Source organism: Streptomyces sp. NBC_00286, from assembly GCF_036173125.1.
GTDB lineage: Bacteria > Actinomycetota > Actinomycetes > Streptomycetales > Streptomycetaceae > Streptomyces.
The window spans coordinates 5,647,225-5,702,864 of sequence record NZ_CP108054.1 but is presented as its reverse complement, the minus strand read 5'-3'; the positions used below and the strand labels follow the sequence as shown (position 1 = coordinate 5,702,864).

The 55,640-nt window shown below is 69.5% G+C and carries 54 protein-coding genes and 5 pseudogenes (2 of these 59 only partly in view); 27 read left to right on the top strand and 32 right to left on the bottom strand.

The annotated features are described in order from the left end of the window. From OHT21_RS26290 to rpmG, 5 genes are all read right to left on the bottom strand, one after another. Positions 1-96: the beginning of a DUF397 domain-containing protein gene (locus OHT21_RS26290; RefSeq protein WP_328770782.1), read on the bottom strand. 150 nt of this gene lie to the left of the window's left edge; 96 of the gene's 246 nt are visible here — the first part of the coding sequence; its start codon is at positions 94-96; its stop codon lies beyond the left edge, outside the window. 412 nt (positions 97-508) lie between these two features. Continuing rightward, a complete protein-coding gene (rpsR, locus tag OHT21_RS26285) occupies positions 509-742 on the bottom strand; it encodes a 30S ribosomal protein S18 (protein WP_328770781.1) in 234 nt (77 codons plus the stop codon). Between the two features lie 4 nt (positions 743-746). Next, positions 747-1,871: a CobW family GTP-binding protein gene (locus tag OHT21_RS26280; protein ID WP_328770780.1), complete on the bottom strand. Its 1,125-nt coding sequence runs from the start codon at positions 1,869-1,871 to the stop codon at positions 747-749. Then, positions 1,871-2,125 carry a type B 50S ribosomal protein L31 gene (locus tag OHT21_RS26275; protein WP_328770779.1) on the bottom strand — a complete coding sequence of 85 codons (255 nt, stop codon included), beginning with the start codon at positions 2,123-2,125 and terminating at the stop codon, positions 1,871-1,873. The genes OHT21_RS26280 and OHT21_RS26275 overlap by 1 nt, the downstream gene beginning before the upstream one ends. A 5-nt stretch (positions 2,126-2,130) precedes the next feature. Next, complete coding sequence (rpmG, locus tag OHT21_RS26270; protein ID WP_009297985.1) at positions 2,131-2,295, bottom strand: 50S ribosomal protein L33; 165 nt, start codon at positions 2,293-2,295, stop codon at positions 2,131-2,133. Between the two features lie 71 nt (positions 2,296-2,366). Here rpmG and rpmB point away from each other — a divergent pair, with 71 nt between their 5' ends. The 3 genes from rpmB to OHT21_RS26255 all read left to right on the top strand — a co-directional run bounded on the left by rpmB (position 2,367) and on the right by OHT21_RS26255 (position 3,570). After that, positions 2,367-2,603, top strand: coding sequence for a 50S ribosomal protein L28 (gene rpmB / locus OHT21_RS26265; protein WP_165338562.1), 237 nt, complete (start codon positions 2,367-2,369; stop codon positions 2,601-2,603). Further along, entirely contained in the window at positions 2,603-2,908 is a 306-nt protein-coding gene (rpsN, locus tag OHT21_RS26260; protein ID WP_165338561.1) for a 30S ribosomal protein S14, read from the top strand. The genes rpmB and rpsN overlap by 1 nt, the downstream gene beginning before the upstream one ends. 143 nt (positions 2,909-3,051) lie before the next feature. Beyond that, complete coding sequence (locus tag OHT21_RS26255; protein WP_328770778.1) at positions 3,052-3,570, top strand: hypothetical protein; 519 nt, start codon at positions 3,052-3,054, stop codon at positions 3,568-3,570. 23 nt (positions 3,571-3,593) lie between these two features. Here the strand turns inward: OHT21_RS26255 and OHT21_RS26250 are convergent, their stop codons facing one another. Both OHT21_RS26250 and OHT21_RS26245 read right to left on the bottom strand, forming a co-directional pair. Further along, positions 3,594-4,721: a DUF2786 domain-containing protein gene (locus OHT21_RS26250; protein WP_328774228.1), complete on the bottom strand. Its 1,128-nt coding sequence runs from the start codon at positions 4,719-4,721 to the stop codon at positions 3,594-3,596. A 37-nt stretch (positions 4,722-4,758) separates the two neighbouring features. Beyond that, positions 4,759-5,265: a hypothetical protein gene (locus tag OHT21_RS26245; RefSeq protein WP_328770777.1), complete on the bottom strand. Its 507-nt coding sequence runs from the start codon at positions 5,263-5,265 to the stop codon at positions 4,759-4,761. A 124-nt stretch (positions 5,266-5,389) separates the two neighbouring features. Between OHT21_RS26245 and OHT21_RS26240 the strand changes: the two genes are divergently transcribed. From OHT21_RS26240 to OHT21_RS26225, 4 genes are all read left to right on the top strand, one after another. After that, positions 5,390-6,226: a helix-turn-helix domain-containing protein gene (locus tag OHT21_RS26240; RefSeq protein ID WP_328770776.1), complete on the top strand. Its 837-nt coding sequence runs from the start codon at positions 5,390-5,392 to the stop codon at positions 6,224-6,226. Further along, positions 6,223-6,480, top strand: coding sequence for a DUF397 domain-containing protein (locus OHT21_RS26235; protein WP_328770775.1), 258 nt, complete (start codon positions 6,223-6,225; stop codon positions 6,478-6,480). The genes OHT21_RS26240 and OHT21_RS26235 overlap by 4 nt, the downstream gene beginning before the upstream one ends. A gap of 115 nt (positions 6,481-6,595) precedes the next feature. Next, positions 6,596-7,192 (top strand): TetR/AcrR family transcriptional regulator, encoded by a 597-nt coding sequence (locus tag OHT21_RS26230; protein ID WP_328770774.1) that lies wholly within the window; start codon positions 6,596-6,598, stop codon positions 7,190-7,192. 708 nt (positions 7,193-7,900) lie between these two features. Next, a complete protein-coding gene (locus OHT21_RS26225; RefSeq protein WP_328770773.1) occupies positions 7,901-8,530 on the top strand; it encodes a LysE family translocator in 630 nt (209 codons plus the stop codon). Positions 8,531-8,588: 58 nt separating this feature from the next. On the opposite strand, the gene OHT21_RS26220 is transcribed toward OHT21_RS26225, so the two are convergent. Then, a complete protein-coding gene (locus tag OHT21_RS26220) occupies positions 8,589-8,954 on the bottom strand; it encodes a YybH family protein (protein WP_328770772.1) in 366 nt (121 codons plus the stop codon). A gap of 98 nt (positions 8,955-9,052) precedes the next feature. Here OHT21_RS26220 and OHT21_RS26215 point away from each other — a divergent pair, with 98 nt between their 5' ends. The 3 genes from OHT21_RS26215 (at position 9,053) to OHT21_RS26205 (ending at position 12,556) form a co-directional block, all read left to right on the top strand. Continuing rightward, positions 9,053-9,934, top strand: coding sequence for a LysR family transcriptional regulator (locus OHT21_RS26215; protein ID WP_328770771.1), 882 nt, complete (start codon positions 9,053-9,055; stop codon positions 9,932-9,934). Between the two features lie 70 nt (positions 9,935-10,004). Beyond that, a complete protein-coding gene (locus tag OHT21_RS26210) occupies positions 10,005-10,739 on the top strand; it encodes a Clp protease N-terminal domain-containing protein (protein WP_328770770.1) in 735 nt (244 codons plus the stop codon). 116 nt (positions 10,740-10,855) lie between these two features. Next, positions 10,856-12,556 (top strand): bifunctional 3'-5' exonuclease/DNA polymerase, encoded by a 1,701-nt coding sequence (locus tag OHT21_RS26205; RefSeq protein WP_328770769.1) that lies wholly within the window; start codon positions 10,856-10,858, stop codon positions 12,554-12,556. Between the two features lie 354 nt (positions 12,557-12,910). Here OHT21_RS26205 and OHT21_RS26200 read toward each other — a convergent pair whose 3' ends face one another. Further along, the gene (locus OHT21_RS26200) at positions 12,911-13,759 is read right to left on the bottom strand and encodes a glycosyltransferase family 2 protein (RefSeq protein WP_443050663.1); all 849 of its coding nucleotides are present in this window, start codon (positions 13,757-13,759) and stop codon (positions 12,911-12,913) included. Between the two features lie 322 nt (positions 13,760-14,081). On the opposite strand from OHT21_RS26200, the gene OHT21_RS26195 reads away from it, so the two are divergent. From OHT21_RS26195 to OHT21_RS26175, 5 genes are all read left to right on the top strand, one after another. After that, the gene (locus OHT21_RS26195) at positions 14,082-16,538 is read left to right on the top strand and encodes a SpoIIE family protein phosphatase (RefSeq protein ID WP_443050662.1); all 2,457 of its coding nucleotides are present in this window, start codon (positions 14,082-14,084) and stop codon (positions 16,536-16,538) included. An 809-nt stretch (positions 16,539-17,347) separates the two neighbouring features. Continuing rightward, the gene (locus tag OHT21_RS26190) at positions 17,348-18,208 is read left to right on the top strand and encodes a LacI family DNA-binding transcriptional regulator (RefSeq protein WP_443050433.1); all 861 of its coding nucleotides are present in this window, start codon (positions 17,348-17,350) and stop codon (positions 18,206-18,208) included. Positions 18,209-18,297: 89 nt separating this feature from the next. Beyond that, positions 18,298-19,590: an ABC transporter substrate-binding protein gene (locus OHT21_RS26185; RefSeq protein ID WP_328770768.1), complete on the top strand. Its 1,293-nt coding sequence runs from the start codon at positions 18,298-18,300 to the stop codon at positions 19,588-19,590. Between the two features lie 20 nt (positions 19,591-19,610). After that, positions 19,611-20,570 (top strand): carbohydrate ABC transporter permease, encoded by a 960-nt coding sequence (locus OHT21_RS26180; RefSeq protein ID WP_328770767.1) that lies wholly within the window; start codon positions 19,611-19,613, stop codon positions 20,568-20,570. Continuing rightward, the gene (locus tag OHT21_RS26175; protein ID WP_328770766.1) at positions 20,567-21,394 is read left to right on the top strand and encodes a carbohydrate ABC transporter permease; all 828 of its coding nucleotides are present in this window, start codon (positions 20,567-20,569) and stop codon (positions 21,392-21,394) included. The genes OHT21_RS26180 and OHT21_RS26175 overlap by 4 nt, the downstream gene beginning before the upstream one ends. 273 nt (positions 21,395-21,667) lie before the next feature. Here the strand turns inward: OHT21_RS26175 and OHT21_RS44765 are convergent, their stop codons facing one another. From OHT21_RS44765 to OHT21_RS26145, 7 genes are all read right to left on the bottom strand, one after another. Next, the gene (locus tag OHT21_RS44765; RefSeq protein WP_443050432.1) at positions 21,668-21,952 is read right to left on the bottom strand and encodes a hypothetical protein; all 285 of its coding nucleotides are present in this window, start codon (positions 21,950-21,952) and stop codon (positions 21,668-21,670) included. A gap of 5 nt (positions 21,953-21,957) precedes the next feature. Beyond that, positions 21,958-22,512 carry a DUF6397 family protein gene (locus OHT21_RS44760; protein ID WP_443050431.1) on the bottom strand — a complete coding sequence of 185 codons (555 nt, stop codon included), beginning with the start codon at positions 22,510-22,512 and terminating at the stop codon, positions 21,958-21,960. A 311-nt stretch (positions 22,513-22,823) separates the two neighbouring features. Then, positions 22,824-23,549, bottom strand: a complete 726-nt coding sequence (locus OHT21_RS26165) for a UPF0158 family protein (protein WP_328770764.1) — start codon at positions 23,547-23,549, stop codon at positions 22,824-22,826. Between the two features lie 1,172 nt (positions 23,550-24,721). After that, complete coding sequence (locus OHT21_RS26160; RefSeq protein WP_328770763.1) at positions 24,722-26,854, bottom strand: hypothetical protein; 2,133 nt, start codon at positions 26,852-26,854, stop codon at positions 24,722-24,724. A 119-nt stretch (positions 26,855-26,973) separates the two neighbouring features. After that, positions 26,974-28,311, bottom strand: coding sequence for a lipase family protein (locus OHT21_RS26155; protein WP_328770762.1), 1,338 nt, complete (start codon positions 28,309-28,311; stop codon positions 26,974-26,976). Between the two features lie 553 nt (positions 28,312-28,864). After that, positions 28,865-29,365: a DinB family protein gene (locus OHT21_RS26150; protein ID WP_328770761.1), complete on the bottom strand. Its 501-nt coding sequence runs from the start codon at positions 29,363-29,365 to the stop codon at positions 28,865-28,867. A gap of 28 nt (positions 29,366-29,393) precedes the next feature. Then, positions 29,394-30,020: a class I SAM-dependent methyltransferase gene (locus OHT21_RS26145; RefSeq protein WP_328770760.1), complete on the bottom strand. Its 627-nt coding sequence runs from the start codon at positions 30,018-30,020 to the stop codon at positions 29,394-29,396. 408 nt (positions 30,021-30,428) lie between these two features. Here OHT21_RS26145 and OHT21_RS26140 point away from each other — a divergent pair, with 408 nt between their 5' ends. The 3 genes from OHT21_RS26140 (at position 30,429) to OHT21_RS26130 (ending at position 35,881) form a co-directional block, all read left to right on the top strand. After that, positions 30,429-32,225, top strand: coding sequence for a DUF1963 domain-containing protein (locus OHT21_RS26140; RefSeq protein WP_328770759.1), 1,797 nt, complete (start codon positions 30,429-30,431; stop codon positions 32,223-32,225). Between the two features lie 275 nt (positions 32,226-32,500). Then, entirely contained in the window at positions 32,501-34,114 is a 1,614-nt protein-coding gene (locus tag OHT21_RS26135) for a translation initiation factor 2 (protein WP_328770758.1), read from the top strand. 75 nt (positions 34,115-34,189) lie between these two features. Beyond that, a complete protein-coding gene (locus OHT21_RS26130; protein WP_328770757.1) occupies positions 34,190-35,881 on the top strand; it encodes an IS1182 family transposase in 1,692 nt (563 codons plus the stop codon). 54 nt (positions 35,882-35,935) lie between these two features. Here OHT21_RS26130 and OHT21_RS26125 read toward each other — a convergent pair whose 3' ends face one another. Beyond that, positions 35,936-36,220 (bottom strand): hypothetical protein, encoded by a 285-nt coding sequence (locus OHT21_RS26125; protein WP_328770756.1) that lies wholly within the window; start codon positions 36,218-36,220, stop codon positions 35,936-35,938. A gap of 9 nt (positions 36,221-36,229) precedes the next feature. Between OHT21_RS26125 and OHT21_RS26120 the strand changes: the two genes are divergently transcribed. The 3 genes from OHT21_RS26120 (at position 36,230) to OHT21_RS26110 (ending at position 39,174) form a co-directional block, all read left to right on the top strand. Beyond that, complete coding sequence (locus OHT21_RS26120; RefSeq protein ID WP_328770755.1) at positions 36,230-36,955, top strand: hypothetical protein; 726 nt, start codon at positions 36,230-36,232, stop codon at positions 36,953-36,955. A 178-nt stretch (positions 36,956-37,133) separates the two neighbouring features. Next, complete coding sequence (locus OHT21_RS26115) at positions 37,134-37,922, top strand: hypothetical protein (protein ID WP_328770754.1); 789 nt, start codon at positions 37,134-37,136, stop codon at positions 37,920-37,922. Between the two features lie 346 nt (positions 37,923-38,268). Beyond that, positions 38,269-39,174, top strand: coding sequence for a hypothetical protein (locus OHT21_RS26110; protein ID WP_328770753.1), 906 nt, complete (start codon positions 38,269-38,271; stop codon positions 39,172-39,174). 383 nt (positions 39,175-39,557) lie between these two features. Here OHT21_RS26110 and OHT21_RS26105 read toward each other — a convergent pair. Both OHT21_RS26105 and OHT21_RS26100 read right to left on the bottom strand, forming a co-directional pair. Beyond that, a pseudogene (locus tag OHT21_RS26105) lies at positions 39,558-39,821 on the bottom strand (ATP-dependent RecD-like DNA helicase); the annotation flags it as partial. A 447-nt stretch (positions 39,822-40,268) separates the two neighbouring features. Then, a pseudogene (locus tag OHT21_RS26100) lies at positions 40,269-40,527 on the bottom strand (GyrI-like domain-containing protein); the annotation flags it as partial. Between the two features lie 410 nt (positions 40,528-40,937). On the opposite strand from OHT21_RS26100, the gene OHT21_RS26095 reads away from it, so the two are divergent. After that, complete coding sequence (locus OHT21_RS26095; RefSeq protein ID WP_328774468.1) at positions 40,938-41,645, top strand: hypothetical protein; 708 nt, start codon at positions 40,938-40,940, stop codon at positions 41,643-41,645. Between the two features lie 36 nt (positions 41,646-41,681). Here OHT21_RS26095 and OHT21_RS44755 read toward each other — a convergent pair. The 3 genes and pseudogenes from OHT21_RS44755 to OHT21_RS26080 form a co-directional block, all read right to left on the bottom strand. Beyond that, positions 41,682-41,942: pseudogene (locus OHT21_RS44755) on the bottom strand (hypothetical protein); the annotation flags it as partial. A gap of 141 nt (positions 41,943-42,083) precedes the next feature. Next, the gene (locus OHT21_RS26085) at positions 42,084-43,214 is read right to left on the bottom strand and encodes an alpha/beta fold hydrolase (protein ID WP_328770752.1); all 1,131 of its coding nucleotides are present in this window, start codon (positions 43,212-43,214) and stop codon (positions 42,084-42,086) included. Positions 43,215-43,420: 206 nt separating this feature from the next. Continuing rightward, positions 43,421-43,594, bottom strand: coding sequence for a hypothetical protein (locus OHT21_RS26080; RefSeq protein ID WP_328770751.1), 174 nt, complete (start codon positions 43,592-43,594; stop codon positions 43,421-43,423). Positions 43,595-43,689: 95 nt separating this feature from the next. Between OHT21_RS26080 and OHT21_RS26075 the strand changes: the two genes are divergently transcribed. Further along, positions 43,690-43,911: a hypothetical protein gene (locus OHT21_RS26075; RefSeq protein ID WP_328770750.1), complete on the top strand. Its 222-nt coding sequence runs from the start codon at positions 43,690-43,692 to the stop codon at positions 43,909-43,911. A 78-nt stretch (positions 43,912-43,989) separates the two neighbouring features. Here the strand turns inward: OHT21_RS26075 and OHT21_RS26070 are convergent. Further along, positions 43,990-44,139: pseudogene (locus tag OHT21_RS26070) on the bottom strand (short-chain dehydrogenase/reductase); the annotation flags it as partial. A gap of 156 nt (positions 44,140-44,295) precedes the next feature. Further along, positions 44,296-45,351, bottom strand: coding sequence for an aldo/keto reductase (locus OHT21_RS26065; RefSeq protein WP_328770749.1), 1,056 nt, complete (start codon positions 45,349-45,351; stop codon positions 44,296-44,298). Between the two features lie 84 nt (positions 45,352-45,435). Between OHT21_RS26065 and OHT21_RS26060 the strand changes: the two genes are divergently transcribed. Beyond that, positions 45,436-46,035, top strand: coding sequence for a TetR/AcrR family transcriptional regulator (locus OHT21_RS26060; protein WP_328770748.1), 600 nt, complete (start codon positions 45,436-45,438; stop codon positions 46,033-46,035). A gap of 200 nt (positions 46,036-46,235) precedes the next feature. Here the strand turns inward: OHT21_RS26060 and OHT21_RS26055 are convergent, their stop codons facing one another. After that, positions 46,236-46,466 carry a hypothetical protein gene (locus tag OHT21_RS26055; protein WP_328770747.1) on the bottom strand — a complete coding sequence of 77 codons (231 nt, stop codon included), beginning with the start codon at positions 46,464-46,466 and terminating at the stop codon, positions 46,236-46,238. Positions 46,467-46,519: 53 nt separating this feature from the next. Next, a complete protein-coding gene (locus OHT21_RS26050; RefSeq protein WP_328774224.1) occupies positions 46,520-47,332 on the bottom strand; it encodes an oxidoreductase in 813 nt (270 codons plus the stop codon). A gap of 301 nt (positions 47,333-47,633) precedes the next feature. On the opposite strand from OHT21_RS26050, the pseudogene OHT21_RS26045 reads away from it, so the two are divergent. Next, a pseudogene (locus tag OHT21_RS26045) lies at positions 47,634-48,166 on the top strand (TetR/AcrR family transcriptional regulator). Between the two features lie 87 nt (positions 48,167-48,253). Here the strand turns inward: OHT21_RS26045 and OHT21_RS26040 are convergent. The 5 genes from OHT21_RS26040 to OHT21_RS26020 all read right to left on the bottom strand — a co-directional run bounded on the left by OHT21_RS26040 (position 48,254) and on the right by OHT21_RS26020 (position 53,494). Continuing rightward, the gene (locus OHT21_RS26040) at positions 48,254-48,823 is read right to left on the bottom strand and encodes a TetR/AcrR family transcriptional regulator (protein ID WP_328770746.1); all 570 of its coding nucleotides are present in this window, start codon (positions 48,821-48,823) and stop codon (positions 48,254-48,256) included. 232 nt (positions 48,824-49,055) lie between these two features. Then, the gene (locus OHT21_RS26035) at positions 49,056-50,354 is read right to left on the bottom strand and encodes an SNG1 family protein (protein WP_328770745.1); all 1,299 of its coding nucleotides are present in this window, start codon (positions 50,352-50,354) and stop codon (positions 49,056-49,058) included. Positions 50,355-50,653: 299 nt separating this feature from the next. After that, positions 50,654-51,805, bottom strand: coding sequence for an L-dopachrome tautomerase-related protein (locus tag OHT21_RS26030; protein ID WP_328770744.1), 1,152 nt, complete (start codon positions 51,803-51,805; stop codon positions 50,654-50,656). 292 nt (positions 51,806-52,097) lie between these two features. Beyond that, positions 52,098-52,616, bottom strand: a complete 519-nt coding sequence (locus tag OHT21_RS26025; protein ID WP_328770743.1) for a nuclear transport factor 2 family protein — start codon at positions 52,614-52,616, stop codon at positions 52,098-52,100. A 65-nt stretch (positions 52,617-52,681) separates the two neighbouring features. Further along, positions 52,682-53,494 (bottom strand): oxidoreductase, encoded by an 813-nt coding sequence (locus OHT21_RS26020; RefSeq protein ID WP_328774223.1) that lies wholly within the window; start codon positions 53,492-53,494, stop codon positions 52,682-52,684. A 153-nt stretch (positions 53,495-53,647) separates the two neighbouring features. Between OHT21_RS26020 and OHT21_RS44750 the strand changes: the two genes are divergently transcribed. Then, positions 53,648-54,025, top strand: coding sequence for a TetR family transcriptional regulator (locus OHT21_RS44750; protein ID WP_443050430.1), 378 nt, complete (start codon positions 53,648-53,650; stop codon positions 54,023-54,025). A 580-nt stretch (positions 54,026-54,605) separates the two neighbouring features. Here OHT21_RS44750 and OHT21_RS26015 read toward each other — a convergent pair. Next, positions 54,606-55,247: a TetR/AcrR family transcriptional regulator gene (locus tag OHT21_RS26015; RefSeq protein ID WP_328770742.1), complete on the bottom strand. Its 642-nt coding sequence runs from the start codon at positions 55,245-55,247 to the stop codon at positions 54,606-54,608. A gap of 151 nt (positions 55,248-55,398) precedes the next feature. On the opposite strand from OHT21_RS26015, the gene OHT21_RS26010 reads away from it, so the two are divergent. Continuing rightward, positions 55,399-55,640 carry the start of an SDR family oxidoreductase gene (locus tag OHT21_RS26010; RefSeq protein ID WP_328770741.1) on the top strand. The gene runs 670 nt beyond the window's last position, so the window shows 242 of its 912 coding nt (coding positions 1-242); its start codon is at positions 55,399-55,401; its stop codon lies beyond the right edge, outside the window.

Below are 55,640 nucleotides of genomic sequence, written 5' to 3'. Positions count from 1 at the left end.
CACGCAGGAGCCCTGGGAGTTGCTGTGCCTGCTCTTCTGCCAGGCCGCCCCATACAGCTCCGTGGCAGCCATGCCGTTGTACACGTCGTGGTCCACAGGTCGCTCCCCGGTGACGCAGTTGGCGTTGTTGGTGCCAGTGGTGCAGTGGTCAATTGACCCGGATCATAGCCCTCTTCACGTGCGTATGCATGGGCAGATGCACGTGCACGCGCGGTGGTCCTACGGTTACAGCGCCCACGCACGCCTCACACGTTCACAGCCGTACCAGGCGCCTGCCCCGGAGATCGCATGGCATGCGGCCTCCGGTCCCGTACTGGGCTCGTGTTGGGCTCGCGCCGGTCCCGTACTGGTCTCGTACGGGTCGAATCCCTCGTTCTGTAGGAACAGACGCATCTCGCACGGTTTGTGTTCCATTGAACAGTCGCCGAACTGACCGGCCGTCAACGACAGCGGCCCTCCACCGGCGGCATGAACACCGCTGGTGGAGGGCCGTTGAGACGGCGCGTGACTACCGTGACGCGTACGGCAACAACGCCATCTCCCGTGCGTTCTTGATCGCCCGCGCCAACTGGCGCTGCTGCTGGGAAGAAACCCGGGTGACCCGGCGGCTGCGGATCTTCCCCCGGTCCGAGATGAACTTCCGCAGCAGATCGGTGTCCTTGTAGTCGATGTACGTGATCCCGGCCACGTCCAGCGGGTTGGGGCGGGACTTCTGGGGCTTGCGCTCGGGCTTGCGGGGCATGGGGTCAGACCTCCAGGAGGGTGTCGAAGGCGGGCGGGAGCTGTTTCCAGGCGGTGCGGCCCGCCGCGTACTCCGCCTCGGTCAACAGGCAGGACTCCAGGACCCGTTCAAGGCCCTCGCGGTCCAGGCCCGGGGAGGTGAAGACCAGGTGCTGGCAGCAGTCGCCGTGCTCCGGGTGCCAGTCGAGGGCCGCCGCGGCGCGCCGCACCGGCGGCACCATCTCCCAGGCCGCGTCCGGCAGCGAGGCCAGCCAGGGGCCCGCGTTCTCCACGCACAGGGCACCTCCGGCCGCGTCCCAGTGCAGCAGCGTGTCGGGCCGGTCCGCGAGCCAGAACCGCCCGCGACTGCGGGCCGCGGCACAGGTCAGATCCTCCAGCGCCGCGTACAGCCGCTCCGGGTGGAAGGGACGCCGACGGGTCCATACGAGGGTGGAGACGCCGCACTCGTCGGCCTCGGCCGGCAGCAGTGCACAGGCAGGGTGCTGGGCAGCGGCGGCGGCGTCCACGTCGAAGCCGGCCAGCGCGGCACCCGCCAAGTCACCGTGGCCGAGCGGGACTTGGCGGGCAGTCGGATGGAGCTGGGCGAGCAGCGCCCGGTCCTCGTCATCGGCCGCCTCGGACTCGACGACGGCGAGCACGGGCGCGTACTCCAGCTGACGCGCGAACGTGTCCGCGATCGTGCGCTGATCGGTGGCGGCAGCGGCGAGGCCTGCCTCCGCGAGATCGTCGCCGTTGCCGAGATACGGCAGCACCAGCGCGGGGTCGACCGCCGTGATCACGCCGGTCAGCCGGAGTTCGGCGCCCGCGACGACCTCGGCCATCGCCTTGGGCTCGACCGACTCCCACAGCTCGACGACCGCGAGCCGGGTCGTCCCGTCCTCCGCGAGCCGCTCCAGCTCGGGCACCAGGTCCTCGCGCAGCGCACAGCAGGCGCAGTCGTTGACGAGCGGCGCCTCACCGGTCGACACCGGTCCGTCGCTGTTGCGGATCGTCCGGACGACCGTGCCCTGCACGGCGGTCGCAAGGTCATGGTGCAGCGCGACGGCCCCCGGTACGTCCGCGAGCAGCCGGTCGACGGCCGCCTTGCGGGCATCGGCGTGCAGCCCGCCGACGATGGCGACGGACAGCATCAGCGGCCCCCGCGCTTCCCGTACCGCTGCTCGAAGCGCTCCACGCGGCCCGCCGTGTCCAGCACGCGGGCCGTGCCCGTGTAGAAGGGGTGGCTGACGTTCGAGATCTCGACGTCGACGACGGGGTAGGTGTTGCCGTCCTCCCACTCGATGGTCTTCTCGCTCGTCATGGTCGAGCGGGTCAGGAAGGCGTGGTTGGCGGCACGGTCGCGGAAGACGACAGGGCCGTACGCCGGATGAATCCCCTCACGCATCGGGATCAGCGCTCCTCTCGGAAGTCGACGTGGCGGCCCACCATGGGGTCGTACTTGCGCAGGGTCAGCCGGTCGGGGTCGTTACGCCGGTTCTTGCGTGTGACGTACGTGTAGCCGGTCCCGGCCGTGGACCGGAGCTTGATGACCGGACGGAGTTCGTTGCGTGCCATGTGGCTAGTATATGAAAACGGGTCCCGTTTCCAATAACGGGTCGCAGAGCGAACCAGAGAGGTACGTCACCATGTCCGCCCACTGCATGCTGACCGGAGCCCAACCCGGCTTCGGCAACACCATTTCCCACTCCCATCGGCGTACGTCCCGCCGTTTCGACCCCAACATCCAGAGCAAGCGCTACTGGCTGCCGAGCGAGGGCAGGCACGTACGGCTGAAGCTCAGCACCAAGGGGATCAAGACTGTCGACACGATCGGCATCGAGGCGGCCGTGGCCAGGATTCGTGCCCGTGGAGTGAAGGTCTGATGGCAAAGAAGAGCAAGATCGCGAAGAACGAGAAGCGCCAGGAGATCGTCGCGCGCTACGCCGCCCGCCGCGCCGAGCTGAAGGAGATCATCCGCCGACCGTCTTCCTCGGAGGCCGAGAAGCTCGCCGCCCAGGAGGAACTGCGCAGGCAGCCGCGCGACGCCAGCGCCACGCGCGTACGCAACCGGGACAGTGTGGACGGCCGTCCGCGCGGGTACCTGCGCAACTTCGGGCTCTCGCGGGTCAATCTGCGGAAGCAGGCGCACGCGGGCTTTCTGCCCGGTGTGCGCAAATCGTCCTGGTAGACGGCTCCTTACGGTCCTGTCGGTCCTGGGTGGACGGTCCTGGTATACGCACTGGTAGCTTGCGGTCGTTACCAGCTTGCGGTCGATACCAGCGTGTGGTCGTTCGGCGACCCGCTTCTTCGGCCAGACCCTTGGGGGCTTCAGTGACTTCGGCGACCTTCTCGCGCAGGCAGGCGCGGATCGCGTCCGTGGCGGCGGGGCTGGCTGCCGCGCTCGTCCTGACCGGGTGCAGCGGCAGCGATGACGGAGGCGGGGACGAGGCCTCGTCCCCGGAGCCGAGCGCGGCGGCCAGCTCGGCTGACGCCGACGGAGGCTCCGGCGGTGGTTCCGGTGGGGGTGCGGCCGGGGCCGACGGGCTGCAAGGCAGCTGGGTCGCCTCGAAGGAGGGCAAGCTCGTCGCGTTGATGGTCGACGGTTCGAAGGCCGCGCTGTTCTCGACGGGCGGGTCCGTGTGCAGTGGGACCGCCGGGGAGGCCTCGGGCGAGCAGAAGATCGCCCTGAAGTGCACCGACGGCAACAAGGACCGGGCCGCGGGCGTGATCGACTCCGTCAACTCCTCGACCATGAAGGTCACATGGGAGGGGTTCGGGGAGGAGACGTACACGCGGTCGGAAGACGGGAAGTGGCCTGAGGGGTTGCCTACGGCGAGCCTGGGGTCGTGAGCTCTTCTTCCGATGTCTGCTGGTCAGGGCAGTTGCTGATGTCGCTCGACCTGGGCCCGGTCCGCCGCCTCGGCGCCCTGGGTCCAGCCCGCCGCGTCGTTGACGCCGCGCAGGCGGGTCGTGGTCATCTCCGGGAACATGCGGTCCGTTCGGTCGCTGACCGCGGCCTCGCGGGTGGCGAGGACCGGGAGGAGGTCCTCGGTCACCTGGGTTTCGGTGGCGGACTTCAGGCGGGTGGCGATGCGGTGCGCGTACGCCGCCAGGAACGACTGCCGGAAGGTTTTCGTACGGCGGCGACCGGACGCGCGGGCGGCTGCCTCCGCCTTCGTCATCGCGGCGGTCGCCTGCACGAGCAGTGAGGTGTGGAGGAGTTCGACGGCCTCCAGATCCGCTTCGAAGCCGACCACCGTGGAGAAGCCGAGGGCTTCGTTCCATACGGTGCGGCAACGGTTCGCTGCGGCGACCGCGTCGAGGAGGGTGGCCTTGGCCGTCTCGTACGGCGGGTCGATCCCGATCCGGCACGCGCCGGGTGCGTCGGCGGATGCGGGGGTGCGCGCCGCGAGCAGCGCCTCGTCGATGCTGTGGCGCGCCATCAGCTCCTGAGCCTTGGCGGTGAGCGCCTCCGCCTCCTCCGGGTAGCCGGTCGCCTCCGCCTTGGCGAGTAGGGCGCGGATACGGGGGAGGATGCGAGACTCGGGCGCCTGCCGCTCCCCCGGTGGCTTGTGGGACGGCTTGGCGGTCGAGTCGTCGAGTGGTTCGAGGGGTGGCAGGCGGAGGAGCAGGCGGTAGAGCTCCAGGACGGCGGTCGCGTACGAGAAGCGGTCCGTGCGCTCGGTTTGTACGTCGCTGGAGTCCAGGTCTTCGAGTTGGGCCGCCCATCGGCGTCCGCGCGGCTGCTTGTGGCGGGCCTCCGCACTGAGGATCAGGCGCGACACCAGGCGTACGTGCGTTTCGTCCAGTTCGCGTCGCACGATCCGTACGACATCGGCGGGCTGCCAGCCGCGCCGCCATGCCGTGGCGATGAACTCCTCGCCGCGCTGGGCGAGTTCGGCGTCCGCCGAGGGGTCGGCGGCGAGCAGGGACGCGCCGGTGTCGAGGGCCGTGTCGGTCTCGGCGTACAGGGCGGTTTCGAAGGCGCGGTCCACGGTCATGGTGCCGGGCGTACTCGTACTCACGTGTTCGATCGTGTCACGGCTCTTCGGGGTGGAGGGCGCCGCGCAGGAGCAGTGCGTGTACGAGGTGATCGCGCGTCGTCGGCCGGTAACGCCATGTCAGCGGCCAGGTGAGGCCGTTGAGGGCGGGGACCGGGATGTACGAGACGCGGTTCGGGCCGGCGGTGAGACGGGTGACGCCGTCGGGCCAGGACCGGTAGGACGTACTGCCGACCGGCACGAGGAAGTAGACCGCGCGCCTCCCGTTCGCCTCCTCGACCACCGGGCCCGGGATGCCGCCGGTCATCCGCGCGAGGCGGTCGGCGAGGGCTCGGCCTTCGTCGCCGTCCACGCGTACGGCGTCGAACTGGACGCCGGCTTTGCGGAGTTGGATGCCTCTGGCGGGGATCCAGTCCGGAGTCCCGTCGGGGATTTGGTCAGGGATCTCAGGGTCGGGTTCGGGGATCTCTTCAGGGGCCTCGTCGGGGATTTCGGGGTCGAGTGGGGGCTCGTCGAGGTTTGCCTCATCACTTTGCGTATTCATGCGGACAGTTTCCGTAGGCGCGGCTAGCGTTTCCATGACTTTGCGTTGCCGGTCGGCCACGGTCGGGAGCGAGTGGTGGCGGGTTGGGACCGGTTGGTTTCGGTTGAGTGCGGAGGTGACCGCAATGGCGCGGGCGGAGAACAAGACGGAAGCGGGCGGTACGGCGCGCATGGTGGCCGCCCTGGCGAAGGCGCTGCGTGAGCAACGAGGCCTCTCCCAGGAGCAGTTGGGGAAGCTGATCGGGTACACGGCGGCGGCGATCAGCGCGATGGAGACGTGCGCGCAGCCCGCGAGCGATCAGATGCTCGTCAAGCTGGAGGAGGTGCTTGGGGGCGGGCTGGGGGTGTTCGAGAAGGCGCGGGCGTTGATGCGGTTGGAGAAGTACCCGGCGCAGTTCAAGGACTACGTGCTGCTGGAGCAGCGTGCGCTGACGCTCTCCACGTACGTGACGTTCGTGGTCCACGGCCTCTTCCAGACCGAGGAGTACGCTCGCGCGCTGATCGGCGGCGGCTATCCGCCCCACAAGGACGAGCGCGTCGAGGAACTGGTCGAAGCACGGTTGGCGCGGCGGGCACTGTTCGACCGCGATCCAACAGTGCTGATCGAGCTGGTCGTTGAGGAATCCGCGCTACGGCGCACCATCGGCAGCAACAAGATCATGCACGGGCAGCTCCTGCACCTCGCGGAGTGCTCCAGGCGTCGCAATGTGATGCTCCAGGTACTGCCGATGGACTGCGGGCTGGACGGTGAACACGCGGGCTGCCGCGGCGATATGACGCTGGTGGAAACCCCCGAGCACGAAGACCTCGCCTACCTGGAACCCCAGGACGAGAGCATCCTTGTGAGCGACCCCTCAAAGGTGACGACGTACGCACAGCGCTATGCGAAGATCCGCTCACAGGCCCTGGGCCCACGAGAATCGCTGGGCCTCATCGAGCGGTTGGCAGGAGAACGGGAATGAGCGGCACCCTTCGGTGGTTCAAGTCGAGCTACAGCAATGACAGCGGCGGCGCTTGCCTCGAAGTCGCGTACGACTGGCACAAGTCGTCGTACAGCAGCGACAGCGGCGGCGAATGCGTCGAGATAGCCACCTGTCCCCAAGCCCACGCCACCACCATCCACATCCGCGACTCCAAGAACCCTGGCGGCCCAACCCTCACCGTCACCCGCGACGCCTGGACCCCCCTCCTCACCACCCTTCGCGCGAAAATGTGACACTCGCACCCCCATGTGTCACATTTCCGCGCACACACCCCTACCCCTCCACCCCTCTGGGTGAGCCACGGCCGGTCCGGGCACGGCCCCGCCGTCGTCACGGCAGGCTGCACGCATGAGCCTCCATGCGCCGCCGGGAGTCGGCACCGTCTACCGAGCCGTACTCGCCACACTGGCCGAGCACGGCCCGCGCCGTCCGCCCATCGCGGAGATCGCACGACGGGCCGCCACCAGCCGCCAGTACCTCTACCGAAACTGGCCGGACTCCCGGCTCCTCATCCAGAAGGCCTGCGAGTCAGAACTGGACCGCCTGCTGGACGTGGCCGGCTGCACCGGCGGCACACTGCCCCAGCCCTGCCGCCTACCAGCGCAGATCGTGCACGCGGCCCGGCTGCTACGCGAACACCCCGTAACCCAAGCGACCGCCCGCACCAGCCCCGACCTCCTCCTCACCGCCCTGACAGAACCGACCACCACACTGCACACCCGAGCCCTGCACTGGCTCCAAGCAGGCCTCTACCTGTGGCGCCCCGGCCCGGACGACGCGGCCCTGGCCCGCACCCTCTTCACCGTGACGGCCCCCTTCGCCCTCGTACCCCCACCATCGGACAACCTCTCCGACCGCCAACTCCTCGACACCCGCCTGACCACGGCCCTACACACCTGCCTGAGCCTCGACCCGGCGGCGATGCCGAATTCGCGGAGGTGTTAGTTGCGGACCACACCGCTGGAATCTGGTGCTCTGCGTTTGGCGTCCACGTGAACCCACTCGATCAAGTGAGTCTCAAACAGCATGGCGGCAAATTCTGGATCCCATCCCAAACTCAAGTCCGGCATTATCCGCTGGCTACGGATGAACGTGACCTGGGAACGGCGTTCATCGTGAAGGCTGCACTGGCCCATACGCCGTCCTCGCGATGCTCAAGAACTAGGTCGTGAAGAGCCCCAGAATCCTCTTCGGAGGCAAGCTGGTCGCGGATCTTTTCTTCCGCAGAAACCTGGAATCTGGCGAGCCACTATCGTGGCGATATTCCATCGCGCGGCTCCTGATCTGCCAAAATCCGGCCTCCTTCTCGAAGATCACTCCATGAAGGCCGTGATGATGCCTACCGGATGCCCATCCTGGGCCGGCAAACTGCCTCCACGCGATGGCCTGATGTCGGCGACAGGAAGGGCATCGACTCCTTCGCCCTCTTGTTATGGATATAGGCGTTTGCCACGCCTGTCCGCGTTGTGACACACGACGACTCGGTGAGCATCTCGAAGAAAGTCGACGCCTACTCGGCCTCGGCGACCGGGTGAGGTCGAGCTCGGGACGGTCGTGGAGCCGAAGCGCGAATCCTCCCAACCGCCGTAGGCACCCCGTTTCAGTTCGTGAAATTGGGTCGCGTCCCGTAGATGCGGCGGAAAGTATGCGCGCATGGTCGACACATCCCTCTACGCAGCGTTTCTGGTGGCCGCACTCGCGTTGGTTGTGAGTCCAGGGCCCGACATGATGTTCATCGTGGCGATGGGCGGCCGGGGTGGTCCGGTCGCGGGGGTGATGGCCGCGGCCGGGGTCGCCTTCGCGATGCTGGTGCATGCGGTGGCCGCGATGCTGGGGCTCTCGGCGTTGTTCACCGCCCTGCCGACCTTGTACCACGTACTGCGCTGGGTGGGAGCGGCGTATCTGCTCTACCTCGCGGTCAAGGCGTTCCGGGATCGCTCCGTGCCGGTCGAAGAGGGCGGCACCGTCGGGCCGGGCCGGCGGCGCGCCTTCTGGCAGGGGGCGGTCACCAATCTGCTCAACCCGAAGGTGATCCTCTTCAACGTGGCGTTTCTGCCGCAGTTCGTGAACCCCGAACTCGGCCATGTCATGGGCCAGTTCCTCACCCTCGGCGTCACCCTGGTCGTCATCGGATTCGCCGTCGACGCCTCGGTCGGCCTGCTCTCCGGGCGCCTCTCCAACCTGCTGCGCCGCAGTCGGCGCGTAGCCCGGGGCCTGAACATCTTCAGCGGGGCGGTCTTCACGGGGCTCGCGGTGCGACTGCTGGTGGCTTCGCCGAAGTAGCAGGCCCGGGCAACAACCGCGAACTTCAGCGCGAAGACGGCGATGTTGCCCGAGGTGTTCAGCGGAAGGGAGGGACGAACTCCGGCTGGTCGAGGAGGCGTAGCCAGCTTCCGTCGGGCTGGCGGCGGACGACCTGTGCTCGGGCGCCGGACCCGTCCTTCGGCGGGGTCGAGGTGAGGGCGAAATCGCCGCTGACCAGCGTGGGCAGCGGTTGTTCCGGCTCGAATTGGGGGCGGTTGGCCAGCACCTTTTCCCACAGCGCGTGGATCGCCTCCCGTCCCACCGTCAGTTCGCCGGGCGGGTAGGCCAGCACTGCGTCCTCTTCGTACAGTGCGGCGACCCCGGCAGCGTCACCGGCGTTGGACCGCTCGACGAAAAAGCGGGTGATGTCTTCGGGGCGCATGGCCTTCTCGTACTCCGGCACGGGTACCTCCTGACGTCGGGCTTCGGTGCCTTCCAGCCTGGTCAGCCGCCGCTCAGAAGTCCAACAGATGGTTCTTATGGAATCTAGAATTGCCAGTCATGGAACTGAGGCAGTTGGAATACCTCGTCGCGGTCGCCGAAGAACAGAGCTTCACTCGGGCGGCCGCGCGGGTACACATCAGCCAGTCCGGCGTCAGCGCCCAGATCCGCCAGTTGGAGCGCGAACTCGGCGCCGAGTTGTTCGACCGGTCAGCCCGCACGGCCACCCTTACTGCCGCGGGAAAGGCCGCGCTGGAACACGCCCGCGCCGCGCTGGCCGCAGCCGGTGCGGTCGGCCAAGCGGTGGGCGAGGTCACCGACCTGATCCGGGGTCGGCTCACGGTTGGGATGGTCATCGGCTGCACCGTCACACCGCTGTTCGACGCTCTCGCCACCTTTCACCGGGCGCATCCCGGTGTGGAGATCTCGCTGCTGGAGGACAACTCCGACCGACTCGTCGAGGGCGTTCGCGCCGGCACCATCGACCTGGCTCTCATCGGGACCGCAGCCCCCACCCCCCACGGGCTGAACGCGCTGAACATCATCAGCGAGCGGCTCGTCGTGGCGGTTCCGGCCGGGCACCCCCTGGCGGACCAGCGGCGGGTCGCTCTGCGCGACTTGGCGGCCCACCCAATCGTGTGCATGCCACTCGGCACCGGCCTACGTACGGTATTCGACCATGCCTGCGCTGCACAGAGCCTCCAACCCGCGATCGCGCTGCAAGCCAGCTCCGCGGACGCCATTGCCGACCTGGCCGCCCGCGGGCTCGGCGTCGCCATCCTCAGCAACTCGATGGCCGCGAATTACGGCGACCGGCTCATCGCCCGCACCATCGACGACGTCGAAACATCAGCGTTGCTCGCCCTGATCTGGAAGAGCACGCGCGGCCCCGCCCTGCGTGCATTGCTCGTGCACAGCCGCCACGCATTCACAGAATCCTGAGGGGGTAGCCACCCAGACGGTTGTCAACTCAAGGTTGACACCCATTCCACTGTCAACCTACGGTTGACGCATGACCGAGAACTCAGCTGTCACGGCATCCGTACGTCTCGACGACCTCATCGAAGCCATCAAGAAGGTCCACACCGACGCGCTCGACCAGCTCCAGGACGCGGTGATCGCCGCGGATCACCTCGGCGACGTGGCCGATCACCTGATCGGTCACTTCGTGGACCAGGCCCGGCGTTCGGGCGCGTCCTGGACGGACATCGGCAAGAGCATGGGGGTCACCCGGCAGGCCGCCCAGAAGCGGTTCGTGCCGAAGGCGGAGTCGGACCTCGACCCGAGCCAGGGCTTCAGCCGCTACACGCCACGAGCCAGGAACGTGGTGATCGTCTCCCAGAACGAGGCCAATACCGCGGGCAACGACCAGATCCGCACCGAGCACCTGGTCCTCGGCCTGATCGCCGACCCGGAGGGCCTCGGGGCGAAGGCCATCACGGCGCAAGGCGTCACCCTGGACGCCGTGCGCGAGGCGGCGACCGCCGCCCTGCCGCCGCGCGCCGAGGACGTACCCGCACTCATCCCCTTCGACGGCAACGCCAAGAAAGCCCTCGAACTCACCTTCCGCGAGGCCCTCCGGCTCGGCCACAACTACATCGGCACGGAGCACATCCTGCTCGCGCTGCTGGAGCACGAGGGCGGCACGGGCGTACTCAGCGGACTGGGCCTGGACAAGGCGGCGGCCGAGGCCAGCATCGCGAAGTCGCTGGAGAAGGTGGCGCAGGCGCTCCAGGAAGAGGCCTGAGCAGGACTGGAACGGGACTGAAGCAGGACTGAAAGCGCAGGTCACGGGCCTGCCAGGCCCTCAGCAGTTCGGCCGGCGCCGCCCCGTTGTCAGACCCTCCTGCGAGACTCGCCATCATGACCGACCGGTGGGCTCTCGCGCCGGCCGAGGAGGGCGGAGCCGAGCTCGCCCCCCTCGGCCCGGACGGGCTGCCCGCGAGGCCGGTCGTGAAGGAGCCGGACCTCGTCACGGCCGTGCGCACCCGGCCGCAGGTCGCCCGCTGGGTGTGGCGGGCGACGAGCGAGGTCTACCCCCGGCTCCTCGACGCGGGCGTCCGCGTCGAGCGGTGCTACGACATCGAGGTCGCCGAGAACCTCCTGCTCGGCCACGAGGGGCGGCTCGGCGAACCCCGGTCGGCGGCAGCCGCGTCGGCCAGGCTGCGCGGCGGCCCCGTACCGCCGGATCCGCCGCAGCGTTCCGCCGAACCGGGCTCGCAGTCCTCCCTGTTCGAGCCACGCCCCGTACACGTACCGCTGGAACAGCTCATAGAGGTGTACGCGGATCAGCAGCGGCGTCACGACGCGACCGCGCACCCCGACCGGACGCGGCTGCTGACCGCCGCCGAGTCGGCGGGCACGCTGGTGGCCGGCGAGATGAACGCGTCCGGGCTGCCGTGGAGCGCGGAGGTGCACCGCGAGGTGCTGCACGAGCTGCTGGGCGAGCGGTACGCGGGCGGGGGCGAGCCCAAGCGGCTTGCCGAGCTGACGGACGAGGTGTCGGCCGCGTTCGGGCGCCGGGTGCGGCCCGATCTGCCCGCCGATGTGGTCAAGGCCTTCGCGCAGGCCGGGATCAAGGTGAAGTCCACGCGCCGGTGGGAGATCGAGGCCGTCGAACATCCCGCCGTGAAGCCACTGCTGGAGTACAAGACGCTGTACCGCATCTGGGTCGCGCATGGCTGGTCGTGGCTGCAGGACTGGGTGCGGGACGGGCGGTTCCGGCCGGAGTACCTGCCGGGCGGGACGGTCACCGGGCGCTGGGTGACCAATGGCGGAGGCGCGCTGCAGATCCCCAAGGTGATCCGCCGCGCCGTGATCGCCGACCCGGGCTGGCGGCTCGTCGTGGCGGACGCCGACCAGATGGAGCCGCGCGTCCTGGCCGCGATCTCGCGCGACCCGGGCCTGATGGAGGTCGCCGGGCGGGAGACCGACCTCTACCAGTCCGTCTCCGACCGCGCCTTCGCCGGCAACCGCGACCAGGCAAAACTCGCGGTGCTCAGCGCGGTGTACGGCCAGACCTCCGGCGACGGCCTCAAGAACCTCGCCGCGCTGCGCCGCCGCTTCCCCAGAGCCGTCGCGTACGTGGACGAGGCGGCGCGGGCGGGCGAAGAGGGACGGCTCGTGCGTACGTGGCTGGGGCGGACGTGTCCTCCGGCGGTGGGCGGCGCCGACTCGGCCGAGGAGGCGGGGATTCCGCAGGACGAGCCGCCTGTCGAGCGCGTTGCCCCCGCCGACGGCGACGAGTGGGTGCCGGGCTACGCGTCCACCAACTCCCGCGCGCGTGGCCGCTTCGCCCGTAACTTCGTCGTCCAGGGCAGCGCCGCCGACTGGGCCCTGCTGCTGCTCGCCGCGCTACGGCGCAGCTGCTCGGGACTCGCCGCCGAGCTGGTCTTCTTCCAGCACGACGAGGTGATCGTGCACTGTCCGGCCGAGGAGGCGGACACGGTGGTGGCCGCGATCCGGGAGGCGGCTGGGCTGGCGGGCCGACTGACGTTCGGCGAGACGCCGGTGCGGTTTCCGTTCACGACGGCGGTGGTGGAGTGCTATGCGGACGCCAAATAAGCAGGTGCGCTCCGCTGGGGAACGGTGATGAATCTGCGGCCCGGTGGGGGCTGGTCGCTCTCCCACTCTCGGCTTCTCCCCACTCCCGGCTTCGCTCGATCGGGGGGACCCCCATGAGCGGGGGACCCCCATGAGCGGGGGACCCCCATCGCGGCGGAGCCGCAAAATGTCACAGCCCCGTGCCCCTGTCGGGGCCTGCGGCCCCTCAAGAGGGCCGCAGGCTCGATCGGGGGTAGCCCCACCATTGCGCCGGAGCCGCATACGTCGCGGCCGCGCGCCCTTTGGGGGCCTGCGGCCCCCGCGGGGCGGGGTTACCGCGCCGGACTTCGCAAAGGCCGCCCAGGTCGGCGGACCTCAGATGACCGGTGGTCGGCCCAGGCGGGCCAGACGCCACACCGTTCGCCAGCGCATCGGGCGCCGTTCGCCGCCCGGCTGCCTCAGGCCCTCCACGAAGCCGCCGAACCAGGCGCGCAGGCCGCCGACGGAGCGCGTGCGCAGGAGGGTCAGGGTGATCCAGACGGCCAGATGGACGGGGATGAGCGGGAGGGGCAGCCGACGCCGGGTCAGCCAGACGCGGTTGCGTGCGGTGACGCGGTGGTAGATGGCGTGCCGGGCGGGCGAGGTCTTGGGGTGCTGGAGCAGCAGCTCGGGTACGTAACGGATGGTCCAGCCGGCGTCCGCGGCCCGCCACGCCAGGTCGGTCTCCTCGTGCGCGAAGAAGAACTCCGCGGGCCAGTCGCCGATCTGCGCGAGCATCTCCATCGAGAAGGCGTGCGCACCCCCGAGGAAACCCGTCACAAGTCCGCCGCGCAGGGGGTCCTTGGCGCCGAGCCGGGGCACATGGCGCCGCTGGGTCTCGCCGTGCTCGTCGGCGATGCGAAAGGCCACGATGCCGAGACGCGGATCGGCGGCGTACAGGTCCCGTACCTTGCTGAGGACGTCGGTGTCGACGAGCAGACCGTCGTCGTCCAGCTCGACGACGACGTCCACGTCGCCGAACTCCCGCAGCTGCCGCAGCGCTACGTTCCGGCCGCCCGGGCAGCCGAGGTTCTCGTCGAGCTCGATGGCCGTGACCTCGCAGGGGAGGCCGGTGAACTCGGGCAGCGGGCAGCCGTTCCCCACGATGACGACTCTGGCCGGCGGGAGGTCCTGCTTGGCCACCGAGACCAGCAGCGCTTCGACCTCCGCGGGCCGGTTCCCCATGGTCACCACGGCGACAGCGATCCGCGGTTCGACCGACACAATGCCCACCCCACTCACTCGACAACGGGGACGATGCTAGCCGTTAACGGTAAGGACGTCTTAAGTACACCTTGAGTTGGAGGCTGCGTCGGCGGGCCGGAGCGGGCAGCCGATCCAGGCTCCCCTTCGGGGTACGTACGGCGACCAAGATGCGCTCACGGTGCGCGGTCTTCGTACGGGCCTCGTACGGTCATCGGCGCATTCGTTCTACACGCGGGTCCGACTTGTCCGTTCAGTCCTCAGCGCGCACGCTGAGGACTAACCGGGACTATCTCTGACATGACTGGCGCGAATTGAGCGAACGATGGACACCGCCGGCACCGCCACAGCCACCATCAGCCCTCAGGGCATCGTCACGGGCTGGAGCGAAGGAGCTCGCCGGCTGCTGGGCTACAGCGCACCGGAGATCGTGGGGCGCCGCGCGGCCGACCTGCTCGCCACGGTGGGACTCTCCGACGCCACCGGTTACGCCTTGGCCGCCTCGCGGGAATGGAGCGGCACGGCAGCCCTCCGCCACCAGGACGGTCACCGCCTCGATCTGACCCTGCACTCCACTCCCTCGCTGGACCGGGGCGGCGAGACCGAGGCGTACCTCGTGACCGCCACCACGGACGCGCCCGGGCCGGCGTACGACCGCGAGGTGGACGGCGGCGAGGTGGACGGCGGCGAGGTGGTGGAGTGGGCCTTCGCCCAGTCCTCGATCGCCCTGTCCGCGTTCACCAAGGACGCGGGCGGGTGGCGCGCTGCCGCGTCAGCACAGTGCGGCGAGGATTACACGAACGAGGGAGCCGAAGAGGGCGGAGTAGACGCAGAGGACGCCGGTGACGAGGGCGATGAGGGCGACGAGGCGTTCCTGCGGCACATCGACCAGGTCGCCGAGCAGGCGGCGCCGACGCGTTACGAGCGCTCCACACCGGCCCGGTCCGCCCTCCGTGAGCACGCCCGCGTCACCGAGATGTGGCCCGTCCGGGATCCCGCCACCGGCCGCGTGTGCGGGGTCGGCACCGCCACGTTCGACAGCAGCGAACAGCACTGGGCGCGGCAGCGGCTGGCCCTGCTGAACGAGGCGGGCACCTGTATCGGGACGACCCTGGATGTGACCCGTACCGCCCAGGAACTCGCCGATCTGGTCGTGCCCCGGCTCGCCGACTTCATCAGCGTGGACCTGCTCGACTCCGTGACCCGCGGGGACGAACCGGTCGCCGGCCCGGTCGACGCGGACGTGGAGCTACGGCGCATCGCGCACGCCTCCGGCTCCGAGGACTCGCCCGAGGCGGTGGTCGACCTCGGCGAGGCCGACACCTACCCCCCGTACTCGCCGCCGGCGCGCTGTCTGGCGACCGGGCGGGCGGTGCTCAGCGGGGCGGACGATCCCGACTTCGTGCGGTGGATCGAGCAGAGCGAGGCCAGGAGCGCGAGCGTACGCGGGCACGGTTTCCACTCGATCATGGCGGTTCCGCTGCGGGCCCGCGGGATCACGCTCGGGGTGGCCGTGTTCGCCCGGGGCCGGTCCTCGGAACGCTTCGAGGAGGACGATCTGGTGCTCGCGGAGGAGCTGGCGGGGCGGGCGGCCGTCGGCGTGGACAACGCGCGGCGCTACACCCGCGAGCGCAGCAACGCGCTCACGCTCCAACGCAGCCTCCTGCCGCGGGACTTCCCCGAGCAGGCGGCCGTCGAGGTCGCGTTCCGCTACCTGCCGGCCGGTTCGGGGGCCGGAGTGGGCGGCGACTGGTTCGACGTGGTGCCGCTGTCCGGGACGCGGGTCGCCCTGGTCGTAGGGGACGTGGTCGGTCACGGGCTGCACGCCTCGGCGACCATGGGGCGGCTGCGTACGGCGGTACGTACGCTCGCCGACGTCGATCTGCCGCCGGACGAGCTCCTCACCCACCTCGACGACCTGGTCACCCATCTCTCCTCGGACGACGACATCCTCTCCGCGGACCTGCCGGACCCCAGTGAGTTCGGCGAGATCGGCGCCACCTGTCTGTACGCCGTCTACGATCCGGTCTCGCGCGTGTGCACCCTGGCCAGCGCCGGCCATCCGCCGCCCGCCGTGCTGCGGCCCGACGGCACGGTCACCCTGGTCGAGCTCTCCCCCGGGCCGCTCCTTGGGGTCGGCGGGCTGCCCTTCGAGTCCACCGAGATCGAACTGCCCGAGGGTTCCCTGCTCGCCTTCTACACGGACGGACTGATCGAGGCCCGCGACCATGACGTCGGTGCCGGAATCGACCGGCTCTGCAAGGCCCTCGCCTCCCCCGTGCCCTCGCTCGACGTCACCTGCGACGCCATCCTCAAGGCTCTGCTGCCCGACGCCTGCGACGACGACGTGGCCCTCCTTCTCGCGCGCACCCGCGCGCTGCACGCCGACCAGGTCGCCGCCTGGGCCCTGCCGTCCGACCCGGCGATCGTCGCCGCCGCCCGCGCCCAGACCTCCCGTCAACTGGCGACCTGGGGTCTGGAGGACGCGGCGTTCATCACCGAGCTGGTGGTGAGCGAACTGGTCACCAACGCCATCCGGTACGGAGCGGTCCCCATCGGCCTGCGGCTCATCCGCGACCGCGCCCTGATCTGCGAGGTCTCCGACGCCAGCAACACGGCGCCCCATCTGCGCCGCGCCCGCGTCTTCGACGAGGGCGGCCGCGGCCTGCACATGGTCGCCCAGCTCACCCAGGGCTGGGGCACCCGCCAGACCGCCACGGGCAAAACGATCTGGGCCGAACAACCACTCCCGGTCAGCTGAAGATGACCGGACGAACGGGCGGGCCGGGGAGAGGGACGGGGGGTGCCGGCCCGGAGCGTGAGGATGGCGGACCGGGGCTTGAGGACAGCGACCCGGGACGCGACGACGGCGGCCGGGGCCGGGGCGGCGGCGGCCGGGACCACGAGGACGGCCGCCCGGAGCGTGAGGACAGCGGCCGGGACCGTAAGGGCGACGGCCCAGGACGTGAGGCCGACGGCCCGGGGCGTAAGGCCGACAGCCCAAGGTCCAGGGGCGACGCGGGGCGCGAGGATGCCAGCCCCGGGTCCGGGGGCAGCCCAAGGTCCGGGGACGGCGCAGGGCCCGGCGGCGGCCCAAGATCCGGGGGCAGCCCAGGGTCCGGGGGCGACGCAGGGCCCGGCGGCGGCCCAAGATCCGGGGGCAGCCCAGGGTCCGGGGGCAGCCCAGGGTCCGGCGGCGACGCAGGGCCCGGCGGCGGCCCAAGATCCGGGGGCAGCCCAGGGTCCGGGGGCAGCCCAGGGTCCGGCGGCGACGCAGGGCCCGGCGGCGGCCCAAGATCCGGGGGCAGCCCAGGGTCCGGCGGCGACGCAGGGCCCGGCGGCGGCCCAAGATCCGGGGGCAGCCCAGGGTCCGGGGACGGCGCAGGGCCCGGCGGCGGCCCAAGATCCGGGGGCAGCCCAGGGTCCGGGGACGGCGCAGGGCCCGGCGGCGGCCCAAGATCCGGGGGCAGCCCAGGGTCCGGGGGCGGCGCACCGGGCACCGGAAGTGGCCGTACGCACACCCTCGGGCTGCTCTACCCGCCCGCCGGACGCGGCCGGCACTACACCGGCATGCAGCTCGACTTCATCGGCGGAGTGGCCGAGGCCGCCACTGAGTACGGCTACGACCTGTTGCTCTCGCCGAGCGGGTCCGAGGACGAGCCCTCGTTCCAGCGGATTCTCGCCGAGCGGCAGGTGGACGGGCTGATCGTGATGGAGATCCGGCGGGACGACGACCGGGTCGAGCATCTCGCCAAGGCGGGGTTTCCGTTCGTCACCATCGGCAGGAACCGGCGGGCGGAGGAGACCGGATGGGTCGATCTGGACTTCGCGGGGCTGTCGGCCAGTTGCGTACAGCACCTCGTTGATCTGGGGCACAGCCGGATCGCCTTCGTCAATCGGTCGCGACAGCTCTTCGAGAGCGGCTACGGCTTTGCGCACCTCGCGCTGGAGGGCTACACCGAGGCCACGGAGCGACTGGGGCTCACCCCGCACGCGTACCTCTGCGACGACGACACCGCCGGAGGCGAGGCGGTACTGGAGCGGATCCTGCGGGACGACCCGGCGACCACCGCGATCGTCACCATGAACGAGGCGGCCCTCGCCGGCCTCTACCGCGGGCTCATCCGGCACGGCCGTGCCGTACCCCGGGACTTCTCCGTCGTCGGCGTGGCGGCCGGGCGCTGGGCGGAGCAGGTGACACCGGAGCTCACCGCCGCCGAGATCCCGGCCGCGGAGATGAGCCGGGTCGGTGTCGAGCTGATGATGGAACGGCTCACCTCACCCGACGCCCCTCCCCGGCATGTGCTGCTGAAGCCGCTGATCTCACTGCGCGCGAGTACGGGCAGGTGCAGGCCGGTGCCCGGTGCGGAGCCGGAGCCGGCGCTCCCCGAGTTTCCCGACATACCGGACTTCCCGGGTTCCGATTTCTGAGCCCGAGTACATGCGTTCATGAATCCCTGAACCGAGTCCATGAAGTCCACGAAGGGGAGCGCCGCTCCCCACGCCGATGGGAGCCTCGTATGCCGTCCACCCTTGACCGTCGTGCATGTGACCGCCGTACGTTTCTGCGTGCCGCGGGTGCGGGAGCCGCCGCCCTCGGCACGGCCGGTGCCCTCGCGTCCTGCGGGAATTCCGAAACCACCGAAGCCGCCGGAAAGCGAAAGCAGGGCCGCGGGGAGACCACCACCCTCACCTGGTGGGACTACTTCACCCTGGAGAACTTCCAGCCCGGCATGAGAGCCCTCATCGAGGACATCGAGGCGGGCGTCCCGGACGTACGCATCAGACGCCGCACCTTCCCCTTCGCGGACCTGGAACGGCAGATCACCCTGGGCGCGGTCTCCGGCGATCTCCCGGACATCGCCATCGTCGACAACGTCTCGATGAACTCCCTCGGCGGCAGCGACCTGCTGGCCGACCTCACCGAGCGGGTCGAGGAGTGGGGACAGGCGGACCAGTACTACGAGGGTCCCTGGGCCGGCTGCCAGGTCGACGGCAAGACCCTCGGCATCCCCAACAACAGCAACTGCCTCGCCCTGTACTACAACACCGAGATCCTCCGGTCCGCGAACGTGGAACCCCCCACCACCTGGGACGAACTGGCCGCCGCGGCACAGCGGTTGACCAGCGGGAACCGGTTCGGTCTGGCGATGAGCGCGATCAGGACCGAGGAGGGCGTCTTCCAGTTCCTGCCGTTCCTGTGGCAGACCGGCGGCGACCTGGACACCTTCGCCACCGACGGCGAGACCGCGCTGGCCTTCCTCGACGACCTGGTCGCCAAGGGTTCGCTGTCCGAGCAGTGCGTGGGCTGGACCCAGCAGGACGTCAACACCCGGTTCATCGACGGGCGCGCCGCGATGCAGATCAACGGACCGTGGCAGATCCCCACCCTGGAGAAGGCGACGGATCTGGAGTGGAGTGTCGTCGCGCTCCCCCGTGACAAGGAGTCCGCCACCTGCCTGGGCGGCGAGAACTGGGTGGTGATGGCGAGCAGCGAGAAGCAGGACAAGGCGTGGGAGGTGCTGGAGTACACGCAGCGCCGGTCGGTCCTGGTGCCGTACCTGGAGTCGTTCGGCAACCTCCCGTCCCGCAAGGACCTTGCCGACGCGGGCACTTGGGCCTCCGAACCGGCCAAGCGGCTCTTCCTCGACCAGCTGTCCCTCGCCCGTCCGCGCACATACGGGCCGGGCTACCCGGACATCTCCCGTGCCGTCGCCGACGCCGAGCAGGCCGTACTCACCGACTCCGCCGCGCCCTCGGCCGCGGCGCGGACCGCCGCCGGGAAGATCGACGAGGCGCTGGAGCGGCGGTGAGACCACCCCGTACCACCGCTGTGAGACCACCCCGCACCGCCGCTCCACACCGCCGAACCTTCGCGCTACGCCCGTCCCGTACGCCCTCGGCCCGCCTGAGACGCACCGGGTATCTCTTCACGCTCCCCGGCCTGGCCTTCCTCGCCCTCTTCCTGGCGTACCCCCTGCTCTACAACGCCTGGACCTCCGTGCACGACGTGGGCCTGAGCGGTCTGCTAGGCGGAGCCACGCGGTTCAACGGGCTCGCGAACTACCGGGCCACCGTCTCCGACCCGGACTTCTGGCACGCGGCCCGCCTCTCAGTGGTGTTCACGGTGGGCTCGCTGCTGTTCCAGTTCACGATCGGCTTCGCCCTGGCCCTGCTCTTCGCCCGGCCCTTCCCGCTCAACGGCCTGCTCCGGTCACTGCTCCTGGTGGCCTGGCTGCTGCCCCCGGTCGTCAGCGGCACCCTCTTCCGCTGGATGCTCGACGGCGAGTCCGGCGCGTACAACGCCCTGCTGCGCGCCATCGGCCCGGACACCCTGGCGCGCGACTGGCTCATCGACCCTGGCACCTCCCTGGCCGGGGTCGTCTTCGCGAACGTATGGGTCGGCGTGCCCTTCAACATGCTGCTGCTCCTGGTCGGACTGCACACCATCGACCCGGAGCTGCACGAGGCGGCCGCCATCGACGGGGCGGGCGCCTGGCAGCGGTTCCGCTGGATCACGCTGCCGCTGATACGGCCCGTCTCGGTGACGGTGCTGCTGCTCGGCCTCGTCTACACCTTCAAGGTCTTCGACCTCATCTTCGTGATGACGGGCGGCGGCCCGGTCGACGCCACCACCGTCCTTTCGCTTTATGTGTACGAGGTCTTCTTCAGGTTCTTCCGGTTCGGCGAGGGCGCCGCCGCCGGACTGCTGCTGCTCGTCGTACCGCTGCTCGCGGGCATCGGCTACGTACGGCGGCTGCGCCGGGAGGAACGGGAGGAAAGTGCCGTATGAAACCGGCGCGCCGCCCCTGGCTGCTCACGGCGACCGCCACGCTGATCTGCGCCGCCTTCCTGCTGCCGGTCTACTGGATGCTCAACACCAGCCTCACGGAGCCGGACCGGATTCTGGGCGAGTCCCCGAGGTGGATCCCCGCACCCGCCACCACCGAGAACTACTCGGCGGCACTGGACGACGACGCCCTCCTCCAGGCCCTCTTCAACAGCCTGGTGATCTCCAGCGGAGTCGTCGCCCTCACCCTGCTCTTCGGCGTCCCCCTCAGCTACGCGCTCGCCCGGGTCCGGATGCGCGGCTCCGGCACCATGGTGCTCGCGCTCCTCGTCGCCCAACTGCCGCCCAGCATCGTGCTGGCGGCCCCGCTGTTCATCCTCGAACGCCGGGCCGGCATCGACGACACGTACATCGGCCTGATCGCCGCCGACACCACCCTCACCCTGCCGTTCGCGGTGATCGTGCTGCGTCCCGTGCTGCAGGGCGTGCCTCGGGACGTGGAGGAGGCCGCGCTGGTCGACGGCTGCGGGCTGATGGGCGTACTGCTCCGGATCGTCCTGCCGCTCATGGTGCCCGGCCTGGTGGCGGTGGCCGGGCTCTCCTTCCTCATCGGCTGGGGCGAGTTCGTCTTCGGCCTCACCCTCGCCCAGGAGCCCTCCGTACAACCCGTCACCGTCCTCCTCAACTCCTTCGTCGGCCAGCACGGGACCGCGTGGGGAGCGCTGATGGCCACGGCGACGCTCGTCTGCGTTCCGGTGGTGTGCGTGTTCGCGATCTTCCAGCGGTTCATCGTGGGCGGGCTGACGGCGGGGAGCATCAAGGGCTGAGGGTCTGGGGAGGGTTGGCGCGGGGGTGGGCGGGCGTGCGCCGGGACCGGTCCCCGGGGTTCTGAGATCCTCGCGGTACCGCCGACCGCCGACATCCCCATGCCCCGCGAGCTCGTACACGACCGGATCGAAGTCGTCGGCGCCGCGCGCGTACGGCCCTGTGTACGGCTTTCCCCCAAGAGCAACGTTCTCGCCGTGGCGGGCGAGGGCACCACCGTCAACCTGTACGACCTCGCCCCCCGGGAATGGGTCCCCACCAGAACCATGGGTTCCCTACGACGCCACGACCTGGCAGAAGTGACCAGGCTCCAGCGCTACCCGGGCCTCGGCCACACGGCCCGACAGGCCCTGGACCTGCTCTCGGCCTGCCTGATCCACCGCTTCCAGCACGACTACGCCATCCGGCACGTCAACTGGGACACCGGTGCCTACGAGTTCGAGGCCCTGGTGGAGGCGGGCACCGCCTATCCCACCGAGGACCCGGTGAAGACCCTCACGGTCAAGGCGGTGCACGAGGGCCAGCGCCGCCTGGGCCTCGGCGTCTACGAACTCGCCCACGCCACCTACCGCGACGCCGGCGCCGACCTGGAGATCGCCTTCGACGCAGGCGGCGGCGCCCGCACCGTGGCGGTCACCCCCAGCAACGCCAACAACGCTCCATGCTCTGGCTCAACGAGGACAGCCCCACGTTCCTGGAGGCCAACCCTCCGGCCAGGAGCCGGGCAGCCGGGCAGCCGGGCCCCGAACAGTTCGGGACGACGCTCGGGCAACTGGCGCGCGCCAGCGGCCGAGTACTGCCAGACCTCGGCGTGACAGCGGTTGGTGTACGACCGGACCGGCCGGATGGCCCCGGCGCGCGCCAACTGGTCGAAGCGATGCCTGCTGATCCCCGCGAGCCCGGCAGTCTCCGTCGCGTGCACCAGGCGGGTGAGTTCGGCGAGTTCACCCGGGGCCGCGCGCCATCGGACGACCTCGCCGGCTCTGACGCACAGCTCGCCCCCGCTCCAGCACGTACGGATCACGCCGTGCTCGATCCCCAGAGTGAACTCCTCCCGCCTGAGGCCGAGTTCCCTGCGTGCCGCTTCGAGAGTGAGGCACTGCGCTGCCGTACCGGTCATGATGTCGCTCCCCCGTGATCACCGTGCTTCCCACTGTGACACCTGGGTCTGACAATGGGTGACCACTCCGTCACTGGAGGCGATCTGAGGCTGAGACAACCAGGCCTCCCGGCGCCGCGTGCCCACCCCGTGTGCTCCGTTCGCTTCGCGTACGCCTTTGTGCAGGGGGCCGATGAAGCGGCCGGGTCCGGGGCCGCTGCGAGCCGGTGGTAGCGGCTTCATCAGTCCCGACCTCAGGCCGGCCCTTCGCGGCATCCGGCTGCTGCTGGACCCGGTTCAGTTGCGGACGAAGCGGCCCGCGATGAGGCGCGTCAAAGTCGCTGTACGGGAAGCCGCGGGCAGTAGCCCTCCTCTGCCAGCCAGGCGCGGGCGCGGCCGCGCTGTCGTTCGTCGGTGAAGCGGTGGTAGCGACGCCAGGCGCGCTCGTCGCGGGCCAGGACGTCCTTGAAGCGGCGGAAAGCGCCCCGCCCGGCGATGGCGATCCGGAGCCGGTCGGCGAGCGCGGCGTCGTCGAGCCCGTCGATGAACAGCTCCATGTCCCGGTAGGCGGGCCGGGAACCCAGGTTGGGCACGTTCAGCCAGCGCTCGGGATCGTCCAGTTCCGCGGTCTCGGGCCCGAACTCGTCGGTGAACTCCGGCCAGCACTCCCCGGTCGTCAGATCGAGCCGGCCGCCGGACTCCGCCGGGTCGCCCTCCAGCACCATGGCCAGCATCTCCAGATCGACCGCGAGGGGGCGCAGAAAGGGGATCGCCGCATGTCCCATGGCCGCGCGCAACCGATCGGCCAGCTCCTCATCACCCCGAAAGCCACGCTCCTCGAGCGCACCGACGAACGAGGCCGCCGTATCCCCAGCCCCCGGCACCCCCCTCGCCGCAGCCCCGGCCACACCATCACCGGCCAACTGCAACACCTCACGCTCGGGTCCCCGGCGCAACGCGGCAAGCAGCGCCACCCCGTCCTGGGCATGCACGGCGACACGTACGGCCTGCAGCCCGGCCTCGTCCCATTCCTCGGCTTCTCTGGCTTCCTCGACCACGACCCGACGGTAGCGCGCCACCGAGGAGGGCCGCCAAGGACGTACGAGACCCGGGGGGCGCGGCCCGTTCCGGCCGTGAGACGCCGACCGGACCGCAGCCCGTTCCCGCCGTGGGGCGCCGCGCCGGTACGGGACCCGTCAGGCGCCGCAAGCCCCGTCCCCAGGAGCCCCGGCGTCGCGAGCCCCGGCAATGTGCCCGGTCAGCGGCCCCGCTTGCCCCGAGGAACGCCGGACGTTGCGAACGCGGCGCCACGAGCCCGGCGCCGCGGGCGCCGGCATCACGAGCCCGTCCCCGCGGGCCCTGGCATCGCGCGCCCGGTCAGCGACCTCGCCTCTTGCCCGAGGAACACCGGGCATTGCGAGCCGGGTGCCGCGAGCCTCGGCAGCGCGAGCCCCGGCGACGCGCCCGGCCGGCGACCTCGCCTGCCCCGCCTCTCGCCCGAGGAACACCGGCATTGCGAGCCCGGCGCCGCAGGCCCCGACAGCGCGCCCCAGCGCCGCAAGCCCCGGCGATAGGCCCAGTCAACGGCCTCGCTTGCCGCGCCTCTTGCCCGAGGAGCGCCGGACGTTGCGAGCCGGGCGCCACGAGCCCCGGCAGCGCGAGCCCCGTCCCCGCGGCCCCTGACACCGCGAGCCCCAGCGACGCGCCCGGTCAGCGACCTCGCTTGCCGCGCCTCTTGCCCGAGGAGCGCCGGGCATTGCGGGCATGGCGCCACGAGCCCCGGCAGCGCGAGCCCCGTCCCCGCGGCCCCTGACACCGCGAGCCCCAGCGACGCGCCCGGTCAGCGACCTCGCTTGCCGCGCCTCTTGCCCGAGGAGCGCCGGGCATTGCGGGCATGGCGCCACGAGCCCCGGCAGCGCGAGCCCCGTCCCCGCGGCCCCTGACACCGCGAGCCCCAGCGACGCGCCCGGTCAGCGACCTCGCTTGCCGCGCCTCTTGCCCGAGGAGCGCCGGGCATTGCGGGCATGGCGCCACGAGCCCCGGCAGCGCGAGCCCCGTCCCCGCGGCCCCTGACACCGCGAGCCCCAGCGACGCGCCCGGTCAGCGACCTCGCTTGCCGCGCCTCTTGCCCGAGGAGCGCCGGGCATTGCGGGCATGGCGCCACGAGCCCCGGCAGCGCGAGCCCCGTCCCCGCGGCCCCTGACACCGCGAGCCCCAGCGACGCGCCCGGTCAGCGACCTCGCTTGCCGCGCCTCTTGCCCGAGGAGCGCCGGGCATTGCGGGCATGGCGCCCCGACGCGACCCGCGCCCGAGCCGCCAGCGCCCGGAGCTCTTCGAGTCCGGGCCGGTCCGGGTGCGCGGAGTCCAATGCGGCGGCGATCGCGTCCCTGGCGGCGGGGCCCTGGGCGCGCAGGGCCTCCACGGCGGCGTCCCCTCCGCCCGCCAGTTCCACCAGCTGAAGCAGGCTCTCGGCGAGCACGAGCAGATGCTCGGCGTCGGTCATGTCCTCGGGAGACAGCAGTTGACGGTGCGCCAGTTCGCTCAGCGCGAGCGGCGCCAGCTGGGCGTCGCCGCGCAGTCCGCGCAGCAGCCGCTCGCCCTCGCCGTCCGGCAGCCCCGTCAGCAGCACGGCGAACATCGCCTGCGCACGCACACGGAACGGCATGGACCGTACGGCCTCGGTCAGTTGCCGCAGCGCGGCATCCCGCTCTCCGTGAGCCGCGATCCAGCCGGCCAGCTCCGTACGGGCGGCGTCCGGATCGTAGTCGTCGGCCAGCACACCCAGCAGACCGGCCGCCGGCGCCTGGGCCAGCTCGCCGATCAGGGGTGCGTCCCGGCCGACGGCCAGCAGCCGCTGTCGTACGGCCCTGGTGCCCAGCTCCGTGAGACGCAGGAGCTCGACCGGCCCGGCGGTCAGTTCCTCACGCTGGGCGCGGGCACGCTCCCGCGCCACCGCCGGGTCCGCGGGCGCCACGGCGCTCAGGAGCTCGGCGAGCTCCGGCGGCAGGTCCGCAGGCAGCTCGGACCCGGGGCCGGAAAGGCCGCCGGAAGGGCCGTCGGAAAGGCCGTCGGAAAGGCCGTCGGAAAGGTCGACGTCCAGGAACACCGGATCGGCCATCCCCCGGTCCCGCTCGATCGCACCGAGATCCACGAGCACGTCGAGCACCGTCCGCAGGTCCCGGTCCGCATGCCCGAACCACGCCTGGGATACGGCGTCCGGCTGGCCGCCCAGCTGGAACTCGGCCTGGTAGCCCAGGTGTACGGAGTCCCGCAGCCGCGGCCAGGGCATCGGGTACGGCAGGCTGTAGAGCGTGTTCAGCACGTCCTCCAGCATGTCCTCGTACACATCGAAGAGCATCGACTCCACGTACCAGCCGCTGCGCGCACCGACCAGCGCCTGCCGCAGCTCGAAGCATGCGTCGAAGGCGCGTAGCCACAGTTGCAGCGGGTCGGCCAGCACCGGCCGGGCCTTGGCCACCGCGTACAGCCGTCCCTTGGCCACCCGCACCAGCCGCGCCTTCTTCGCCCACTCCACCAGCAGCCCCAGCCGCGGCAGATCGGCCGACGAGCGCACCCCTTCGGTGCTGTCGCCGGTGCCCAGCGCATCCACCAGCTCGCGGGCATCGGCCATCCGCAGCCGCCCCGTCGCCGTCACCGCACGGCCCTCGCGCCCCGCCCACTCGGCCAGCCCGCGCAACTGCGCCACGATCGCCGACGCCTCGGCCTGCCGGCGCAGTTCACCATCCGCGGGGAGCGCCACGGGCAGCTGCGGCTCGGCGCGGGCCGCGTCGGACAACCAGTCGCCGGCCAGTCGCCGCTCCATGATCGTCTCGAGGGCGTCCTCGTCGTACGCGACCTCCCCGCGCTGCGCCCGCTCCACGAACCGCTGCAACGCCGCCTCGTCCTGGAGGTCCACGCCCTCCTCGGCAGCCGTCGTCATCCAGAACCTCGCCAAGCCCCAGCGGCTACGGTCCGCCATCGCCGCCGAGTACTGCTCGGCCACCGCGTCGACCGCCGCGAGGGATTCCTCGAGCGCGGGCCCGCGCGGGCCCGCCAACTGCGAGGCGTGCAGATAACGCAGCAGCGTGCGCAACGTGCCCGGGGCGTCGCCGCGCTCCTCCCCCGAGTGCTCGGTGATCGTCTGCGGCAGCCAGCAGAGCAGCAACTCCTCCACATGCCGCGGCTCCCAAAGCCCCAACCGACCGTCAACGGTGGCCCGGTGCCGATAGTCCAGCGCCGCCCCGGCCAGAAACCCGTCCACCGGCAGCCCCTGCTCCCCGGCCCACCCCACCAACCGTTCGACCAGCAGCCCACAAGCCACCTGGAACTCGTCCTCGGCCCCGGCATCGAACCGCATCCGCATGAACCCGCCCCACGTTCCGCAGCACTCCTTGCCATGCCACGCTATCGCGACAACGCGGGGTCCCCGTCAGTGAACTGACGGGGACCCATAATTGATCAAAATCAATCGAACGATCGAGCTCAATCGCCGAATTCGTCCGATACGCGCCCCGGGGTCAGCGCCCCGATGTAGTGCGCGGGAAGATGGTCCTCCAGCGAGTACACGACGGGAAGCGCCCGCAGGATCTGGGATTTCCGTGCGGCCAGCGTCGTCGCGCCCAGCGCGAAACCGAGGAAGCTCGACATCTGTGACGTGTACGTGTTCGTCTCGCGCCACGCCCCGGTCTGCGGCTGGTACGAGGACCCCAGGTATCTCAACCAGCCGGCCACGCTCTGCTGAAGGTGCGAGATCCGGTACCGGTACTCGCGCCCGAAGTGTTCGTACGGCCCTGCCGTCACCGGCGGAAAATGCGGAATGACGTCGTCGCCGTGAACGTACCGGATGATCTTTCGGCTGAACTCCGCGTCGCTCTCGCAGGCTCGGGCGAAACTCGGATCGCCGATCATCGGCTGGCCGAACGTGTAGACCCCCTTGAGGAGTTCGGCGACAGCCGCGTATTTCTTCTCGTGCCGCAGCATCACGGCCATCATCGAGGCCATGGCGCCTCCGAGACTGTGCCCGGTGATGTACAGCGCCTCGAGCTTCCCCGGCATCTTGTCGGATTCGCCCTCCACCGGTTTACGCACCGATCGCCCCGCCACCGCGCGCCGCAACGCCTCCATGACCTCGTGGCGGGTGGCCCGGACATTGCGGTAGAAGCCGGCGTGCACGCTGGCGCAGGGATCCTCGAACTGGTAGTTGATCCGCTCCGGTTCGACATCGACGTCGGTCAGTCCATTGGCCAGATTCGTCGGTTCGGTGCCTCTGTAGCAGAGGATGACCACCTTCCCGTCGCCGCTCTGGATCAGAAACGCCCTGGAGCAGATGAACATGGCGTCGACGGTTGCCGAGATCAGGCGGCAGTGGTTTTTGTCGAGCCCCATCCTCGCCGTGATCATCGAGACGGTTTCCACCCCCGAATAGGCGTAGCCGGAACAAACGGCCATGACATGGGCCGCTACCGGATCGGGATGCTGCTCGATGCCCGTCAGATTCGCCAAATGCGTCGACAGGCCCTTGTGGACCGGGAACCCGTCGGTCTCCCAGTACGCGGCGCTCGCTTCTTCACCGGCCTCCGCGAGCTGAGCGGACAGCGCCCCGTCCGGCTGATTGAACGGCCGGAGCTGCTGGTACGACGGAGCCTGCGTGTCGACGGTCCACAACCCGCCGGTTTCCAGCACGGATCGCATCATCCGCACGTCATGCCCGTCAGGGAAATGCATGTCGGTCGCTGTCGCTGTCCGGGGGTTCTGCGTCAAGGAGCCCACCTCCGGGGCATGGGGAATTCGGGGAAAATCCCATGCATTCCGTGCGGGCACGGTTCCGAATCCCGGATGCGCAGACAATCACCCATTCGGCCTCATCAGTCGCCTACGTCCTCATGTTGCACGCCGCCGCCTCTGCGCTGAAGCTCGATGCCGTGCGCCAACGTTCCGGGTGGAGGGTTCCTCCCCCCGCCGCGCGCGCCGCGGGGCTGGCCAGGTTCGGCCTGCTGTTCCTCGGGAGGCTGTGGGACGTGTACGCGCGGCCGGTTCTCTACCCGGGCCTTTCTGACGCTTCTGTCTCAGACGAACGCCGCGACCGGTCAGCGGGAACGGGAGCGGTAGCGGTAGTCGGCCCTTGAGTAGGCGGGCGGGCCCAAGTCGCTGGTCTCCTCGGCATTGTCCGTCCTGGGCGCCCGCTGCTCGCACAAGCGGCTGAAGGCCGTCGGGCTGCTGCCCGGCCGCCGGACGCGCCGGACGGCCGTACACGCGCACAACGGCCGAACGTCACTCGCGATCAACTCGCGATCACGTGCGGGCGAGCCTCTGGCGTAGGGCGTGTTGCGAAGTCCCTCACCCGGACCGGGTTGACACCCAATGCGAGCCCGCGTCAGCGTCCGGTCGTGCCGTCGATCAGTTCGCGGAGGATGTCCGCGTGGCCGGCGTGGCGGCCGGTCTCCTCGATCATGTGGGTGAGCGCCCAACGGACGCTGGGAGCGGGGCTGTTCGGCCGGGGGCGGGGTACCGGTGCGGCGAGGTCGGTGCAGCCGTCGAGTACGTCGTTCGCCTGCGCGACCACCTCCCGGTAGCGGGCGACGACGTCGGCGACGCTGTCCGCGGGTGCGGCGTGGAAGGTCGCCGGCCAGTCGGTGACCCGGTCTCCGAGGAACGTCGCCCGCTCGACGAAGGTGAGGTGGTTCAGCAGGCCGAGCAGGTTCGTACCGGACGGCACTGCGGCAGTACGGACTTCCGGTTCGGGGGCGCCCTCGACCTTCGCGGCGATCGAGCGGCGAAGGTAGTCGAGGAAGCCGCGCAGCACCTCGGTCTCGCTGCTTCCGGTCCGGGGCGGCGGGGTGTCGCCGCGGCGTGTGCGGCGAGGGGTGGTGGACATGGTGACTCCTCGCGGAAGCGGCGCCGCTTCAGGCGGTGCGGCGGATGATCAAGACGTGGTCGGTGACCTCGGCGGTACGCCCTCCTGGTCCGGTCGCGATCCGGCGGGGCGCGTCGGCCCGCTCGACCGTCCACGTCGCCGGGTCCAGACCGATGTCCGCGGCGACCTCCCCCGGGGTCGGGTACCGGATGTCGGGATCCTGGTTCCACGACCACGGAGCGGTCGATCCATGGTCGACGACCAGCAGCCGTCCGCCCGGCCGCAGCGCGTGCGCGGCCGCGCGCAGGACGCTCGCCCTGTCCAGGTCGAAGGGGGTGTGCAGGTAGTGGGCACAGACGAGGTCGAACTCGCCGTCCGGAAAGGACTCACGCAAGTCGTGCCGCGCGGCGGCGATCCGGTCGCCCAGGCCACGGGAGACGGCAAGGCCGGCGAGCCGCTCGATGGCCACGGCCGAGACGTCGACGGCGGTGACGTGCCACCCCCGGCCGGCGAGCCACAGCGCGTCGCCGCCCTCGCCGCATCCGAGGTCCAGCACATCGCCGGGCGGCAGACCCGTGACGGTCTCGGTGAGCCGTACGTTCGGCCGCGGATCGGCGGCCGCCGACCGGGCCGCGTAGACGCCGTCCCAGAACGTGACCGCGTTGGTACTGCTCATCAGGGGGCTCCTTTGTCTAGGAGGGGGTCCGGCCACCGGGGTACGCGTCTGACGGCCCGGGTACGTGTCCGACTGCCAGGGACGCGTCCGGCTGCCGCGGTGCCCGGGACGCGTCCGGCTGCCGCGGTGCCCGGGACGCGTCCGGCTGTCGGAGAACGCTCTGAGTCTTGCCCGGCTCCCGCCGATGCGGCACGCCATGTTGCCGTTCTGGCAACATGCGCCGCGCGACGCAGAGCGTACGAGACTGAGCCTGGTCAATCCGGGCGTGGTCTTCCGCGCCGCCGAAGGGGGCGACGGAGTTGCACGCAGAGATCGAACGCTTCCGGGCCCGTCCGAGCTACTGGCTCACGCCTGGCGGAGCGCTGCCCGTCCGGGCAGTGGAGGACGCGGTGCTGAGATCATGTGGCGATGGATCAGCGAGACCGCTTTCGCATACTTGCGGCAGAGCGTCGTTTTCCGGCCGATGAAGTCGAGCACTGGCTGGCAACCGTGCGCCTCTACGCCAATCTGTCACCCGGCCTCTTAGATCCACCGGCGAATCACCCCCAACCATCCGCGATTCCCTGGCCGGGAAATCTGGCAGGCCGCATAGGCGGCCTGCCGAGACTCCCTGCCGAGGTCCCCTGGCCGACGGTCAAACTCGAGGAAGGTTTTGAAGGCTGGCCGATCCCATACGTCGGTTCGGTCGACTGCGCCGACCTGCCGCCGGGAACCGACGTGACCTTCCCGGCCGATGGCACACTGCTCTTCTTCGCCGAGGAAGACTTTCAGAATCCGACGGGCAGCGTGATCTACGTACCGGCGGGAGTAGAGACCACCGAGGTGTCACCGCCTGCCACGGAGGATGTGGCGATCCAGCCTGAGCAGGACCTGTACGCCTCCCTGATGTGCCACTGGCCCTCGTGGCTTACCTGGGAAGAAGCCGAGGTCCCCTACCTGCGGCCCGCGGTCGCGGAACTCCGCGACCACGTGCCACGGCCGGGCGACCTGCTCGCTCTGGCACACGAGATCTGGCCGGACGACCGGACGCTGGAACGAGGCATTGCCATGGGTGTGCACAACGATCCGCCCCAAGAATTCCCGGAGTACACGATCGCCGAAGAAGAACTGGTCGCAGAAAACAACTGTGCATCAGTCCAGGAATTCTTCGACACAGTCGCAGAAGCCGAAGATCTTGTATCGAAACGCGGATGGCAACTCGTCCTCAAACAGGACTGGGTGACCCTCGCCACCTTTGAGATCCCAGAGCACGAGTCGTTCTTCGCGCGTTTCGTCATCCACCGGGACGACCTCGCGGCTCTGAACTTCGACAGAGTCCGGTACGCCAGGAGCATTGACCATCTGCGACTCAAAGCCGCCGCGGTCACACGGCACCGCAGCCCGCTCACGCAGACCCGGTCGAAGAAGGCACCGGACGGCTCCGCTCACGCAAGCCATCCCGCGGCACCCTGGCAGGGTGACGCGTCACGCTCCGAGCAACACAAGAGGCCAGTTCACGTGCTATGTGACCTGGCCAGAGCTGTATGCGGCGCGCGCTCAGTCAGCGGACTCGTAGCGCTTCATCGCCGCGATCAGGCCTTGGCCGTCTTCATGGCTCCGGCATCAGTGAGCAGGGCGCCTTGGCAGGGAGACCTGGAGAAGGTTTACGGAAGTTCACCGGGGCCGGCAGCACTCCTGCGCCACCGATACGAAGGCCAGCTTCGCGCGCTTGAGTTCGTCAGGCCTCTCATGGCGTCTCAGACAGTCGACGAGATGCTGCGCCGCGGCGGCGGCATCCGGCGGGCCTTCCAGGAGCACCCCGCCCAAGGTGCGTTGCAGCAAGACGTCGTCGTCGGCCTGACCTCGCCCGTTCCGCGCGGTGAGGATGCTGACCTCTGCGGCTCCGAGGAACTCCGCGTAGGTCTGGCGGCGAAGGGCGAACTCGCGGTGGCCGGACTCGGCGCGAAGCGTCATGCGCACCGATTCGAGCAGCGCGTCCGCCTGACGGTCGCCCGCGTGGCGCGCGGCTGCGGCCTGCCGGATGCCGGCGCTGCGGGCGTACCAGCCGGTGACGATGCTGCCCGCGATCGCCGATCCCGCGGCGATCAGTGCGATTCCCCAGTCACTCATGCCGCCATCCTCACAATCGGCCACGGCATGCCACACCGCTCCTGCCGAATGTGCGGTGTGGATCACTCTCGGCGACCTTCGAACAGTGCGCGATAGGATCGGATCATGTCGCCCGACGACGCGAAGGAATCGGCCCTGACCTGCGGAAACAGCTGTTCCGTCGGCCGGTTCTCGGTAGACTCGACACTTACGGGCGACGGGCGACGGGCGACGGGCGACGGGCGACGGGCGACGGGCGACGGGCGACGGGCGACGGGCGACGGGCGACGGGCGACGGGCGACGGGCGACGGGCGACGGGCGACGGGCGACGGGCGACGGGCGACGGGCGACGGGCGACGGGCGAACGGTTCTGTTCGCGGCTCGGTCGGCGGTGGCCCTCTATCGTCTGCTCGACGTTCTCCCGGTATTTTCCGGTGACGACCGAATCACCCGCCTGTTCACCCTCGTTCCCGGGTCCGACTTCGGAGCGGACGCTCTCTCCGCGATCGACGCCCTCGGAGGCCGCACGGTGCCATGGAGCGAGGCGCGCGGTCGCTCGTACGACCTGGTCGTCGCCGCCAGCCCGAAGTGCGACCTGAGGCTGCTGCGCGGCCCTCACGTCCTCCTGCCGCATGGCGCGGGCTTCAACAAGTCGATCCCCGGCGAGGGTTCGGCCGACTCGGCCTCCGGACTGGACCCGGCGTATCTGCGACGAACCGATCACGACGCCCCGATAGCGCTGCACGCCTTGGCCCATCCCGATCAGGTCGCCAGAGTGGCCGCCATGAATCCGCAGGCCGCCCGGCGCGCGAAGGTGATCGGCGATCTCACTCTGGAACGTGTCCTCGCCTCGTCGTCCCTGCGAGACCGCTACCGGGCCGCGTTGGGCACCGGAGCCCGCAAGCTGCTGGTCCTGGTCTCCACGTGGGGGCCGGAATCCCTGATCCGGCGACACCCCGGACTGCCCGCCCTGCTCGCGGCCCAACTGCCCCACGACGAATACCAGTTGGCGCTCGTGGTCCATCCCAATGAGCGCAGCCTGCTCGGGACGTACGAGCTGACCGAACGCCTCGCGCCGGCCCTCGACGCCGGGATGATCCTGCCGGATCCCCACGAGGAGTGGGCCTCCGTCCTGATTGCCGCCGACGCCCTGGTCACTGACCACGGATCAACCGCCCTGTACTACTGCGCCGCCCAGGACCGCCCCATCGTGAGCGTCCACCAGGGCGGCGGCGAACTGATCCCAGGCAGCCCGATGGGCGTACTCCTCGACCGGATACCGCAGTTGGGACGCACCGACGACATCGTCGACGCACTGCGGGCGTACCGGCCCGGTCCCGGGCACGCCGCCGCTGAGGCCGCGTTCGCGCCACCCGGTGATGCCGTGGACCGTCTGCGAGCCGAGGTCTATGCCCTGCTCGGTCTCGCGCCACCCACGCACGGCCTCACACCCCGGCTGCTGCCCTCGCCCGCGCCCGCCACGCGTGTCCCCGCGGCGTTCGACGTCCATGTGGAGACCAACGCGGCCGGCGTCCGGATCACCCGGCACCCGGCCGGCACCGGGCCGCCCGGCCACCACTTGGCCGTGGAGCACGGCGCCGCCGGCGAACAACTCTCCCGTTCCGCAGGCCTGTTGTACCGCCGTCCGCTCCCGGCCTCCGCCGCCCCCGTGGACCTGGCCTGGACCGCCGACGGGTGGACTCGGCATGCCCTGTCCGCTTACCCGAGCTGTCGTTCGGCCGCGGCTCTGCTGCCGTCCGGAGGGTGCCTGCTCAGAGTCCGCGGTCAAGAGCAGACGTACGCCGTCCAGGTCGAACCGCGCTCCGAAGAAGGCCGGATCGTACGGATCGACCCCGCCGTCGCGCTGTCGGCCGTGCACGCCCGGTTGGTCTCCCCCCGGCCCGCCCCGGACAGCCCCACCGTGCTGAACTGCCTCATCGGAGAACGGACTTTCCGCATCATCCTCCGCCCGGCCACGGACGCCGAAGCCACGCAGGTGTTCTAGACCCAATGCTGCGACTCTGTTGGTGATGTTGTCCGGGGAGCTGACGGTGGGTCCGTCGGATGGTTCGCTGGAGGAGTGCGGGGTGGCCTCGGATCTTGGGGTGTGGGGGCAGTGTCGTTACGGCCGAGGAGTGTCCAACGGATTCCGGTGAGGACGGTGCGGACAGCGCGGGCGGCGTGCCCGAAGGGCACGCCGGCGATGCTCATCCGGGACCGGCTCGATGTTCTGTTCGAGGACGACGAGTTCGTCGGGCTGTATCCCTCCGACGGCAAGCCGGGGCTGTCACCCGGACAGCTGGCGCTGGTGTCGGTGCTGCAGTTCGCGGAGAATCTCTCCGACCGTGCGGCGGCGGATGCGGTCCGCACCAGGATCGACTGGAAGTATGCCCTTGGTCTGGAGCTGGAGGATCCGGGGTTCGACCACTCGGTGCTGTGCGAGTTCAGGGCCCGGTTGGCCGAACAGGACGGCGCCGCCGACCAGTTGCTGCAGCTGATGCTGGACCGCCTGGTGGAGGCCGGCCTGCTCAGGGCCGGGGGCCGGCAGCGTACCGACGCCACTCATGTACTGGCCGCGGTGCGCACCCTCAGCCGCCTGGAACTGGTCGCAGAGACGCTGCGGGCGGCGCTGGAGGAACTGGCCGAGGCCGCCCCCGCCTGGCTGACTCCGCTGATCGAGCCCGAGTGGGCCAAGCGGTACGGGCGCCGGGTGGAGATCGGCAAACTGCCGGGCGGGAAGGCGGCCGTGACCGCCCGGGCCGAGGAGTTCGGCAGGGACGGGCAGAAGGTCCTCACCGCCGCCTGGGCCGCGCACACCCCGCCCCACCTGCGGCTTCTTCCTCAAATGGAGATCCTTCGCCAGGTCTGGGTCCACCACTACTTCTGGGACACGGACGGATTGCTGCGCTGGCGGGACGGCCATGCCCTGCCGCCCGCCTCGCTGCGGTTCGACTCTCCCTATGACACCGATGCGCACTACTGCGTCAAACGGGACACCGCCTGGAGCGGATACCGGACACATTTCACAGAAACCTGCGACGAAGAACGCCCCGAGCTGGTGGTCCATGTCGCCACCACCATCTCCACCGTCCAGGACATCGAGCTGACCGACACCATCCACGACGAACTCGCCGAACGGCAGTTGCTGCCCGCCGAGCATGTCGTCGATTCCGGCTACATCTCCCCGGCACGGATCGAGCGGGCACAGCGGGTGCACGGCATCACTCTGCTCGGCCCGGTCGTCGCCGACCACAGCAGCCAGGCCAAGGCCGGTTCGGGCTTCGGCAAGGCGGCCTTCACCATCGACTGGGACAACGAGCAGGCGATCTGCCCACGCGGCGCCACGAGTGTGTCCTGGACCGAGCTGAGAATGAAGGGGAACACCTATCTGCAGGCCCGGTTCGCCGAGGCAGACTGCCGGTCCTGCCCCGACCGCACACAGTGCACGTCCTCCGCGACCCGGCCCCGCTCAGTAGCAGTGCTGCCCCGGCCGCTACACCAGATCCAAACGCGCAACCGGCTCGATCAGCAGACCGAACAATGGCAGCGCAGTTACGCGATCCGCGCCGGCATCGAGGCCACCCTCTCGCAGAACGTCCGGGCCCACGGGCTGCGCCGCTCCCGCTACCGCGGCCTGGCCCGCACCCACGTCCAGCACGTCCTCACCGCGATGGCCTGCAACGTCGCCCGCATCGCCGACTGGATCGACACCGCGCCCAGAACACGACGCCGGGCCACGCACTTCCGCACTCTGTGCTCAGCCACCGCATGACCTGCCCAACATCACCAACAGAGTCATGCTGCTGTTTCAAGCCGTGGCCTGGGTCTACACCAGGCCGTTGCGCCGCCGGAGGGTCCGGGCCGCAGTACGGTGCTCCTCGGCCTCCACCAGGTGCCCTTCGGCTGTGTCCAGTTCGGCGAGCGCGTCGTGGACGCGTGCCAGGTCGAAGCCCGAGCGCCGCCTGTCGGCCCGTCCGAGCGACTGCAGGTACAACTCACGGGCCTCGTCCGTCCGGCCGAGGCGGTGCAGAACACCGGCGAGGGCGAACGCCGAGCGTCCGATCAGCCTCTCGCGCCCCGCTTCACGGGCAACTCCGTCTACGTCGCGCACTACGCGAACGTGAAGGAACGTGAGCGCTTCCTTGTGGCCACCTTCGGCAGCAAGGAGTGGCTTTGGGATGCCCCTGACACCTTCCGGTTCGATCCGGACAGCCGGAAGCTGGTCGGAGCCGAACTCCAGATGCCGTACGTCTCCGCGAACCACGAGACGTCCGTTCGCGTTCCCGTCATGCCCGCAGTACGCCAGGGCGGGCTCCACGCGGACGAGGTCCGGGACTTCCGGCATGAGATGTGCGCAGTGCTGTGCCGCGCTCCCGGGGACGCCGTGTTGATCTGTCTGCGCGACCTCGACGTCCTCAGCGAGCCGCTGGAGGCCTGTATCGGCATCGCCCCAGACGTGGCGCTCCTCGTCCAGCACGGAACTGTCGTCGGCTGGCATCTGACCGACCCGGTCCGGTACTTGACCACTGGGTTCGCCGACCCCGATCCCGCCCCGCCGTCCGACACCACGCGTCGGCTGCTCACCGAATGCCTGGACCTGGTCACCACGCCGGTGGTCGACGACCTGGTCGACGGCGAACCGGCCGCCCTGGCCCGCCTCCAGGCCGCCGACAAGGCCCTGCGCGAGCAGCGCGATGACCGGCACCGGGCCGACGCCCTGCTCGAGCTGATCGCCACCTACGTGGAGGACTACGGGAACTGTGAACGAGGACGAAGACCAAGGAACTGGGCGGCGGGCCAGGGTGCGGTGCGGTCCGTGCGGATCGACGGGCGGCGCCGACCGTGACACTGCGGCAAGGTCATCACGGCGTACGGCCCGTCGGGCATGAGGAGAGACTCCGGAGCCACGGCGCTGGGCGGCCTCCCCATCGCTCCCGGTGGGGCGATCACGCGCGCGGACGTGGTGGAAGCCAGGATTCCGGCCAAGAGCGGCTACATGGCTCCCTCGGTGCGGATTCGATGAGATGGCATTCACCATGAGACTCACCCTCGACGGCGACTGGAATGCGACGGTGACGGGCGCTCCACTACGCGTCACCCCGCGCTTCGACTTCCCGGGCCAATGTGTGCGCATTGCGGAGTACGGGGACGTGAAGGAATGGCAGCGGTTCCTCGTGGACACTTTCGGCAGCCGGGAGTGGCTGTGGGACGCTCCCGACGAGCTCCGGTTCGACCAAGCCGGCCGGGAACTGGCCGGCGCCGGGCTCCGATTGCCCTATGAGGCCGCCGATGCCGAGGACGCCGCCCGCGTTCCCGCCACGCCCACCGTGCGCCCGGGCGGCCTTCGCGCGGACGAGGCCCGGGACTTCCGCCTGGAGGTGACCACGGAGCTCTGCCGCTCCCCCGGAGACACCGTGCTCACCTGCCTGGGCGACCTCGACGTCCTCGACGAGCCGCTGGAGGCCCGCATCGGCATCGCCCCAGACGTGGCGCTCCTCGTCCAGCACGGCACCGTCGTCGGCTGGAGCCTGACCGACCCGGTCCGGTACCTGACCACGGGGTTCGCCGCCTCCGACCCCAACCCGCCCTCCCCCTCCACCCGTCGCCTGCTCACCCAATGCCTGGACCTCATCACCACACCGCTGCTCGACGAGGTGAGGGACCGCAACCCGGCCGCCCTGGCCCGCCTCCGTGCACTCGACGAGGCCCTGCGCAACCAGCACGAGGACCGGCACCGCGCCGACGCCCTGCTCTCACTCGTCGCCAGCCTGGTCGAGGACTACGCCGACCGGCCGACCGGGCAGAAGCCGTGAACCACCGGAAGGAGCGACCGCGCGGCATTTCACCACGAACGCCGCAGCCTCCATCCACGATGATCAGCCGCTTCACCTGGGGCACCCGCACCGGAAGACTCACCGGCCCGGCCCCGGCCACCTCAAGGACCAGGTCGGCCACAGGCGCCTCCGCCGGACGCTGAAAACCCCAGCCGAGCAGCTCCGCCGGCCGTTCCCTCGGTGTCGCCACGACGTGCCTGCCCTCCGACCGCTGCGGGACCGTCGTCCTCGGCCCGATTCCATGAACCCGACGGTGCCGAGGGGTGGGATCAAAGCCAGGTCCCCGCTACATGCGCCGCAGCACACGACGCTAGGCTGCACGGCCGTGAGCGAGTACCAGTACTACGAGTTCCAGGCCATCGACCGACCGTTGACCAAGGACGAGCTCGAGCAGGTGCGGACCCTGTCGAGCCGGGCCCAGATCAGCACGACGCACTTCGTCAACGAGTACCACTACGGCGACTTCCGCGGCGATGAGCACAGACTGATGGAGCAGCTGTACGACGCCCACTTGTACTTCGCCAACTGGGGGTCGCGGCGCCTGATGCTGCGCCTGCCCACCACGCTGCTGCCCGCCCGCAGCGCCGAACCGTACTGTATGGAAGACGCCTTGACCTGCTGGACCAGGAACGGGCATCTGCTGCTCGACTTCGCCTACTCGTCCGAGGACGGCGGCGAGTGGGACTTCGACACCTCCTTCACCCTCGCCTCGTTCACCACCCTGCGTACCGAACTCGCCGCGGGCGACCTGCGTCCCCTCTACCTGGCCTGGCTTTCCGGGCTCACCCGCTGGGAGTTGGAGGAGGACGTCGACGAGGAGGAGTACACCTTCACCCTCGAACCGCCCGTACCCGCAGGGCTTGCCCAACTCACCGGTCCGCAGCAGGCCTTGGCGGACTTCCTGCACATCGACCCGCACCTGCTCACCGCTGCTGCCCGCGCCGGCGGTGCCGCCCCTTCCCAGACGATCGACAAGGACGCACTCGCCGCCTGGATCCGCGCCCTGCCGCAACGTGAGAAGGACGCCCTGCTGCTGGACGCCGCCCTGGGCACCGCCCCACAGCCGGGCCCCGCACTCCTGGCCCGCCACCGCGCCGCGTCCCACGACGGCACAACCGAACCGTCCACCGCCACCCGGCGCCGCTCAGCCGCAGAGCTCCTCGACGCCGCCTACGAGGTGCGCAACGAGCACACCCGGCAGCGGGAACAGGCCCACACCCAGGCCTGCTGAGCCGAACAGCCGGCCCGCGAGGCCACCTGGACCACCTGGACCACCTGGACCACCTGGACCACCTGGACCACCTGGACCACCTGGCCGAGAACGCCGGGCAAGCCTGGAGGATGTCGCCAACCTGATCGAGCAGAAACAGCCCGGCCCCTACGGCGTCCCTGTCACCCTCTGAAGGATCTCCGCGAGGTCCACGACCGGGCGGGCACCCCCGAGGAGTTCGCCCGGCGCCTTGACGACCTGCGCGAGCAGCACCGCGGCAAGTCCTCGCTGATACGACGCCTCACTGACGCCGGCCTGACAACCCGCTGAGGCGCGCTCAGATCTGGTCACGTGGGCTCTCGGCCAAGAGGCGGAGGGCGGCGAAGCTGGCAGGTCGGAGGAAGCCCGGTGGGACAGCGGTGCATGAGGACCGGCACCTGGACGTCGCGACGCGGGTCGAGGCCGAATTTCCACGGGAATCGCCTGGCCACCACGTCGACGTCAAGACCGCCGCGTTGTCGACGTCGTCCTCCACGAAGAGGAACAAGTCGGGCAGGCCGTCTGTCGGCAGGGGCAGGCCCTGGTTGATCCGGTGGGCGCTGGTCACCACCCCGGACCGGCTGGGGCTGTCGGAAGATCTTGGTCAGCCGTACGGAGGGGATCGGACCGTGGGCGGGGATCCCCCATGAAGCGCCTGCACGAACTCATCGATACTCACCGCAGAAACCCGCCCATGCACGACAGGCACCCGATTCCAAGGCCACCCAAAAGCAGAAACCCCAGGTCACGGCGAGTGAGTCCTGGGGTTTCTCGGAGCCGCCTTCGGGATTCGAACCCGAGACCTACGCATTACGAGGGCTGGTGGGGGTGTGCTGACTGGTTCCGGACGCTGATGCGCTGTCGGAAAGTACCTGGTCAGAACACGTTCGCCGTGATCACCGTCCCCCGCCCGTGTCGGCTTGTGCCACACAGTCCGCTCACGCATCGCTCACGCATGACACGCCACTGACCAGGGCTCTACGACGGCAGCAGTGTCTCTTCCCTCCCTACTCGGACGGCACGGCCCCGGAGCCATCGGGCGACTTGGCTTGCCGCCGCGCAAGTGGTGCGATTGATCAGGCCCGGGTCACCGGGGTCTGTAGTTCCGTCACCCAGTCGTCGCGGTTCTCGGGGCACTCCAGGTTGATCTCGCGGGGGTATCCGGTCGACTGGTAGCCGTGGGCGTCGATCCAGCGGGCGAGGGTCTGGGCGGTGGAGCACGGTGTCCATCGAGCCGCGGTGCACGATGGTCGCCGCCTGGTCGAGGGACGGCAGGTCAAGGATGCGGATGGCGCCGTCCTGGAGAGGGTCGAAGACCTGGACGGCGGCGTGGACGCAAGGGCTTCGTTGTCCTCCCGCAGTTGGCGAAGGTTCTCGGCGTCTGCCGCCCGGAGTTCCTTCAGTTTCCGGATCTGCTGGCGAAGACGTCTTTCGTCGCGGGCGCGGACCCTTTCGTAGACGAACCGCTCCTCGTCCCGGCTGTCCCGGCGGCATCTATCCGCCGGGAGATGGCGTCCCGCCGGGTGGTGTAGCCGATCAAATCGCCGGAATCCGCAGGTCGGCGGCGGTGGCTCCGCACGACCGGTCGCTCAACTCGCCCCAGCAGGGCGCCAACGGCCTGGCCCTCAACTTCCACGCCGCTGGCCGCATGGTCAGCGCATCCGCCCGCACCACCTTCCAAGGCGCCGTGAAACACGCCACCCCCCAGGCGCTGCGCGAGCAGAACCCCGACCTGCTGAAGCGCCGTGACGTCGAAACTGGACCTCGCGCGGCGTCACCTGGGACGCGTTCCGGTCTCGCAGCCCCTGCCCAAGACCGATGCAGAGGCCGCCTCGATCCGTGACGAGGTCGTCGCCGCCTTTGAGGCGGTGCAGCAGCGCACGTACTACTCGCTCCAGGAACTGATCGAGAAGCACCGCGACCCCGCCGATGATCTCTCCCTCGCCGACCTGGCCTTCGTTCACATGCCCGGAGGACACGCCCCGATGGTCGACTTCCACGACAACCCGTGGATGGGCGAGCTGCTGCACACCCTCCGTGACAGCCGGGTGCCGGTTTCGCTGATCTGCCACGCTCCCATCGCGCTGACGTCCGCCCGCTACCGCGTCGGCGACGAAGGCACCGTCACCACCGATGAGAGGCACGCCTTCAAGGGCGCGAACATCACCACCGTTCCCCGCTACGGCGAGCGGATGATGCTGGAGACGGGGGTATCCCAAGGTGCCCGGCGAGGCCACCCGCCTGACCTACTACGTCGACGTGGCGCTCAAGAGCGCCGGATACGACGTCGACCTCACCCTGAACACCTTCGCCGTCAAGGTTGTCTGGGACGAAGAGCACGCCCTGCTCACCGGCAACGGGCCCCAGTCCGTCGACGCTCAGGCCGAACGCCTCGCCGAGATCCTGCACGCAGGACGCGCCGCCGCCGCCGCACCACCGTTCCCAAAGACTGAGCGGGAGTCAGTCCTGGTGTCAGGATTCATGCTCAGCCGAACGCCCCGAACGGTGTTGGGCGTTCTGGTTGCCCGCGTTCGCTCCGCGGTCCGGCGGCATGGATCGGGTCCGTGGTCCGGGAAAGGGAGGGCGGGGTACCTCACGCCCGAGGACACGCCGGTCGGCCTGGACGGCACCGCCCCCACACGATCACTCCGGTCGCGTGAGGGCGATGCCGTCCTCCCCCAGTGCCTTAAGGGCCTGGGAGGTACCCCCAGCCGGATCGGGTGCCTTTGAGCGCGCCTGCCGATCGCCACGACGAGGTGGCTGCCGCAGAGACCGGTGCAGCCGGTCAGCAACGGAGAGGTGCGCTCCTGGACAGCGCCACAGTCTCAACGGCGACAGCCTGGCGAACTCGACCGTGCAGCGAACGCGACTGGCCCGTTTTGGAGCATGGCTCAGTTGGCGTTGAGCCACTTCATGAAGGTTTGCGCCTTGTCTTTCCACAGGGCTGGATGTGTCATCGACAAGTGTCCCGTTGAGTCGTCTGTAGTCGGGCGTACTACGTATCTTCCGTGCTGCACCCTGGTCATGTCTCGCTGCAGGATACCTAGGCTGTCGCGGTAGAATTCGTCGTCGGCAAAGTTCACTGCATACGCCTTGGCCGTTATATTCCCCAGGTGAGGCTCGGCGTTGAAATCTTGGGACGCCTCCAACGAGTAGATGAGGTCATTGGCGTCGCCGCCGGAGTATTGCGCTTTGGCGGCCTGGATAAACTGGTCAGCCTGCCCGGGTGTGGTGACTTCTTCTTGCAGGTGCGAGACACCGTCGATCATCATGCGCGCAATGCTGCCAGCAGCCGCCGCCGCAGGTGGCTGTTGTTGGTAATTTCCGCCGTTCCAGGTTGGGTCGGATTTTATTTGGTCGACGATGATTTTTCGCCACAGCAGGTTCCGTCCGCTGATCGGCTCTGGGAAGCACGCCACTGGCATGATCCCGTCCATCGCGGTTGGGTAGGCTTCTGCCCACTGCCAGGCGTTCATGCAGCCCATGGACATCCCCACGACTGCGCGCAGATGCGAAATGCCGAGTGTCTCCGTGACGAGCTTGTGCTGGAGATCGACCATGTCGCCGTACCCATAGTGAGGGAATCTGCTTCTGAGTCCGTCGCTCGGCTTACTCGACTGACCGTGCCCGATCGCGTCGGGAATGACAACCAGATAACGTGTCACATCAAATGGCGCCCCTGGCGCGAAAAGCGACTGTTGAAACTCCGGTGTCAACAGGGCCTTACCGCTCGCGCCCGTCCAGTGAAGGAGCAAGATAGCGTTATCGATCTCACCCTTCTGGTTTTTATGTGGTTCGCCGAGCAGGGTGTAATGGAGTTTCAGCTGATCGATTGTCTCGCCGTCCCGGAACTTGTAGTTGGCGACAGTGGCGTCTCCTTCGTGGGGAGTCGTCACACCGGACTTGGGCGACGGTGCCCCACTTGCCGCCGTGCCTGCAGCAGCCCGGACCTCGGTGGCCGACCGCGCGGAGCCGGCACAACCTTGAAGCAACAGTGCTAGAGCGGTGACAGCAATGGCCACACGGCCAGTCCTGTGCCGTATGAGACCTTTCTTCCCGTGATTTGCGCGTGAGCGTGTCGACATCTTTCTCCTACTTTCCTGTACTTTCCTGGTTGCATACTCAAGGGAAGGATTCCGGAGCCAGAGTCATCGCCCCGGCGAGTCAGAGATTCGCCGCTGGATCATCGAGATCGAATTGCTGGAGGCCGTGCTCGCACCTGGTCTTGTCAGGTCCGCCGGGCTCCCGGCCGGGGCGGCGGGACCACGCTGCGGTCCCCGAAGGTGACCAGCGCGTGCGCCGGCGCGGCGCTGGCGCGCAGGAGCGCTGCGAGGCCACGGCGGCCCTGCCGGAGGGTGAGGTCCGGCCCCAGGGTGATCATCATCGCGGTGAGGGCCGGCATCGGACGCCCGAAGAGCGTGATCTCCTTGATGTGTGCCTCGTGGTCGAGTCGCAGCAGCTGCGCCTCCTCGAACGGCTGGGTCCTACCCGCGCGTTGTGGAGCACCGCGTAGGCGTTGTCCTCGCCGGTCTGGGTGTGGAGGCGGATGTCCTCGACCGCCGTGAACGCGGAGGCCAGGAAGTCTCGCAGCTGGCCGGGTCCCTCGAAGTGGAACTGTTCGGTGAGCGGCGGGACGAGCACGACGTCCGCGCTCAGGGCACGCGGCCGCGGCGTCGACGTCACCGCGTTCCAGGGCGGATCGCCGGCGCGCGGCGGTAGTGGCGGCGGAGTGTGGGGTGTCGGACATGGGTCTCTCCCCGGTATGAACGGCGCGATCGGGTTTGCAGGTGGCGGGTGTCAGCCGTCGAGCTGGTTGAGCTTGCGGATCTGCTTGTCGAAGGCCCAGGCAGGAACGAGGCGGCGCAGTATGCTGGCGCATCCGGCCAGGGGGCCGGCGGTGTAGCGCAGCTTCGGCTTCACGTCGGTCGCTGCCGCGACGATCACCCGTCGCCGTCCTTGATCGCCGCCACCAACCTGTCCGGTCAGCACACCTAGTGCCAGGCGGTTGAACTGGCGGCATAGGCGGGTCGAGCGAGTTGGGTGGTGGCCATCGATGCGGTCGCCGCTGCGAGGAACGTACGTCGTTTCATCCGAGCTCTTCTTTCAGGCGACGGGGACGGTCGGTTGCCGGAAGTCGATGTCGGAGCCGCCGAGCAGGATCGGGGTGCGGGCGGCTACGGATTCGTGGGGTTGGCCGAGCGGGATCCGGCTGGCTTTGTCCAGTTGCTGGTATTGCTCGTGGCTGATTTCGACGTCGAGGGCGGCGAGGTAGGTGTCCAATTGGGACACGGTGCGTGGGCCGATCACCGGGACGAGTCCGGTGGTGGCGATTGTCGCGCGGTGCCGTAGCCACGCGATCGCGACCTGCGCCGCGGTGGTGCCGAGTTCGTCGGCGATGCGCAGGACGGTGTTGAGCACGGTGCTTTTCTGTTCGGTGTCTTCGGTGTGGATCAGTCGACCCAGCGTGGTGAGTCGTCCCTCCGACCGGTGGCGATACTTTCCGGTCAGCAGCCCGCCGCCCAGCGGTGACCAGAATGTCGCGCCCAAGCCGAGCGCTTCGGCCATCGGCAGGATTTCCCGGTCGGCGGAGCGTTCGACGAGGCTGTACTCGACCTGCACGCCCACGATCGGGGCCCAGCCGCGCACCTCGGCGAGGGTGACGGCCCGCGCGGTGCGCCAGGCCGGGAAGTTCGACAGCCCGGCGTAGAGGATCTTCCCGGAGCGCACCAGATCGTCCAGTGCACGCACGATCTCCGTCGTCGGGGTGACCGGGTCCGGGAAATGGACCCACAGCAGGTCGATGCGGTCGGTGCGGAGCCGGGCCAGGCTGCCCTCGACCGCCCGGATCATGTTCCGACGGGAGTCGCCGGTGCCTTGCACGCCCGAGGTGGGGTTGATGCCGACAGCGAACTTCGTGGCCACGGTGAACTGGTCGCGCCGGGTGGTCAGCAACTCCCCGAGGATCTCTTCGGACTCGCCGGCCTGATAGCTCTCGGCGGTGTCGAGGAAGGTACCGCCCGCGTCAGCGAACCGGTCCAGCATCCGAGCCGTCTCACTCCGCTCGCTGCCGGCGCCCCACCGGGTGCCGAAGGTTGCGGTTCCCAGAGCGTATTCCGAGACGCGCAGGCCGTTGCCGCGGCCGAAGGTCAGGTACCGCATGATGCCGCCTCCAAGTAAAGCGATCACTTCACTTGACCGTAGCCGACGACCCGCCCGAAGTAAAGTGGCCGCTATACTTGAGTGGTGACCAGCACCGAGACGATCCACCGGGGTGGACGTGGCGCACGGGAGCGCATCCTGCGCGCCGCGGCGGAACTGTTCTCACGAGACGGCATTCACGCCACCGGCGTCGCCCGGCTCGCTGAGGTGGCCCACGTGTCCAGCCGTACCCTGTACCAGCACTTCCCCAGCAAGGAGGCCATCGTCGCCGCCTACCTGGGGCGCTTCAGGGCCGAGCCGCCGGTGCCCGCCGTGGCGCAACTGACCCGCGACGACGTCGATCCGCGGCAACGCCTGCTCGCCTTGTTCCGCGAACCCCCGACCAGCCCGGACGGGGTATATCGCGGATGTGTGTTCCACAACGCCGTCGTCGAGGGTGCAGGCACCATGCCCGAGGTGGCGGAACTGGTCCAACAGCACAAACAAGCATTCACCCACCGCCTGGCTGGGCTTGCCGCCGAAGCAGGCGCCCCCGACCCGGAAACCCTCGCCCGCCGCCTGGCGCTGCTGTTCGACGGAGCCCGCGCGCTGTCCACCTCACTCAATGACACCCAGCCCTTCCGCGACGCCCACGAAGTCGCGGAAATGCTGATCGACCAGGCCATCCCGCCGGCCCCGAACTGACCCCCAGCTGAAGATCACCCCCCGCATCTTCGACGCGAGCCGGGACCAATGGCCGCAGCGGTTAGCGTTGTTTTTGGGCTGCCAGTCGCGCCCCTCAACTGACTGTGAAGAACGCACTTCCGGCGCTCGGGTGAAGACTGAGGTCGCGGGAATCTGCGTGTGCTGCCCTTGGGTGTCGCGCGGGAAAGCCGTCCGTACTCCTAGTGAGGGGGTTCGGGACCTGCCCGCCTCTGCGACGAAAACTGATCGGGCCCCCTCGTCGTAAACCGATCGATTTCCATCCGTATCATTGGCGTCTGCTTGCCGTGCGGCAGCCGGCTCAGCGGCACCGGCCACGGTCCCGTACCGCCGGGCCGGTAGACATCCGCGCGCAGCACCGTGCCGTCACGTATCTCCGCCGGAACGTCGAACTCGATCTGAATCTCCGGCATGCGCCGCTCCATTGCGTCGTTTGTCCTGCGGGGTGTGTGAGTGCGAGCAGGCGTCAGCCGGCCAGCTGGTTCATCTTGCGGATCTGCCGGTCGAAGGCCCAGGCGGGAACGAAGCGGAGCAGGCGTGCGCGTCCGGCCGTGGGGCCGGCGGCGTAGCGCAGTTTCGGCTTCGCGTCGGTGGCTGCCGCGACGACCGCCCGGGCAACGACGGCGGGGTCGTCGCCGTCCCTGATCGCCTCTGCCATCACGCGGTCGACGGTCTGCCGCTGCTTCTCGTAGGCATGCAGAGGCGTGTCGGGCCGCGCGCTGTTGGTCTCGAATCCGGTGTTGGTGTAGGCGGGTTCGACGAGAAGCGCCCGGATGCCGTGGTCACGGACCTCGTGGTCCAGGGACTCGGTGTAGCCCTCGACCGCGTGCTTGGAGGCGGCGTAGACGGCCATGTATGGCTGGGGCACGAATCCGACCACGGACGAGAGGTTGATGATGCGCCCGCGCCCCTGGCCGCGCATGTACGGCAGGACCTCGTTCACCATGCGCATGACCCCGAAGACATTGGTGTCGAAGACGCCCTGGGCCTGCTCGAGGGAGGTTTCCTCGGCCGCACCCAGTGAGCCGATTCCGGCGTTGTTGACCAGGACATCGATCCGCCCGAACCGCTCGCTCACCTCCTGGACCGCTGTGGCGACCGAGGCGTCACTGGCCACGTCGAGGTCGAGGAACGTCACACCGCCGAGCGGGGCGACGCGCGAGGTGTCGCGGCCGGTGCCGACCACGTCGAATCCGGCTGCGACCAGGGCGAGCGCGGTTTCCTTACCGATGCCGGATGACGCACCCGTCACGAGTGCCACCGGCCGGTTCGTCGTCATCATAGACTCCTGACTCGCTAGAAACTGATCAGTTTCCGTTCACAGTAAACTGATCGGTTTCCGTGCGCAAGCTCAAACGCCAGCCCGGTCCTGGCCGTGCCACTGTCTGCACGCTGAGGCCGATCGGGCTGCGCGGCGGCCGCGGCGTCTCGCCCAAGATGGGGCGGAGCGCCGTTTGTGACGCGCGGCAGACAGGAGCCCGGCCCATGGCGGTCGGCCGTCTCAAGGGCCCTGCGGACCGGAGCCCGTTCAGGCACCTTGCCGGCAGACGCAAACCGACCGGTGCCTGCAGAATGACGGCATGGCCAGGATCAGTGCGCAGGAGAGACGCGAAAGCGTCGTCCGCGCAGCGATCGCCGAGTTCGCGCTCAAGGGCTACTACGGCACCTCCACCGAGGCGATCGCCAAACGCGTCGGCGTCACGCAGCCGTACCTCTTCCGGGTCTTCCCGGGCAAGAAGGCGATCTTCGTCGCCGCCTTGGTACGGAGCGTGGAAGACACCGCCTGGCTTTCGAGCGGGCAACCGAGGGGGTGGAGGGCACCGAGCAGGCCCTGGGCGCCATGGCGGGCGCGTACGCGCGGCTGATCTCGGCGCGCCCCGAAACGCTCCTGATGCAGATGCAGGGATACGCCGTCGTCGCGGCCGCTGAGGTTGAGGGCGATGGCCAGACGGGCGAGCTCGTCCGGGCCGGCTGGATGAGACTGTGGGAAACCGTGCACCTGTCGCTGGGTGCCGACGTCCACGCGACCACAGGCTTCTTGGCTTGCGGCATGCTCGGCAATACTCTTGCGGCCTTCGGGCTTCCCTCCGATTACAGGGAGGCAGGGGCGTGAGGCCATGGGCGCTGCTCCGGCCGCCGGAGTCGGGCATCAACCCGAAAGAGCGCTTCGGTCGCCGGTCCTGCCCGACGACGGGGCGGATCAGTGCATGTCTGCCGCGTCGAGCAGGGTGGTCACAGTGGGCGCGATGAGCCCGGTCAGATTGTCGGCGCCGATCCCCGCGCGGGCGCTGGCGCCGTCGAAGAGCAGGATGAGCTGCCGGGCCAGCAGGTCGGGGTTGCTCGCCCCACCCCGTTCGGCCTCGGAACGGAAAAAGGCCGTCAGGTTGGCTTTGATCTGGTGGGCCATCCGGCTCGCGGGGTGGGTCTGATCCTTGAGCTCGATCTGCACAGCCAGGTACCGGCAGCCTTGATAGTCGGGCGCACCCGCCTGCGACTCCACCCGCTCGAAGACGTACAGGATCCGCTCGCGGGGGGAACGGCCATCATCTGCCGGGGGCAGGGCCCTCGCCACGAAGGCAGCGGAACGCTCCGTCAAGCTCGCCGCCAGCAGTTCATCCTTGCTCTCGAACAGCTGGTACATGGAGCGCTTCGACACCCCCGCCGCCTTGCACAGCGCCACGACGCCGATGCCGACGCCGTCGCGGTAGGTGAGCGTGGCTGCTGCCTCCAGCAGCCGCTCCCGGGGGCTTTGCTTGACTTCGGTAGCCATACCGCGAGGTTAACTCGAATCGAAGGAAATAGAAACCGATCGGTTTCCATGGGTGCCGGGGAGACGCCCGCCGTCGGGCGGACGCCTGAAGGCCCCTCAGAGGCTCGGCGACTGCCTTGGGAGAGAGACCGCCGCCGAGCCTTGATGGTGCACGCGCCTCTCGTCCCCACGGGGGCGACGCACACCGGGGCCACTCCGAGTAATGGCCCCGTCTTGGGTGAGCCGCCTCCCACTACGCCGGGGCAGCGACCTTCTCGGGCTTCGTCTCGGCGGGGATGCGGTGCAGCCCCTTGCGGTCGTACCAGCTGGTCACGCCGAAGCCGAAGAGGGCGGCCGCCACGAGGCCGACGGCCATCATGACCCAGCCCCGGGTCAGGCCGGCGTCGGCCTGGGCGTCGTAGTAGAGGATCGAGCGGATGCCGCCGGTGATCTGCCGCAGCGGCTCGAACTCCGCGAGGAAGCGGTAGAAGCCGGGAAGCGCCTGAATCGGCGTGGTGGCGTTGGCGGTCGGCACCGCCATCCCGATGAAGACCAGAGTGACCACCAGCATGCCGGGCGTGCCGAACACGGCGAGCAGTGTGAGCGCACCGATCCCGGTGACCGCGATGGCGCACACCGAGAACAGCCACAGCAGTGGCAGATGGGCGGCGTGCATCCCCATGAGGCCGACCGCGCCCAGCATGACCAGGCTCCCCATCAGCAGCGACAGCCCGGCCATGAGAGTGCTGCTGATAGCGAGGGCCTGCACCCGGGTCGCCCGGATGAGCGGGCGGTGCAGGCGCAGCGGGCCCATGTCGTTGTGGGTGTAGCCGAGCGCGTGGTCGACCTGGCCGCTGATGACGTTGGCGGACAGCATGCCGCAGACCACGAGGACGAGCGCGTAATAGAAGGCCGTCAGGCCCAGGCCGCTGTGCGCGTCGAGGGGATGGCCGTCCTTGACCGTGATGGCGGCCGGGTCGGCCAGGAGGAGGCGTGCCGCGATGGGCAGTTCCGCCTGCCCGGGCCCGCTCTGGGCGGTGAGCTCCTTGCCGACCTGGAGCGAGGCGCTTTCGGCCGCCTGCGTCGTCGCCGTCCGGGCCAGGCCGGATCCCACGCTGCCGGCGGACTGGTTGGTCAGCACCGTCAGCGCCGGACGGGTCGGGGCCCCGGTGGTCGCGGTGCCGGTGAGTGCGGTGGTGGCGGAGGTGAATTCGGCGGGGACGACGAGCGCGCCGTACAGCTTGCCCTCGCCGAGTTCCTCCTTCATCTCCTTCTCGTCCATCACCTTCCAGTCGACCTTGCCCCCGCTCGCGGTGGACTTCTTGATCGACTCGGTGATCCGAGCCCCCAGGTTGACCTGTTCGCCGCCGACCGCGGCCCCCTTGTCAGCGTTCACCAGGCCGACGGGCAGATTCTTCATGTGATCGACGGGATCGATGTTGGCCCCGACATAGAACACGGTGAACAGCAGCGCGAGGACGCCCGTGATGACGCCGTTGGCGATCCACAGGGGTTTGGCACGCAGAACGCGGAACGGGTGAACCCCACTCATGACTTACTCCGCTCTCGGACAACACGCTCACAACCGGAGAAGGACGGACAGCTTCATTGCGGTCCGGCGACCCTCGGAACGTTCAATGCCGACGCCACTCCTGGTCATCGAGTCGCTTCGAACCGTGAGGGGAGCGGCCCCGCTTCAGGTCGCGCAAGCCCTGCAGCGCACTGCACCGGCAAGCCCTGCCTCGACCGGGTCCGCGCCCGGGGCAGCACCCGGGGCGGGGTCGCCCGCTGCACGGCTAGGGTGCGCACCGGGACAGCGACCAGGCGGCCACGTGACGCGAGCCGGAGAGGTCACACGAGCCTGACCGGCCCGGCGTCGATCGGCAGGCGGACCAGGAGATAGGGCTTGCGGCGCAGGTCCTTGCCCTCGTGGAAGGGCGACAGCCGGTTGAGCTGGTTGGCGATGGCGTACAGGTGCCGGTCCGAGGCGACGGACAGGGTGTCGATCCAGATCAGGTCGGTCCCCTGGGCGAGGGTGCGGTAGGTGCCGTTCGGGTTTCTGCGCCAGAGGGAGTTGTGTTCCAGGTCGCCGCCGTAGAGCCGCCCCTTGTCGTCGCTCTCCAGGCCGTCGGCCATCGGCTTGAACCCGAGGTCCTCGACCGTCGCCGCCACCTCGGCGTCCGTGGCGTCCGGGTCGGCGAGGGCGTCGGTGGACACGCTGTGCAGCCGGCGGCTGGACAGCGGGCAGTAGTACAGGCGCGTGCCGTCGGCGCTGAGAGCGATGCCGTCGGAGCCGGTCTCGTAGTGCGTGGGCTCGCCGCCCGCGGGGCGGACCATGAAGGGCTCGCCCTCGATGACCGGGAGGAACCGCTGGTCCGGGAGCGCCGAGGGATGCCCGGCCAGGCGCTTCCAGGAGCGGCCGGTGGCGAGGTCGACCACGATGATGCCGTTGGAGCCGCCCGAGTCGGTGATGAACGCCATGCCCGCGGCGCCGCGCCGCAGGTCGAAGCGCACGTCGTTGGGGTAGCTGTTCGCCGGCACCACCTCGGGCGGGAAGAGGATCTTTTGTACGATCCGGTCGGTGCGCAGGTCGACCGCCACGAGCTTCGGACCGCCGTAGGAGGACCCGGCGAACAACGGGCTTCCGGTGTCGAGGATCCACAGCCGGTTGGCCGCATCGACGACCACGCTCTGCACCGACTGGAAGTGCCCGGCCAGGTCCAAGGCGTCCTGGCGGTTCACCTCGGCGTCGGGGTAGGCCACCGGCTTCCCGCCTCGCAGTTCGGCGACGGTGAACGGGACGTCGTCGCCCCAGCGGGGAAAGTTGACGAAGATGCGGCCGCGGCGCGAGACGGTGACCCCCGTCGGCATCGCGCCCCAGAAGCGGGCAACGACCTCGTAGTGACCTGCTGTTGAACCGGAGGAGGAGGCGTAGGCGGGCCCGGCGAGTTGGGTGGCGGCCAGCGACGCGGTGGTCGCCGTAAGGAACGTACGTCGTTTCATGGGAGCGTCTCCTGCTGGGTCAAGTTGCTGGAAAGCGAGGCGAGTTGCCTCATCACCTCGGCGCGTGGGGGATTGGCCGGACGTTGCTGTGGCCGGTGGAGGACGGTGCCTCCAGCAGCCGCTCTCGGGGAGTCGGCTTCGCCCGTGTGGGCACGGCGAGCCGGAGCCCACCTGGACGGCAGGTACCTCGTGCGTTCCTGCGACCTGAAGCTGTCTGCCGGGGACATCGCCTGCGGCTGCCACCAACTCCTGGAAGGGGAACGGGGCCAAACGGCCGGTGGACCTGGTGCTCTCAGGTCCGCCGGACTGCCGGGCGGGTCTTCGCGACCATGCTGCGGTCCCCCGAGGAGACCATCGCGTGAATGGGTACGGTGCTGACGCTCATGAGCGTCGCAAGGCCCCGGCGGCCCTGCTGGCGAGCGAGCGCCGGACCCATGAGGTGCATCAGGGCGGTGAGGGCCGGCATCGGACGCCCGAAGAGCGTGATCTCCGTGATGCGTGCCTGGTCGTCGAGCCGCAGCATCTGCACCTCCTCGAACGACTGGGAACCCACCCGCGCCCGGTAGACCAGCGCGTACGCGTCGCCCTCGCCGGTCTGGGTGTGGTAGCGGACGTCCTTGACCGCCGCGAACGCCACGGTCAGGAAGTCACGCAGCTGGTCAGATCCCTCGAAGCGGAACTGGTCTGTGAGCGGCGAGCTGAGCACGACGTCCGGGCTCAGACACGCGACCGCGGCTTCGACATCACCGCGTTCCTCGGCGGAGCGCCAGCGCGCGACGGTAGCGGCGGCGGAGTGCAGGGTCTCGGACATGGGTCTCTCCCGGTATCAACGGCGCGAACGGGTTTGTGGGTGGCAGGGTGCGCGGGTGGCGGGGGTCAGCCGGCCAGCTTGTTCATCGTGCGGATCTGCTTGTCCAGGACCCAGGCGGGAACGAAGCGGAGCATGCGTGCGCGTGCGGCCATGGGGCCGGCGGCGTAGCGCAGTTTCGGCTTGGTGTCGGTCGCCGCTGTGACGATCGCCTTGGCGACCACGGCGGGGTCGTCACCGCTCTTGATCGCCTCCGTCATCAGGCGGTCGAAGATGTGCCGCTGGTCCGCGTAGACCTGCAGGGGGGTGTCGGGCTTGGCGCTGTTGGCCTCGAACCCGGTGTTGGTATAGGCGGGTTCGACCAGGAGCGACCGCACGCCGTACTCCCGGACCTCGTGGTCCAGGGACTGGGAGTAGCCCTCGATCGCATGCTTGGACGCGCCGTAGACGGCCATGTAGGGAGCGGGGATGAACCCCTGCACGGACGAGAGGTTGATGATGCGCCCGCGCCCCCGGGCGCGCATGTGCGGCAGGACCTCCTTGACCATGCGCATGACCCCGAAGACGTTGATGTCGAACACGCCCTGGGCCTGCGCGAGAGAGGTTTCCTCGGCCGCGCCGATCGAGCCGATGCCGGCGTTGTTGACCAGGACGTCGATCCGCCCGAATCGGTCGATCACCTGCTGGACCGCGGCGGTGACCGACTTGTCACTGACCACGTCGAGGTCGAAGAACGTCACACCCCGCAGCGGGGTGACGCGCGAGGTGTCGCGGCCCGTGCCGGCCACCTCGAAACCCGCCGCGACCAGCGCGAGCGCGGTCTGCTTGCCGATGCCGGAGGATGCGCCCGTCACGAGGGCCACCGGCCGATTTGTCGTCATCATGCACTCCCGAAGCCATCTGGGAAACTGGTCGGTTTCCCCTTGATCCTCACTGTAAAGCGATCGGTTTACATTGCGCAAGCTCAAGCACGGAACTGAACCCAGGCCGCGCCGCCGGTCGGCTTCAGGTGGAGCTGACCGGCACGCGCTGGCATGGCGGCACGAGCCGGACGAGCAGGCAGGAGAGACGCGACAGCGCCATCCGCGCGCTGCGATCGCGAGTTCACGCTCAAGGGCTACTACGGCACGTCTGCCGAGGCGATTGCCAAGCGTGCCGGTGTCACGCAGCCGTACCTCTTCCCACTCATCCCAGGCGAGAAGGCGATCGCCGCCTTGACGCGGAGCACGGAAGACGCCCGCCTGGCGTTCGAGAGCATGGGCAGAAGGACGGGGGCACGAGAGGGCCTCCCGCGCCATGGGCAGCCCAATGGCGATCGGTTACACGCGGCCGATCTCGACGCACCCCGAAACGCCTCAGATGCAGATGCAGAGGTACGCCGTCGCAGCAGCCACCGCCGCACGGGGCAATGACCAGATCGGCGAGCGTCCGGGCCGACCGGATGAGGCTCCCGGAATCCAATGACCGTGCCCTGCCGCTGGGCGCCGATGCCGACAAGACCACAGCCTCCCCGGCGCCCGGCTGCCCATCAATTGCCTGGCGATCATGGCGACGCGCAGTACTCGAGCCTGCCGAATGCGTCGCTCGCGCGAATACGGACAGTGACTGCGGTCGAGAGATACAGGGCACTTAGCGGGCCTGGGCATGTGGAGGCGCCCAGCAACAACGGCAGGGTCGGGTCCGGCGCGGGCCAGGTCCCGGGCGCGCCAGCGGGAGCGCAGGCAGTGAGTGATCCCCATCGTCTAGCAGCTCCCACGACGCAACGGGCCCGCCATGGTTCGCGGCCGCTCAGCCCGATCGCCTTGCGTCGTTTCCGGATGGTCGATGGGTGTGGAACCCATCCGACAGCCGGCAGGTGCGCCGCACCTGCGTTCATTGTGCAGTGGTTCTCGCCGGCCTGCCTGATCGAAACAGGGCCGCCGAGTGCGCCGGGCCGTTGAACAGGGCCCGTGGGCTAGCGGAAAGCTCCTGAAGGCATCCGGGCCTGCGTGATCAGGGCTGACCGCTGATGGCTCGGTAGGCCGCGGTGAACAGGGTGTGGCACAGGTCGATCAGTTCTTCGACGGTGGCGTTCTGGTGGCCGAGGGTCCAGTCCACGAGGAGTTCGTTGACCCCGCCGACCAGGCTCATCGCGGTCATGGTGAGCCGGCTGGAAGAGCCTTCCGGGCCAGGGAGCGGTCCGACGACGGCGGCGACCATCGCGGCGAATTCGTGCAGGACCTCACGGCGCCGTACTTCGAGGCGGGGGCTGGCGCCCACGACTTCGATGAGCACCAGGCGGGCCTTGCGGGCGTCGCCGGCCAGTGTGCGGATGAACACCTCGAGGCCGGCGCGCAGCTGGGCGTCGACATCGGGTGCGGCAGCGGCTGCGGCCTGCGCGGTTTCGGCTGTGATCGCAGTGATCAGCTCGTTGTAGACCCCGGCGAGAAGGTCTTCGCGGTCGCGGAACGACTCGTAGAAGTAGCGCTCGGTCAGTCCGGCATGCGAGCACACCTGCTTGACGGAGACCGAGGCGTATCCGGCCGTGCCGAACAGGTCGAGGCCCGCCTGGATGAGGCGGGTGCGGCGCTCCTGCTGTCGTTGCGCCGCATCGCGTCCGCCGTAGCGCCGCCCGGTGGTCTGTGTGCCGGTCATTTCTCCCCTTTGCAGAGGTGTTGACACCGGTGTGCTCTGAACTGACACTCTAGCTTGTCAGTTCATCTGACATGGCATCGTGTCAGAAGCGCGTGGGGCCGCTTGCCGTTCGGAGTTCCGCCTCATGCTCAGGGCAAGGAAGGGGCTCACCGTGGCAGCACCGCCCAGGTACCCGGACACGTTCGGCCGAAGAGACCGCGACAGGCTCCCCCGCACAGAACCGCTGACCGGCCGAGTGATCGCGGTCACCGGGGCGGGCCGCGGAATCGGGCGTGCCGTCGCGGCCCGGCTCGCCGCGGCCGGAGCCGCCGTGGCGATCGGCGATCTCGACGCGGAGCTTGCCATGGAGACGGCTGGTGCCATCGGCGCGCGTCCCGGTGGTCGACTGCTCGG

Coding starts and splice junctions, on each gene's coding strand:
- rpsR (WP_328770781.1), bottom strand. CDS start 742: ATGCCCCGCAAGCCCGAGCGCAAGCCCCAGAAGTCCCGCCCCAACCCG.
- OHT21_RS26280 (WP_328770780.1), bottom strand. CDS start 1,871: ATGCTGTCCGTCGCCATCGTCGGCGGGCTGCACGCCGATGCCCGCAAG.
- OHT21_RS26275 (WP_328770779.1), bottom strand. CDS start 2,125: ATGCGTGAGGGGATTCATCCGGCGTACGGCCCTGTCGTCTTCCGCGAC.
- rpmG (WP_009297985.1), bottom strand. CDS start 2,295: ATGGCACGCAACGAACTCCGTCCGGTCATCAAGCTCCGGTCCACGGCC.
- rpmB (WP_165338562.1), top strand. CDS start 2,367: ATGTCCGCCCACTGCATGCTGACCGGAGCCCAACCCGGCTTCGGCAAC.
- rpsN (WP_165338561.1), top strand. CDS start 2,603: ATGGCAAAGAAGAGCAAGATCGCGAAGAACGAGAAGCGCCAGGAGATC.
- OHT21_RS26250 (WP_328774228.1), bottom strand. CDS start 4,721: ATGACCGTGGACCGCGCCTTCGAAACCGCCCTGTACGCCGAGACCGAC.
- OHT21_RS26245 (WP_328770777.1), bottom strand. CDS start 5,265: ATGAATACGCAAAGTGATGAGGCAAACCTCGACGAGCCCCCACTCGAC.
- OHT21_RS26240 (WP_328770776.1), top strand. CDS start 5,390: ATGGCGCGGGCGGAGAACAAGACGGAAGCGGGCGGTACGGCGCGCATG.
- OHT21_RS26235 (WP_328770775.1), top strand. CDS start 6,223: ATGAGCGGCACCCTTCGGTGGTTCAAGTCGAGCTACAGCAATGACAGC.
- OHT21_RS26230 (WP_328770774.1), top strand. CDS start 6,596: ATGAGCCTCCATGCGCCGCCGGGAGTCGGCACCGTCTACCGAGCCGTA.
- OHT21_RS26225 (WP_328770773.1), top strand. CDS start 7,901: ATGGTCGACACATCCCTCTACGCAGCGTTTCTGGTGGCCGCACTCGCG.
- OHT21_RS26215 (WP_328770771.1), top strand. CDS start 9,053: ATGGAACTGAGGCAGTTGGAATACCTCGTCGCGGTCGCCGAAGAACAG.
- OHT21_RS26210 (WP_328770770.1), top strand. CDS start 10,005: ATGACCGAGAACTCAGCTGTCACGGCATCCGTACGTCTCGACGACCTC.
- OHT21_RS26205 (WP_328770769.1), top strand. CDS start 10,856: ATGACCGACCGGTGGGCTCTCGCGCCGGCCGAGGAGGGCGGAGCCGAG.
- OHT21_RS26200 (WP_443050663.1), bottom strand. CDS start 13,759: ATGGGGAACCGGCCCGCGGAGGTCGAAGCGCTGCTGGTCTCGGTGGCC.
- OHT21_RS26190 (WP_443050433.1), top strand. CDS start 17,348: ATGCAGCTCGACTTCATCGGCGGAGTGGCCGAGGCCGCCACTGAGTAC.
- OHT21_RS26185 (WP_328770768.1), top strand. CDS start 18,298: ATGCCGTCCACCCTTGACCGTCGTGCATGTGACCGCCGTACGTTTCTG.
- OHT21_RS26175 (WP_328770766.1), top strand. CDS start 20,567: ATGAAACCGGCGCGCCGCCCCTGGCTGCTCACGGCGACCGCCACGCTG.
- OHT21_RS44760 (WP_443050431.1), bottom strand. CDS start 22,512: ATGACCGGTACGGCAGCGCAGTGCCTCACTCTCGAAGCGGCACGCAGG.
- OHT21_RS26160 (WP_328770763.1), bottom strand. CDS start 26,854: ATGCGGATGCGGTTCGATGCCGGGGCCGAGGACGAGTTCCAGGTGGCT.
- OHT21_RS26150 (WP_328770761.1), bottom strand. CDS start 29,365: ATGTCCACCACCCCTCGCCGCACACGCCGCGGCGACACCCCGCCGCCC.
- OHT21_RS26145 (WP_328770760.1), bottom strand. CDS start 30,020: ATGAGCAGTACCAACGCGGTCACGTTCTGGGACGGCGTCTACGCGGCC.
- OHT21_RS26140 (WP_328770759.1), top strand. CDS start 30,429: ATGGATCAGCGAGACCGCTTTCGCATACTTGCGGCAGAGCGTCGTTTT.
- OHT21_RS26115 (WP_328770754.1), top strand. CDS start 37,134: ATGGCATTCACCATGAGACTCACCCTCGACGGCGACTGGAATGCGACG.
- OHT21_RS26080 (WP_328770751.1), bottom strand. CDS start 43,594: ATGCCGGCCCTCACCGCGATGATGATCACCCTGGGGCCGGACCTCACC.
- OHT21_RS26065 (WP_328770749.1), bottom strand. CDS start 45,351: ATGCGGTACCTGACCTTCGGCCGCGGCAACGGCCTGCGCGTCTCGGAA.
- OHT21_RS26055 (WP_328770747.1), bottom strand. CDS start 46,466: ATGCCGGAGATTCAGATCGAGTTCGACGTTCCGGCGGAGATACGTGAC.
- OHT21_RS26050 (WP_328774224.1), bottom strand. CDS start 47,332: ATGACGACGAACCGGCCGGTGGCACTCGTGACGGGTGCGTCATCCGGC.
- OHT21_RS26040 (WP_328770746.1), bottom strand. CDS start 48,823: ATGGCTACCGAAGTCAAGCAAAGCCCCCGGGAGCGGCTGCTGGAGGCA.
- OHT21_RS26035 (WP_328770745.1), bottom strand. CDS start 50,354: ATGAGTGGGGTTCACCCGTTCCGCGTTCTGCGTGCCAAACCCCTGTGG.
- OHT21_RS26030 (WP_328770744.1), bottom strand. CDS start 51,805: ATGAAACGACGTACGTTCCTTACGGCGACCACCGCGTCGCTGGCCGCC.
- OHT21_RS26025 (WP_328770743.1), bottom strand. CDS start 52,616: ATGTCCGAGACCCTGCACTCCGCCGCCGCTACCGTCGCGCGCTGGCGC.
- OHT21_RS26020 (WP_328774223.1), bottom strand. CDS start 53,494: ATGACGACAAATCGGCCGGTGGCCCTCGTGACGGGCGCATCCTCCGGC.
- OHT21_RS44750 (WP_443050430.1), top strand. CDS start 53,648: ATGGCGGCACGAGCCGGACGAGCAGGCAGGAGAGACGCGACAGCGCCA.
- OHT21_RS26015 (WP_328770742.1), bottom strand. CDS start 55,247: ATGACCGGCACACAGACCACCGGGCGGCGCTACGGCGGACGCGATGCG.